Annotated in this window: 43 protein-coding genes and 1 riboswitch (1 of these 44 running past the window's edge); of the genes, 21 read left to right on the top strand and 22 right to left on the bottom strand. The window is 64.7% G+C overall.

Going from position 1 to position 57671, the window contains the following annotated elements:
- Positions 1–818 precede the first annotated feature (818 nt).
- The 9 genes from HHL14_RS15230 (at position 819) to HHL14_RS15270 (ending at position 9780) form a co-directional block, all read left to right on the top strand.
- A complete protein-coding gene (locus tag HHL14_RS15230) occupies positions 819–2006 on the top strand; it encodes an AAA family ATPase (protein WP_169498449.1) in 1188 nt (395 codons plus the stop codon).
- 35 nt (positions 2007–2041) lie between these two features.
- Positions 2042–2590, top strand: a complete 549-nt coding sequence (locus tag HHL14_RS15235) for a DUF4276 family protein (RefSeq protein ID WP_206002344.1) — start codon at positions 2042–2044, stop codon at positions 2588–2590.
- Positions 2574–2891: a transporter substrate-binding domain-containing protein gene (locus tag HHL14_RS33965; protein ID WP_407945286.1), complete on the top strand. Its 318-nt coding sequence runs from the start codon at positions 2574–2576 to the stop codon at positions 2889–2891. Before HHL14_RS15235 ends, HHL14_RS33965 begins: the two co-directional genes overlap by 17 nt.
- 224 nt (positions 2892–3115) lie before the next feature.
- Positions 3116–3754 (top strand): PepSY-associated TM helix domain-containing protein, encoded by a 639-nt coding sequence (locus HHL14_RS15245; RefSeq protein ID WP_169498451.1) that lies wholly within the window; start codon positions 3116–3118, stop codon positions 3752–3754.
- Between the two features lie 35 nt (positions 3755–3789).
- The gene (locus tag HHL14_RS15250; protein WP_169498452.1) at positions 3790–4314 is read left to right on the top strand and encodes a DUF2271 domain-containing protein; all 525 of its coding nucleotides are present in this window, start codon (positions 3790–3792) and stop codon (positions 4312–4314) included.
- A gap of 114 nt (positions 4315–4428) precedes the next feature.
- Entirely contained in the window at positions 4429–5253 is an 825-nt protein-coding gene (locus HHL14_RS15255) for a DUF4198 domain-containing protein (protein WP_169498453.1), read from the top strand.
- Positions 5254–5267: 14 nt separating this feature from the next.
- Positions 5268–6431 carry an FAD:protein FMN transferase gene (locus HHL14_RS15260; RefSeq protein WP_169498454.1) on the top strand — a complete coding sequence of 388 codons (1164 nt, stop codon included), beginning with the start codon at positions 5268–5270 and terminating at the stop codon, positions 6429–6431.
- Positions 6428–8191 carry a flavodoxin domain-containing protein gene (locus tag HHL14_RS15265; protein ID WP_230413052.1) on the top strand — a complete coding sequence of 588 codons (1764 nt, stop codon included), beginning with the start codon at positions 6428–6430 and terminating at the stop codon, positions 8189–8191. The genes HHL14_RS15260 and HHL14_RS15265 overlap by 4 nt, the downstream gene beginning before the upstream one ends.
- Before the next feature lie 227 nt (positions 8192–8418).
- Positions 8419–9780, top strand: coding sequence for an EAL and HDOD domain-containing protein (locus tag HHL14_RS15270; RefSeq protein WP_169498455.1), 1362 nt, complete (start codon positions 8419–8421; stop codon positions 9778–9780).
- 190 nt (positions 9781–9970) lie between these two features.
- Here HHL14_RS15270 and HHL14_RS15275 read toward each other — a convergent pair whose 3' ends face one another.
- Together HHL14_RS15275 and HHL14_RS15280 are read right to left on the bottom strand one after the other, a co-directional pair.
- Entirely contained in the window at positions 9971–11428 is a 1458-nt protein-coding gene (locus HHL14_RS15275) for an HDOD domain-containing protein (RefSeq protein WP_169498456.1), read from the bottom strand.
- Positions 11429–11523: 95 nt separating this feature from the next.
- Positions 11524–13338 (bottom strand): putative bifunctional diguanylate cyclase/phosphodiesterase, encoded by a 1815-nt coding sequence (locus tag HHL14_RS15280; protein ID WP_169498457.1) that lies wholly within the window; start codon positions 13336–13338, stop codon positions 11524–11526.
- 387 nt (positions 13339–13725) lie between these two features.
- Between HHL14_RS15280 and HHL14_RS15285 the strand changes: the two genes are divergently transcribed.
- The 3 genes from HHL14_RS15285 to HHL14_RS15295 all read left to right on the top strand — a co-directional run bounded on the left by HHL14_RS15285 (position 13726) and on the right by HHL14_RS15295 (position 16591).
- Positions 13726–15018, top strand: coding sequence for an EAL and HDOD domain-containing protein (locus HHL14_RS15285; protein ID WP_230413065.1), 1293 nt, complete (start codon positions 13726–13728; stop codon positions 15016–15018).
- A gap of 250 nt (positions 15019–15268) precedes the next feature.
- Complete coding sequence (locus tag HHL14_RS15290) at positions 15269–15835, top strand: peroxiredoxin (RefSeq protein WP_169498458.1); 567 nt, start codon at positions 15269–15271, stop codon at positions 15833–15835.
- Between the two features lie 291 nt (positions 15836–16126).
- Positions 16127–16591 (top strand): hypothetical protein, encoded by a 465-nt coding sequence (locus tag HHL14_RS15295; RefSeq protein ID WP_169498459.1) that lies wholly within the window; start codon positions 16127–16129, stop codon positions 16589–16591.
- Positions 16592–16793: 202 nt separating this feature from the next.
- Here the strand turns inward: HHL14_RS15295 and HHL14_RS15300 are convergent, their stop codons facing one another.
- The 7 genes from HHL14_RS15300 to glcD all read right to left on the bottom strand — a co-directional run bounded on the left by HHL14_RS15300 (position 16794) and on the right by glcD (position 30276).
- Positions 16794–20123: an efflux RND transporter permease subunit gene (locus tag HHL14_RS15300; protein WP_169498460.1), complete on the bottom strand. Its 3330-nt coding sequence runs from the start codon at positions 20121–20123 to the stop codon at positions 16794–16796.
- A gap of 3 nt (positions 20124–20126) precedes the next feature.
- Positions 20127–23261 (bottom strand): MdtB/MuxB family multidrug efflux RND transporter permease subunit, encoded by a 3135-nt coding sequence (locus HHL14_RS15305; protein WP_169498461.1) that lies wholly within the window; start codon positions 23259–23261, stop codon positions 20127–20129.
- Between the two features lie 23 nt (positions 23262–23284).
- Complete coding sequence (locus tag HHL14_RS15310) at positions 23285–24673, bottom strand: MdtA/MuxA family multidrug efflux RND transporter periplasmic adaptor subunit (protein WP_206002346.1); 1389 nt, start codon at positions 24671–24673, stop codon at positions 23285–23287.
- A 426-nt stretch (positions 24674–25099) separates the two neighbouring features.
- Positions 25100–25939 (bottom strand): IclR family transcriptional regulator, encoded by an 840-nt coding sequence (locus tag HHL14_RS15315; RefSeq protein WP_169498462.1) that lies wholly within the window; start codon positions 25937–25939, stop codon positions 25100–25102.
- A gap of 505 nt (positions 25940–26444) precedes the next feature.
- Positions 26445–27662 (bottom strand): glycolate oxidase subunit GlcF, encoded by a 1218-nt coding sequence (gene glcF / locus HHL14_RS15320; protein WP_169498463.1) that lies wholly within the window; start codon positions 27660–27662, stop codon positions 26445–26447.
- Positions 27663–27673: 11 nt separating this feature from the next.
- Entirely contained in the window at positions 27674–28780 is a 1107-nt protein-coding gene (gene glcE / locus HHL14_RS15325; RefSeq protein ID WP_169498464.1) for a glycolate oxidase subunit GlcE, read from the bottom strand.
- Positions 28780–30276: a glycolate oxidase subunit GlcD gene (gene glcD / locus HHL14_RS15330; RefSeq protein ID WP_169498465.1), complete on the bottom strand. Its 1497-nt coding sequence runs from the start codon at positions 30274–30276 to the stop codon at positions 28780–28782. Before glcD ends, glcE begins: the two co-directional genes overlap by 1 nt.
- Before the next feature lie 243 nt (positions 30277–30519).
- Here glcD and glcC point away from each other — a divergent pair, with 243 nt between their 5' ends.
- Positions 30520–31296, top strand: a complete 777-nt coding sequence (gene glcC / locus HHL14_RS15335) for a transcriptional regulator GlcC (protein ID WP_230413053.1) — start codon at positions 30520–30522, stop codon at positions 31294–31296.
- Positions 31297–31508: 212 nt separating this feature from the next.
- Here the strand turns inward: glcC and HHL14_RS15340 are convergent, their stop codons facing one another.
- From HHL14_RS15340 to HHL14_RS15375, 9 genes are all read right to left on the bottom strand, one after another.
- Positions 31509–33164 (bottom strand): MFS transporter, encoded by a 1656-nt coding sequence (locus tag HHL14_RS15340; protein ID WP_169498626.1) that lies wholly within the window; start codon positions 33162–33164, stop codon positions 31509–31511.
- A gap of 39 nt (positions 33165–33203) precedes the next feature.
- Positions 33204–34688, bottom strand: coding sequence for an aldehyde dehydrogenase family protein (locus HHL14_RS15345; RefSeq protein WP_169498466.1), 1485 nt, complete (start codon positions 34686–34688; stop codon positions 33204–33206).
- Positions 34689–34770: 82 nt separating this feature from the next.
- On the bottom strand, positions 34771–36375 hold the full coding sequence (locus tag HHL14_RS15350) for a GMC family oxidoreductase (protein ID WP_169498467.1): 1605 nt from the start codon (positions 36373–36375) through the stop codon (positions 34771–34773).
- Positions 36365–36487 (bottom strand): hypothetical protein, encoded by a 123-nt coding sequence (locus tag HHL14_RS33595; protein ID WP_268966624.1) that lies wholly within the window; start codon positions 36485–36487, stop codon positions 36365–36367. Before HHL14_RS33595 ends, HHL14_RS15350 begins: the two co-directional genes overlap by 11 nt.
- A 44-nt stretch (positions 36488–36531) precedes the next feature.
- On the bottom strand, positions 36532–38205 hold the full coding sequence (gene ilvD / locus HHL14_RS15355; protein WP_206002347.1) for a dihydroxy-acid dehydratase: 1674 nt from the start codon (positions 38203–38205) through the stop codon (positions 36532–36534).
- A 37-nt stretch (positions 38206–38242) separates the two neighbouring features.
- On the bottom strand, positions 38243–39619 hold the full coding sequence (locus HHL14_RS15360; RefSeq protein WP_169498468.1) for an FAD-dependent oxidoreductase: 1377 nt from the start codon (positions 39617–39619) through the stop codon (positions 38243–38245).
- Positions 39620–39739: 120 nt separating this feature from the next.
- Entirely contained in the window at positions 39740–40759 is a 1020-nt protein-coding gene (locus HHL14_RS15365) for a LacI family DNA-binding transcriptional regulator (RefSeq protein WP_329601667.1), read from the bottom strand.
- Positions 40760–41366: 607 nt separating this feature from the next.
- Complete coding sequence (gene crcB, locus HHL14_RS15370) at positions 41367–41747, bottom strand: fluoride efflux transporter CrcB (RefSeq protein ID WP_169498469.1); 381 nt, start codon at positions 41745–41747, stop codon at positions 41367–41369.
- A 73-nt stretch (positions 41748–41820) separates the two neighbouring features.
- Positions 41821–41882, bottom strand: a riboswitch (Fluoride riboswitch).
- 189 nt (positions 41883–42071) lie between these two features.
- Positions 42072–43259, bottom strand: coding sequence for an ammonium transporter (locus HHL14_RS15375; protein WP_169498470.1), 1188 nt, complete (start codon positions 43257–43259; stop codon positions 42072–42074).
- Positions 43260–43723: 464 nt separating this feature from the next.
- On the opposite strand from HHL14_RS15375, the gene HHL14_RS15380 reads away from it, so the two are divergent.
- The gene (locus HHL14_RS15380; RefSeq protein WP_169498471.1) at positions 43724–45517 is read left to right on the top strand and encodes a sensor histidine kinase; all 1794 of its coding nucleotides are present in this window, start codon (positions 43724–43726) and stop codon (positions 45515–45517) included.
- A gap of 92 nt (positions 45518–45609) precedes the next feature.
- On the opposite strand, the gene HHL14_RS15385 is transcribed toward HHL14_RS15380, so the two are convergent.
- On the bottom strand, positions 45610–45933 hold the full coding sequence (locus tag HHL14_RS15385; protein ID WP_169498472.1) for a hypothetical protein: 324 nt from the start codon (positions 45931–45933) through the stop codon (positions 45610–45612).
- A gap of 171 nt (positions 45934–46104) precedes the next feature.
- Positions 46105–46686, bottom strand: coding sequence for a DJ-1/PfpI family protein (locus HHL14_RS15390; RefSeq protein WP_169498473.1), 582 nt, complete (start codon positions 46684–46686; stop codon positions 46105–46107).
- A 196-nt stretch (positions 46687–46882) separates the two neighbouring features.
- Between HHL14_RS15390 and HHL14_RS15395 the strand changes: the two genes are divergently transcribed.
- The 4 genes from HHL14_RS15395 (at position 46883) to HHL14_RS15410 (ending at position 51986) form a co-directional block, all read left to right on the top strand.
- Positions 46883–47347, top strand: coding sequence for a hypothetical protein (locus tag HHL14_RS15395; RefSeq protein WP_206002349.1), 465 nt, complete (start codon positions 46883–46885; stop codon positions 47345–47347).
- Positions 47348–47441: 94 nt separating this feature from the next.
- Positions 47442–47891: an Rrf2 family transcriptional regulator gene (locus HHL14_RS15400; protein WP_169498474.1), complete on the top strand. Its 450-nt coding sequence runs from the start codon at positions 47442–47444 to the stop codon at positions 47889–47891.
- A 217-nt stretch (positions 47892–48108) separates the two neighbouring features.
- Positions 48109–48756, top strand: a complete 648-nt coding sequence (locus tag HHL14_RS15405; protein ID WP_169498475.1) for an NAD(P)-dependent oxidoreductase — start codon at positions 48109–48111, stop codon at positions 48754–48756.
- Positions 48757–48902: 146 nt separating this feature from the next.
- Positions 48903–51986: a mechanosensitive ion channel family protein gene (locus tag HHL14_RS15410; RefSeq protein ID WP_230413054.1), complete on the top strand. Its 3084-nt coding sequence runs from the start codon at positions 48903–48905 to the stop codon at positions 51984–51986.
- Positions 51987–52138: 152 nt separating this feature from the next.
- Here the strand turns inward: HHL14_RS15410 and HHL14_RS15415 are convergent, their stop codons facing one another.
- Positions 52139–52825 (bottom strand): cysteine dioxygenase family protein, encoded by a 687-nt coding sequence (locus HHL14_RS15415; RefSeq protein ID WP_169498476.1) that lies wholly within the window; start codon positions 52823–52825, stop codon positions 52139–52141.
- A 138-nt stretch (positions 52826–52963) separates the two neighbouring features.
- Between HHL14_RS15415 and HHL14_RS15420 the strand changes: the two genes are divergently transcribed.
- Both HHL14_RS15420 and HHL14_RS15425 read left to right on the top strand, forming a co-directional pair.
- Positions 52964–53437: an Lrp/AsnC family transcriptional regulator gene (locus HHL14_RS15420; RefSeq protein WP_169498477.1), complete on the top strand. Its 474-nt coding sequence runs from the start codon at positions 52964–52966 to the stop codon at positions 53435–53437.
- A 173-nt stretch (positions 53438–53610) separates the two neighbouring features.
- Positions 53611–53820, top strand: a complete 210-nt coding sequence (locus HHL14_RS15425; protein ID WP_169498478.1) for a hypothetical protein — start codon at positions 53611–53613, stop codon at positions 53818–53820.
- A 181-nt stretch (positions 53821–54001) separates the two neighbouring features.
- Here HHL14_RS15425 and HHL14_RS15430 read toward each other — a convergent pair whose 3' ends face one another.
- A complete protein-coding gene (locus tag HHL14_RS15430) occupies positions 54002–56554 on the bottom strand; it encodes an FUSC family protein (protein WP_169498479.1) in 2553 nt (850 codons plus the stop codon).
- A 215-nt stretch (positions 56555–56769) separates the two neighbouring features.
- On the opposite strand from HHL14_RS15430, the gene recC reads away from it, so the two are divergent.
- Positions 56770–57671 carry the beginning of an exodeoxyribonuclease V subunit gamma gene (gene recC, locus HHL14_RS15435; RefSeq protein WP_169498480.1) on the top strand. The gene runs 2518 nt beyond the window's last position, so 902 of the gene's 3420 nt are visible here — the first part of the coding sequence; its start codon is at positions 56770–56772; its stop codon lies off the right edge, out of view.

Consider the following 57671-nt stretch of genomic DNA (forward strand, 5'->3'; position numbering starts at 1 on the left):
GAGGACCAGAGACGCAGCACTGCGCTTGAACTCAGGGGAAAACGTACGACGTTGCTTGCTCATCAGACACCTCTTCATGGCGAGTATTCTCGCCCAAATTGGTGTCCGGGGAGATTAGACCACTACAGCTTGCGGATAACTCGGTTCAATCTCTCAAGTCCGTTCTCATTTCTCATGGAATCACTTGAAGGATGGTCGACCCGACGGGGCATCAAACGCGACATTGGCATTGAATATCTTCGCATCGAATCTTCACTGTATCGAGTCTGCGGGCATATGCGATGATTCTATGGTGGACACCGATTCGCTGCTATGGTGCGTGCAGTCGAGCGCTAAGCTATCCAGTAGAAGCGAAGCCTTTGGCTAGCATAGATACGCTTGGTCCACTGAGTTGTGTTGATTTCTTCGTGCAAAAATATTGGTGGCAACGTGGTTGTCACCGCTACCGGATACTCGTGCTGCTGGTTCACTAGCCTTCAGGTAATATGGGGAGCATGCTTGTTCAACTTGACACTACGAAAATGATCGGGAACGACATACTCTTCCCCGGAGGTGCTCAAGTCTTGCGCAAAATAGCTGGATTGACGCAATCGCAACCCATTGAGCCTTGGAGGTCTGCATGCTAGCAGATCTTGTCGGTACGAGAAAAAGGGGCGCACAGTTCGACCGAAGAAAGCAGATGTCTATCGCCTCTAGGTCTTTGCTCTTCATATAAGCGAGACGGAGCGTCTGGTTAGAAAGTCAATGGATCGACCCCTATCTAATCGATGCTGGGGACAGAAAAATGAACAAACCAGTGCGACAAATTGGATTTAAAAATGCAGATTGAATCTATTGAGATTAAAAATTTTCGGTTGTTCAAAGATACGAAAATTCATCGTATCCCGCGATTGTGTGTGCTTGTTGGGGCAAACGGAACTGGTAAGTCGACACTCTTCGATGTCTTCTCTTTTCTTAAAGACGCGTTGTCGATGAATGTTGCGAAAGCAGTAACAAAGCGTGGAGGTTTTCGTGAGCTTGCCAGTCGCGGAGGAGAAAAAAGTCCTATTGAATTGACGCTTCAATTTCGACTCGAAATCACGGGTCATGAACGTCTTGTAACCTACGTCTTAAAATTTGAACAGAATAAGATGGGGCGGACTATCGTAACTCGCGAAATTCTCCGATACAAACGTGGAAGTTATGGCGCGCCATTTCGTTTTTTGGATTTTTCGATGGGCAGGGGTTATGCAATTACTAACGAGGAGGATTTTTCGAAGCCGGACGAGGCACTGAATCGTGAGGAACAAGAATTGGACGCGCCCGATATTCTTGCAATTAAAGGACTTGGGCAATTCGAGCGCTTCAAGGCCGCAAGTGCGTTCCGAATGATGATTGAGAATTGGCATATTTCTGATTTTCATGTTTCTGAGGCTCGTCCAAGCCAAGAGGAGGGTTTTGCGGAACACTTGTCGACGCGCGGTGATAATCTTCCTCTGGTCGCGAACTATCTATACGAGAATCACAGAGATTGCTTCGATCGTGTGTTGGCGGCCATGCAGCGACGAGTTCCCGGTGTTGCGGTAGTCGAGGCAAAGCCAACCGAGGATGGAAGGCTAGTGCTCCGATTCCAGGACGGTAGCTTCAAGGATCCTTTCATTGCACGTTACGTTTCAGATGGAACGATCAAGATGTTTGCGTATCTTGTGTTGCTCAACGATCCGAAGCCATATCCGCTGTTGGCTGTTGAAGAGCCCGAGAATCAGCTTTACCCCGAGCTTCTCCCGGAACTGGCGGAAGAATTTCGCGACTACGCAGAGCGAGGCGGGCAGGTTTTCATTTCAACTCACTCTCCAGATTTTCTTAATGCTTTAGCTCTGGACGAGATATTTTGTCTTCGTAAGACTGATGGATTTACCACGATCTCGCGGGCGGATGATTCTGAAAACCTACGTTCGCTATATGCAGCTGGCGACCTTCCTGGCTATCTTTGGAAACAGGGCCTATTTGAGGGCGTCAATCGGTGAACGGACGGATCATTTTTTTGCTGGAAGAGCCTTCAATGAAGATTCTTCTGGAGGGATTGCTTCCTCGCCTCTTCCCCGGTCTAACGGCCCCCGACCACTTTCAATGCGTTCCTCATGAAGGCAAGTCGGACCTCGATAGAAGTATTTCGCGTAAGCTCAGAGCATGGCGCGAGCCCGGTGCCCGTTTTGTAATCGTTCGCGATAATGACAATGTGAACTGCATAGACTTGAAGCAACGTCTTGCAAACATGTGCGCCGAGGCGGGGCGGCCAGACACACTAATTCGTCTTGTTTGCCAGGAGCTGGAAAGCTGGTACTTAGGGGATGTCGAGTCGCTGACAACTGTCTTTGCTGATATCAGTGTTTCGATAGGAGTGCTGCGAAAGAGATTTGCCGATCCCGATGCTTGGCAAAAACCTTCGGTCGAACTCAAGCGGATTGTGCCGAGTTTTCAAAAGCTTTCAGGTGCTCGTACGATGTCGAACGTATTGTCGGTTCCTGTTAATCGTTCGGATAGCTTTCGCAAATTTGCAGATGGAGTTGAGCGTCTTATAGTCGAAATGGGCTATGTCGTTGGACACTAACTCATACGTGATAGTGAGCCATCCGCAAGCCTTCTTCGACGGGGCCCGAAGGAAAGCGCCAGAGATTCGTTCATACAATGCGCTAGAGATCGGTCCGGATATATGCGCGCACAGAGTCGAGTTCGCCGGTCCGGCCGTCAGCGACGAGAAGCTGCTCGGCGCGGGCGTCGGCTACGGCGTGCGCAAGAACGACAAGGCGCTGAAGGACGCGCTGAACGGCGCGCTGAAGGACCTGAAGGCGGACGGCACGATCGACCGCCTCGCCGCGAAATACTTCGACGTGAAGGTCGTGCTGAAGTAAGCACGCGTCGCTCGACGTTTCGAATGCCAACGGCCGCTGATGCGGCCGTTTTTATTTTGGGCGCCCCCGCGCTCAAATCTGTCTCGAAATATTCGGTAATTGCTGGAGTTCTCCCGCCAACAAATGAAAACGATTATCATTCGTGACTGTAATTTTTTGGGGCCGGTCTGTAAGGTGGCCGGAATCGTGGGTGCGAGCGGTTGGAGCGAGCGGGACAAGAGACGGTGGCAGAGACTGACACATTCGACGCGGGGCAGCGCAGGCGCGCTTTCTGGCTGCGCCAGTTACGGCAGTGGCACTGGATCAGTTCGGCGCTCTGCCTGATCGGCATGCTGCTGTTCGCGCTCACCGGCTTCACGCTCAATCACGCTGCGCAGATCGAGGCGCATCCGCATGTCGAGCGGCGCAGCGCAAGCGCGCCGGCGTCGCTGCGCGACACGCTCGGCCATACGCAGCATCGCGACAAGGGACCGGTGCCGGCGGAATTGTCGGCGTGGCTCGCGAGCACCTTGCAACTGGACACCGCCGGCCGGATCGCCGAATGGTCGGCCAACGACATCTATATCGCGCTGCCGCGTCCTGGCGGGGACGCATGGGTCAGCGTCGACTTCACGACCGGCGACACCGAATACGAGCTCACCACGCGCGGCTGGATCGCTTATCTGAACGATCTGCACAAGGGCCGCAATGCGGGCGCTGCGTGGGGCGCATTCATCGACGTGTTCGCGGCCGCCTGCGTCGTGTTCAGCGTGACCGGCCTGCTGCTGCTGAAGATGCATGCCCGCGGGCGCGTGTCGACGTGGCCGCTGGTCGGCTTCGGACTCGTCGCGCCGCTGCTGCTCGCCATCCTGTTTATTCACTGATCGTTCCGCTTTCATATCATCGAGGAATCCTTAGCATGCGCCGACTCATCGCCGTTACCCTGACCGGGGTGGCCGCCGGCCCGCTCGCGGGCCACGCTGTTGCCGCCGAAATGACCGTCAACGTCGACCTTCCGCGGCTCGATGTCGCCGAATATCACCGCCCGTATGTGTCGATCTGGGTCGAGCGCGCGGATCAGACGCCGGTCACCACGCTGGCGGTCTGGTACGACCAGAACAAGCGCAACGGCGAGGGCACGAAGTGGCTGAAGGACATGCGTCAATGGTGGCGCAAGGCCGGCCGCGACATGCAGTTCCCGGCCGACGGCGTGTCTGGCGCCACGCGCGCGCCGGGGCAGCAGGTCGTCTCGTTCGTCGATGGCAAGGCGCCGCTGGGCAAGCTGCCGGCCGGCGAATATCAACTGGTCGTCGAGACCGCGCGCGAAGCGGGCGGCCGTGGCGTGGTGCGCGTGCCGTTCGCGTGGCCGCCGACCTCGGCCACCACCACCCAGGCCAAGGGCGAGCAGGAGCTCGGCACCGTCACGGTGAACGTCAAGCCCTGACGCCACGCGCGTCTTCCGCATGAGCGGCGGGACTCGTTGCTGCGGCAGCCGCGGCTGCCGCGCGCAGTCGAGTCGGCCTTTTCCAGGATTCATCTTTTCGACCGGGATTCAATCATGAAGCTTTCCACTGCCAGCCTTTCCCGCAAGGTCCTTGCGTTCGCCGTCGCCGCCGCGTTGCCGCTGGCCGCGCATGCCGATCGTCTGTGGCTGCTGCCGTCGGCGACGGAGCTGTCGGGCAACGACTCGTGGGTGACGGTGGACGCCGCGGTATCCGACAACCTGTTCTTCGCCGACCACGCGCCGCTGCGCCTCGACGGCCTGACGATCACCGCGCCCGACGGCTCGGCGGTGAAGGAGCAGAACGCGGTGACCGGCCGTTACCGCAGCGTGTTCGACGCGCAGTTGCCGAAGGACGGCACCTATCGCATCAGCGTGCAGAATCGCGGGGTGTTCGCGTCCTACAAAGTCGGCGACGAGCGCAAGCGCTGGCGCGGCAGCGTCGATGCATTCGCGAAAGAAGTGCCCGCCGATGCGCAGGACCTGCAGGTGACCGAAAACGACATGCGCGTCGAGACTTTCGTCACGCGCGGCAAGGCCGATACGGGCGCGCTCAAGCCGACGGGGCACGGTCTCGAACTGGTGGCGCTCTCGCATCCGAACGATCTCGTCGCGGGCACGCCGGCAGGTTTCCGGCTGATGCTCGACGGCAAGCCGGCGGCGAACGTGAAGGTGTCGGTGGTGCCGGGCGGCACGCGCTATCGGGACAATCTCGACGAGGTGACGCTCGTGACCGATGCCGGCGGCAAGTTCGATGTCAGGTTCCCGGCACCGGGCGCGTACTGGGTCGGCGCGCAGGTACGCGACGACCGCACCTCGGTGAAGCAGGCGAAGGAGCGTCGCGTGAGCTATGCGGCGACCTTCGAGGTGCTGCCGCAATAAGCTGCGCTATACCGATGATCCACACTTCCAGTTCTCCCGACGCGCGCGCGATTGACGCTGGGCCGCCGCCGCGTCGGGTGCTCGTGCCTGCCCACCTCGACGAGCGCGCGTTGACGCCGCTGCAGGGCGGGCGCGTCGCCGTGTTCGGGGGCTTGACGATGGGCACGAGCTGGTCGGTGCGGTGTGTGGTACCGGTGGACACAACGACTGAGGTAGCGGCTGACCCGGTTGACGACGCCGTGCAGCAGCGCGATGCGTCTCTCGATACGACGCTCGATACGGCAATTCGCGCGGTGCTCGACGACGTGGTCGCGCAGATGAGCAACTGGCGCGACGACTCGGACGTGAGTCGCTTCAACCAGGCCGCGGCCGGCAGTTGGGTGAGCGTGCCGCCCGCGTGCTTCGAGGTCGTCGAGGCCGCGCTTGCCGTCGCGTGTGAAAGCGGCGGCGCCTACGACCCGAGCGCGGGTCCGCTCGTCGATCTGTGGGGCTTCGGACCGGTGCCGCGCGGCACGGGCTCGCCGTCGCTCGAGATGATCGATGCCACGCGCGCCCGCTGCGGCTGGCGACGCGTCGCGACCGAGCGCACGCACACGCGTCTGTATCAACCCGGCGCGATCTCGCTCGATCTGTGCGCGATCGCGAAGGGCTATGCGGTCGACGCGGTGCGCGATGCGCTCGTCGCGCAGGGCGTCACGCATCTGCTGGTGGAGATCGGCGGCGAGCTGAGAGGCGAGGGCGTCAAGAGCGATGGCTTGCCGTGGTGGGTCGAACTCGAAACGCCGCCGCTCGACGACGGCAACGCAACTAGCTCAGCCGCGTCCATCGCGTCTCACGCATCCACCGCATCACCCACCGTCGACCTGATCGCCCTCCACGGACTTGCGATCGCGACCTCGGGCGACTATCGCCGCTTTTACTTCGACGCCGGCGTGCGGCGCGCCCACACGCTCGATCCGCGCACCGGTCATCCGGCTAACCATGCGCTGGCCAGCGTGACGGTGCTGCACGCGAGCTGCATGCTCGCCGATGCGTGGTCGACCGCGCTCACCGTGCTCGGCCCCGAGGCCGGCATGGCGCTCGCGCAGCGCAAGGGCCTGGCCGCACGGTTTATCGTGCGCACGTCGATGGGATTTCGCGAACTCGCGAGTCCCGCTTATCGGGCGATGCTCGCATGAGCGGCGCGCGTCGGCTCGATTACGCGCACCTCGCGTGGCCGTGGACGCGGCGGTTGGCCTGGATGCTGGCCGCCGTCGGCGCCGTGGCCGCGTGGTTCAGTCCGACGCGGTCGGGCAGCGCGGTGGGCGTCGTGTTCGCGTATCTGTGCGCGTGCGTGGCGATCGTCGTCATGCATCGGGCGCGCGCGCAGGCGGCTCCGGCACCCAGCGTCGACGATACCGACGCCGACGTGATCCTCGTCGCCTATGCGAGTCAGACCGGCAGTGCCGAGCAGCTGGCCGCGCAGACGCGGCGCGTGCTCGAAGCGGCCGGCGCACGCGTGCGTCTCGCGCCGCTCGGTCTGCTGAAGCGGGAAGACCTGGTTGCGCACGCGCGCGCGTTCTTCCTCGTGAGCACGACCGGCGAAGGCGATCCGCCCGATCACGTCGCGCCGTTCGTCAGACGCGCGATGCAGGCGGACCCACATACGGGCGACCTACATCCTGGCGACCGACATCTCGCGGCGCTGCGCTACGCGGTGCTCGCGCTCGGCGACCGGACCTATGCGAACTACTGCGCGTTCGGCCATCGTCTCGCCGGCTGGCTCAATCATCGCGGCGCGCAGCCGCTCTTCGACACGATCGAGGTGGACAATGGCGACGTCACCGCGCTGCGCCGCTGGCAAACGCAGTTGGCGACGCTGCTCGGCAGCGATGTCGATACGTCGTGGGCGCCGCTCGCCGACAGCATCTGGACGCTCGATGAACGCATGCTGCTGAATCCCGGCAGCGCGGGCGCGCCGGCCTATCACGTTGAACTGCGCCCGCGCGATGCCGCGACGCTCGACTGGCAGGCGGGCGATATCGCCGAGATCCAGCCGCGTCTGCCGACGCAGCAGGTCGCGCGCTGGCTCGAACGGCATGCGCTCGACGGCGCGGCGCGCGTGCAAACCGACGACGGCGTCACGACCTTCGCCGATGCGTTGGCGACCCGGCAATTGCCTGGCGAAGACGAGGCGAGCGACCATTGCGCCGCCAACACCGCCAACACCGCCAACACCGCCAACACCGCCAACACCGCCAACACCGCCAACACCGCCAACACCGCCAACACCACACGAAACCTATCCCCGCAAACCTGGATCGACACGCTCGCTCCGCTCGCGCGACGCAGCTATTCGATCGCATCGCTGCCCGACGATGGCCGGCTCGAATTGCTGATACGCCAGGCACGCCCGGACGATCCCAGTGCAGCCGACGGTTACCGGCTCGGTGTCGCATCGGGTTGGCTGACCGCGCACGCCGCGCGCGGCGACGAGGTCACGTTGCGGGTGCGCGTGAATCGCGCGTTTCATGCGCCGCCCGACGACCGTCCGATGATCCTGATCGGCAACGGCACCGGACTCGCGGGACTGCGCGCGCATCTGAAGCAGCGCGCACGCGACGGGCGCGGCCGCAACTGGCTGATCTTCGGCGAGCGCAGTGCCGCTCACGACGCGTTCTATCGCGAGGAAATCGCCGCGTGGCACGCGCAACGGGTGCTCGAACGCGTGGACTTCGTGTGGTCGCGCGATGGCGGCGAGCGGCGCTATGTGCAGCATGCGTTGCGCGCGCTAGCCGACACGCTGCGCGAGTGGGTCGACGCGGGAGCGTCGATCTACGTGTGCGGCAGCCTCCAGGGCATGGCGCCGGACGTGCATCGCGCGTTGCTCGACATCGTCGGGCAGGAGTCGTTCGACGCGTTGATCGCCGATGGGCGTTACCGCCGCGATGTGTATTGAATGACGCGCGGCGTGCTCGCGCTAATGTTTATTAATTTATTTCGAGATATTGCCTGGGTAAGCATGTCCGACCCCGAACGCTGCGATAAAATTTCGGTGCACGCTGCCGGCGCGGCGCGCTTCTTTCGTCACGATCAGCGTGGTGGGTGAGGCTTAAAAACGCGCCACGCCGCGGCGGAAAATAAAACATAGCGGCCAGGCGCGAACGGCGCCGAGCGGGGACAGTCATGACCACCATCGCAATCGAGACACTGAGCCCAGACGGCGCCACCGACGACGCGTCGTTGCGCGCCAGCTTCGCGCGGCAGCCCATCCTGAATCGGGACGGCATGCTGTGCGGTTACGAGATCAAGGTGCGCGCGCCCGACGCGCCGCCCGAACCGACTGACGACACGCCCGTTACCGACACCGACCCCGCGCGCGGTCCAGCAACACCACCGACACCGGCGCAACGCGTCGCGCGCGCGATCGCTCGCGATCTCGTGCAAGGCGACGTGCGCGGCGCGCTGACCGGCCATCCGGCCTACGTCGACGTGAACCGCGACCTGCTGCTCGACGACGCGATTCTGCGCTTGCCCGCCGAGCGTTTCCTGCTCGAACTGCCGCCGTCGCTCGACGTCGACGATGCGTTGATCGCGCGTCTCGTGTATCTGCATAAGCGCCGCTATCGTTTCGCGCTCGACGACGTGACGCAGCCCACCGAAACGTTCGCGAAGCTGCTGCCGTACGTCGAGGTCGTCAAGATCGACGTGACGCGCGCGCCGCGTGCGTTGCTGCCGAAGCTCGCGAGCGTGCTGAAGTCGGCGGGCAAGCTGTTGGTCGCGCTGGGCGTCGACGCGCAGAGCGATTTCGACATCGCGCACGGACTTGGCTTCGACCGTTTTCAAGGTTATTACTTCGCACGCGCGCAGAGTGCGGCGACGCGTCGGGTCAGCGCGCCGCGTCACGCGCTGCTCAATCTGCTGCAACTGCTCGCGGGCGACCCGACTGTCGCGCAGCTCGAAGCCGAGCTGAAGCTGAACCCAGTGCTCGTGATGCATCTGATGAAGCTCGCCAATTCGAGCGGCCTCGCGGTCGGCCACAAGGTGACGACGCTGCGCGACGCGATCAACGCGACCGGCACCGACCGCATCGCGCGCTGGACCCAGTTGCTGCTCTACGCCGACGGCCGCAAGGTCGCGCTCGAAGACGATCCGCTGTTGCAGCTCGCCGCGACCCGCGCGCGCTTCATGGAACTCGCGATCGAGCGCATGCCCGACGCAGGCCGCGACGAAGCCGACGCGGCGTTCCTGACCGGCGTGTTTTCGTTCGTCGATGCGGTGTTCGGCGGCTCGCTCGAAAGGACGCTGAACATCCTGACCCTGTCGCGGCCGATCCAGGCGGCGATCCTGCATCGCGAGGGCACGCTGGGGCTGTTGCTTGCCGCGATCGAAGCGCTCGAGGGCGGCGAGTGGGAGCGCGTTGGCGAAGTGTGCGAGCGGCTGCAGCCGCTGACGGTGGAGGAGGTCGCGCAGATGGGACTCGCGGCCGGCGCATGGGCCGGCGTCGCGGATCGCAGCGCGGAAGGGCTCGAGCGGATCGAGGATTGAGGATTGAGGGGCTCGGTCAGGAGACCTCGGGTCTTCAGGTCGTAAGGTCTTCGGTCCCGCTCATCTTCTGGCCTTGCAGTCCGCGCGCCTCGGCAGTTCAGCCAGCGCGCGCCGACAAACTCGTTCGTTTCGGGCAAACACCGGAACGGATCGGAAACGAAGGCGGGCGATCAACGATCTCGCCACGTCTTCACATCATCTCCATTTCCCGCATTTGCCCCTGGCCGAAAAAACGGCCTAACTCCTTTGCCAGTTCGTTGAGCACGCTCATTTCCTTCTGCGATATTCGGCGCGCCTCCTGGGTGTGCGACCAGTCGCCGTAGAGCAGCGCGACCGTCTGGTCGGTTTCGTCGACGACCGGCAGCAGCACGAACGCGCGCGCGTCGTCGAACGAGCGGCGGAACCATTCCGGTAGCCGCGCGATCATCTTCGGATCGCGCGCGTTCTCGATGAAGATACCCACCGAGTTCGCGATCGCCAGATGAAATACGTCGGGTTCGAACGCGGTGTTGAAGGCGAGCCGCGGCAGCGCCGCGTCGATTTTCGGCCCGAGGCCGAGACGCGCCTTGAAGGTGCCGTTGCTGTGCTTGACGAACACCACCACGCGCGCGAAGCCGAGGCCGGCGAGCACCGTTTCCGCGGCCATCGCGAGCGCGGGGGCGAGCGGACTCGCTTCGGGCAGGCCGCGCAGATCCTTCACGCCGACCGCGATGCGTGCCTCGGGCGAGAGCGCCTCGCGCGCGATCGCATCGGCATTCGCGCGCAGCTCGACGATTTCCGCCATCACGCCGTCGCCGCCTTCCTCGCGTGCGAGCGCGATGCTCATCTGCAGCAGCACGTCGGGGTCGGTATTGAGCGCGCCGCTGTATTCCTGCGCGAGTTCGCCGATGCGCGCCTCGCGTTCCCCCTCGGGCATGTTCTGCTGCGTGAGCACGTCGGCGACCGCGGTCGAGTAATTGGTGATCGCGCGCAGCCACTGCACCTGACGCGGCTGCGTGACGTCCTGCGGATCGAACTCGCCCATGCCGTGACGGATCGTGTCGGGCAGACGCCAGCGCACCGCCGCTTCGTGGCCGATTTCATCGAAGGTGACGCCGAGCACCAACACGCACGCATCGGCTTCGAGCGCGCCGCCGTCGATATGGCGACGAATCTGGTCCCACTCCGCGTCGAGATAGAACACCACCAGCAGCTTGCCGATCTGCCGCATCAGCGTGCAGACCACCGCTTCCTCGCCGGCGCGCAGATCGCCGCGCTCGGTCAGCTTGCGCGCGACGCAGCCCGACAGCAGCGTGCGGTTCAGTTCGAGTTTCGCGTCGATGCGGCGCGGCGCGCTGTGATGAAAGTGATCGACGATCTTCAGGCCGACCACGAGGTGACCGACCGCGTCCATGCCGAGCACCATCAGCGCGCGCGACACGGTCGTGATGTTGCCGCCGAACGCCATGTACATCGCCGAGTTCGCGAGCCGCAGCACCTTTTGCGTGAGCGCGAAGTCCGATAGCACCACCTGCACGAGGCCGGTGAAGTCGAGGTCATCGTTGTTCACCGCTGTCATGGTGGTGCGCAGCGATTGCGACAGCATCGGAAAATCGCCGCGCTCGCTCATTCGCATCCAGAGCCGGTCGAGCACTGCCGCCTTTACCATGTGAGTCCCGCAAAAGCCATACGTGTTCCAGTGAATGCCACGCCGGCGGTAAGCCGGCTTGTTCCGCTGCGTGGGCGTCGTGCGTGCATCGCCCGTTACGCGCAGTGCAACTGGAGCTCGCGCGCCTCGAAGCGCTGCGCGAGTTCCTCGGACGGCAACGCCTTGCAGACGAGCCAGCCCTGAATGTGATCGCAGCCCATCTCGGTGAGCAGCGCGCGTTGCGCTTCCGTCTCGACGCCCTCGGCCACCAGTTCGAGATCGAGTGTCTGCGCGAGTCCGACCACGGCGCTAACGATTGCCTGATCGTTGCGCGAGGTTAGCAGATTCTCGACGAAACTCCGGTCGATCTTCAGCTTCGCCAGCGGGAAGCGCTGCAGGTATGCGAGGCTCGAATAGCCGGTGCCGAAATCGTCGACGGCGAAGCGGATGCCCATCGCGGTCAGGTCTTCGAGCAGCGCTTTCGCGTGCGCGGGGTCGTGCATCAGCAGGCTCTCGGTGATCTCGAAGACGACGCGGCGCGGATCGATGCCGGTCAGTTCGAGCGCCTCGCGCACCGAGTCCTTGAAGCGCGGATCGCGAAACTGCTGCGGCGACACGTTGACGGCCACGTACTGCATCGGGATGCCTTTCGCATCCCATTGAATCAACTGCATGCACGCGACCTTCAACACCCAGTTGCCCAGGAAGTTGATCAGCCCGATCGACTCGGCGAGCGGAATGAACATCGACGGCGGCACGAGCCCATGCACCGGATGGCTCCAGCGGATCAACGCCTCGACACCAACCACGCCGCGCGTGCGGCTGCTCGTGATCGGCTGGAAGTGTAGCGAGAACTCGCCGTTACGTACGCCGTCGTAGAGGTCGGCCTCGAGTTTCAGGCGCTCGGCGTCGGCGGGGTTGTCGTCGGGTACGTAGAACGCGAGCGTGTTGCCGCCCGCGGCTTTGGCTTGCAGCAGCGCGTGGTCGGCCCAGCGCAGCAGATGCGAGTCGTGGTTCGCGGTGTCGTTGGCGTGGCGCACGTCCGGATACAGCGCAATGCCAATGCTCGCCGACAGGTGCACCTGCTGGCCCTTGAACACGTACGGTTGCTGGATCGCGGTCAGCAGGCGCCGCGCCAGCGCTTCGGCGGCGGTGGCCGCATCGGTGCGGTTCGCGGCCGGCTTCACGAGGATCGCGAACTCATCGCTCGCGACACGCGCGATCGTCTCGTTCGGGCTCGTCATGTTGAGCAGACGCCGCGACGTGTCGCGCAGCATTTCGTCGCCGGCGTCGTAGCCGAGCGCCCGGTTCACGCGCTGATAGTCGTCGAGATCGAGCAGCAGCAGCGCGACCGGCGTGCCGTGCGCGTCGGCCTTGTGCTGCGCGTCGAGCAGCGCGTGCAGCAGGCCAGACTGGTTCGGCAGGCTGGTCAGGCGGTCCAGGTGCAGCGCCTGGGTCAGGCGCTCTTCGGTGGCGCGCCACGACGATACGTCGAAGCCGGCGATCGCATAGCCGTCGACGCCGTCGTGACTGCTGCGCACCACCCGCAATTCGACCGTGATCGGATAGGTCAGCGACTTGACGAACCCGAGCGTCGCTTTCTCGACGTTGCCGGTGCTGGCAGCGAGCTTGAACAGCGCGTCGAGGCGTGGCGCATCGGCCGGCGCGACGAGGTCGTGCAGCGTGGCGGTTTCCAGATATTCGCGGTGATAGCCGATGAAGCGCAGGCTCGCGTCGGATACGTAGACGATATGCAGTGCATCGTCGACATGCGCGAGCAGGTCGACCGCGCCGACCACCTGTTCCAGTTGCGGCGCGCGGTTCGGGCTGGTCGGGCGGATGTCGTCGTCGCGCCGGCCGAACGCGCGCAGCCGGTCGAGGACCGTGCGTAAGGAGCCCCGGCGGGGCGCGGTGATCGTGTTCGCTTCCATGTCTGTCGCTGGCAACCTGGGTTCGTCCGCAGGCGGGGCTGCTTGTCCGCCGGTCCGAGCGGCCGGCAGATAGCAGGCCGCCCTATCAGAACGAGATAACGACGCGCGCCGGAAAATCTTTAGCAGACTGTGGAGAAAAACATCCGGTAAGGAAATGCCCGGTGCCGCGGCCGTGACGATTCGGCTAAAGTGGCGCCGCATCGCGTCCGTTAATACGGCGAACCCCACTCATTGTGCTGTGCCGGCCGTGCGGTTGCCGTTCCCGTCGCTGCCGCGCAGCCTTTCCGAACCTTGCACCGATGATCCATGTCCGAACGCTCCGTCGCCAGGTCCGCCATGCCTCCAGGGCCCTCGAGGCCCGTGTCGGAGGACGGCGTGGTGGCTGAACTGTCCGCGGGCGCATTGGCCGCCGCATCGGCCGGCGCGTCGCCGGAGCGCGTCGCGCAGTATGTGTACGTCGGCCGGCAGCCGATTCTCGATCGCAACGGCGCGCTCAACGCGTACGAGCTGCTGTTTCGCGCGGGCGCGTACAACTACGCCGAAATCAGCGACGACGCCCAGGCGACCGCCCAGGTGGTCGCCCGTACGATCGGCGGGATCGGCGTGCCGGCCGTGCTCGGCGCGCATCGCGGCTTCGTCAATATCGACCGCGCGCTGCTCTTTAGCGACATCGTGCATCTGATGCCGCCCGAGCGCTTCGTGCTCGAAATCCTCGAAACCGTGCGCTTCGACGCGGCGCTCGCGAGCCGTCTCGACGAACTGCGCCGCGCCGGTTTCGAGGTCGCGCTCGACGACGTCAGGGAAATCTCCGACGAACTGATGGCGATGCTGCCGTATGCCGACATCGTCAAGATCGACTTCCTGCAGACCGACCCGGCGATGGTCGCGAAGCTCGCGTCGATGCTGCGCGGCCACGGCAAGACGCTGATCGCGGAGAAGGTCGAGACGCGCGAGGACTTCGCGCTCGCGCACGGGCTCGGCTTCGATCTGTTCCAGGGCTATTTTTTCGCGCGACCGCAGGTGTTGGCCGCGCCGCGCAACCGCTCGCTGCGTCCCGGCCTGCTGCGGCTGCTCGCGCTGCTCTCGCGCGATGCCGGCATCGTCGAGCTGGAGGCGGAGCTGAAGCTCAATCCGAGCGTGGTCGTGCAACTGCTGCGGCTCGTCAATTCGAGTGCGTTCGGCCTCGGGCGCAACATCGCGTCGCTGCGCGAGGCGATCATCGCGACCGGCACGCGGCAGATCGCGCGCTGGGCGCAACTGCTGTTGTACGCCGACTCCGGCGACTTGCCGTGGCGCGCCGATCCGCTCGTGCAGATGGCCGCGACGCGTTCGCGCTTCATGGAACTGGCGGCGAGCTGGCTGCGGCCGTCCGACAGCGAATTTGCCGATGCCGCGTTCATGACCGGCATTTTTTCGCTGGTGCACGTGGTGCTCGACAGTACGCCGGACGCGGTGCTCGAAAAGCTTGGGCTCGCGCCGCAGATCCGCGATGCGATCGTCGCGCGCAAGGGCGAACTGGGTGCGCTGCTGCTGATCGCCGAAGTCGCGGGCGAGGGCGGCGACGCCGCGCCGGTCGCGGCGGCGGCGGGCTTCGCGGCGCTCACGCCGGACGTGCTGTCGGAGCTGAATCTGTCGGCGGCAGCGTGGTTTGGCGCGCATGTCGCGGAGTCGTGCGACTGAGGCGTCGGCGGAGCGACGTTTGCTGGCCGATGCGTCTGATAGGTGCGACGCGTATGGCCTATGCTGCATGTGCAATGCATACGGCCTGTCGCGCCGCAGCCTTTCGATCGGCTTGTGATCCATGCGAAGGCTGACGCGCGCCGCGCATCCGTGGTCCAATAGAAAACTCAGCGATGGGCCGGCGTCGTGTCGGCTGAAGCTGTTTTCGATGGACCGGATCAAACGCGTGCGCGCACGCATGGAGACGCAGATGAAGATGAAACACATACCGGCGACGCTGGCCGCTGCCGTCATGACGATCGGCTTCGCATTGCATTCGCCGCTCGCCTCGGCAACGCTGAAGCCCGGCGACGCCGCCCCGGCGTTTACCGCCGAAGCGTCGCTCGGCGGCAAGACCTACACCTATTCGCTCGCCGACGAACTGAAGAAGGGGCCGGTCGTGCTGTACTTCTATCCGGCCGCGTTCACCAAGGGCTGCACGATCGAGGCGCACGAGTTCGCCGATGCGGTCGACGAATACAAGAAGTACGGCGCGACGGTGATCGGCGTGTCGCACGACAACATCGACACGCTGGCGAAGTTCTCGGTTAGCGAATGCCGCAGCAAATTCCCGGTCGCAGCCGATGCCGACGCGAAGGTGATCGGTGCGTACGACGCCGGCATGCCGATGAAAATCGGCATGGCCAATCGCGTGTCGTATGTGATCGCGCCGGACGGCAAGATCATTTACGAGTACACGAGCCTGTCGCCGGAGAAGCATGTCGAGAACACGCTGAACGCGGTCAAGGAGTGGGCGGCCGCGCATAAGGGGCAGTGAAGTCGGGTCTGTGACGCGGAGGCAGTGAGGCCGGGCTGTAATGCGGGTCTGTGACTCGGGGCTGTGACTCGGGTCTGTGAGGTCGGGCTGTGAAGCCGGACTGTGACGCGGCGCACCGACTCACGGGCCCGTGACGCCGGTCCGTGCCTCATGCGTCGATGCGGCGACGCGCACGCAGAGCCCAGGCCGTGGGCGCGCGTTGCGCCGGCCACGCGATTCGCACCATGCGGCCTTGCGCGCGGCATCGCGTCGGGTTCGCTAGACTGAACCCTTTTTCCGGGTGAGCTTGCGATGCCGATTCTGGTTGCGTTGATTGCGCTGATCGCGCTGGTGTATGGCGCGGTACGCGCGTTTGAGGGTCTCGAAGCCGCGTTCGGGTTGGCGGTGGCGATCGGCGTGGCCGTGCTGGTGGGGCTGTTGATCGTCGCCGCGCTGGCGTACTGGTGGCAACGCCGCCGCGAAGTCGCGCCGAACGTGCGCGACGGCGACTGGACCCACGAGCTGAAGGGCAGTTGGGGATCGCTGCGGCTCGCGGCGGCCAAGCGGCTGTGCGAGATTCGCGTCGGCGATGCACAGGGCGCCTATATCTTCGCCGATCTGCTCGGCGCCGAAGCACAGGGCCAGGATGCGCAGGCGCGGCTTGCGCTGAAGGTCAGGGACGCGCGGCATGGCGAATGGCTCGTGCCGATGGCGGGGGCGCGCGAGGCGCGTCGATGGCAGCGGATTTTTGCGCTGGCTATCGAGCAGAAGCTTTGAGCGGCGGTTGAGTTTGGCGTGAACGCGGCGGTGGTTGCCGCGGTTGTTTGCTGCTGCGGATTTGCTGTTTCTCCCGCATTTTTCCGCTGCATTTTCGCGCATTTTCTATTTCCCGCCGGCTGCTCGTTGTAAGCCGGCGGGTTCGCATCGCACGCACCGATACCGCACACAATGCGAACCCGCCGCGCCGTCAGCCCACCCATCAGCCCGACGTCGGCGCCGTGCCACCGCTGCGGCGCGCCTTGCGCGCTTCCCAACGCACGCGGATGCGATCCATGTACAGATACACGACCGGGGTCGTATAGAGCGTGAGCATCTGACTCACGATCAAGCCGCCGACGATCGAAATACCCAGCGGCGCGCGCATCTCCGCGCCTTCGCCGCTGCCGAACGCGAGCGGTAGCGCGCCGAGCAGCGCGGCGCAGGTGGTCATCATGATCGGCCGGAAGCGCAGCAGACAGGCCTGGAAGATCGCGTCGTGCGACGACAGTCCCTTGCGCGACGCGTCGATCGCGAAGTCCACCATCATGATCGCGTTCTTCTTCACGATACCGATCAGCAGAATCACGCCGATCAGCGCGATGATGCTGAACTCGGTCTTGAAGAGCAGCAGCGCGAGCAGCGCGCCGACGCCCGCGGACGGCAGCGTGGACAGGATCGTCAGCGGATGGATGTAGCTCTCGTACAGGATGCCGAGCACGATGTAGACCGCCGCGAGCGCGGCGAGGATCAGGATCGGCTGATCGGACATCGACTGCTGGAACGCCTGCGCGGTGCCCTGGAAGCTGCCGTGAATCGTCGCCGGCATACCGATCTCGGCCATCGTGTCGTAGATCACCTGGGTGGCCGTGGACAGCGACACGCCCGGCGGCAGGTTGAACGAGATCGTCGACGCGACGAACTGGCTCTGGTGATTGACTGATAGCGGCGTGGTGCCCGGCCCGAAGCTCGCGATCGCCGAGAGCGGCACCATCGTTTCCTTCGACGTCGACACCGCCGAGCCCGACGACGCGCTCGACTTGCCGCTCGCCGCGATCGAGTTGATCGCCTGGTTGCGCGCCGAGTCGGCGGCAATGCTGGCCGCGCTCGTCGCGGTGGTGGCTGCGGTGCCGCCCGCTGTTGCACTGGTCGTCGCGCTGGTCGTGGCGGCGGTGGCAGTCGTCACGGTGCCGGCCGGCGCGTTGGTGGTCTGTGCGCCGCTCGCGGTGCCGCCCGACGTGCTGACGTAGATCTCGTTGAGAATCTCCGGGCTCTGCCAATAGCGCGGCGCGACTTCCATCACGACGTGATACTGGTTCAGCGGGTTGTAGATCGTCGACACCTGGCGCTGGCCGAACGCGTCGTACAGCGTGTTGTCGATCTGCGCGGGCTTGATGCCCAGGCGCGACGCGGTGGCGCGGTCGATCGTCACCATCGTTTCGAGGCCGCCTTGCTGCTGGTCGGAGTTCACGTCCGCGAGCTCCTTGCGCGCCTGCAGCGCCTCGGTGAGCTTCGGCCCCCACTTGTAGAGATCGGGCGTCGAATCGGCGAGCAGCGTGAACTGATACTGCGCGTTCGATTGCCGGCCGCCGACGCGGATGTCCTGCACCGGCTGCAGGAACGTGCGCGCGCCGGCCACGTCGCCGAGCGGCGCGCGCAGTTGCTGGATCACCTGGTCGGCGGACAGCTTGCGTTCGCTCTTCGGCTTCAGCGACACGAACATGAAACCCGAGTTGGTCTGCCGGCCGCCGGTAAAGCCGACCACACTCTCGACCGCCGGGTTCTTGCCGACGATCGCCATCATCTCGGAGAACTTGCCCTTCATCGCCTGGAACGACGTGCTCTGGTCGGCCTGGATACCGCCCACGAGGCGCCCAGTGTCCTGCTGCGGGAAGAAGCCCTTCGGCACGATGATATAGAGCGCGATATTCAGCGCGATGGTCAGCAGCAGAATGCCGACGATCAGCAGCGGGTGAGCGAGCGCCCATCGCAGCGTGCGTTCGTAGCCGTTCTGCATCGACATGAAACCGCGTTCTAGCCAGCGGCCGAAGCGGCCTTCCTCGCGCTGTTCGTGCTTCTCGCGCAGAAGCCGCGAGCACATCATCGGCGTGAGCGTGAGCGACACCACCAGCGACACCGCGATCGCGAGCGACAGCGTCAGCGCGAACTCGCGGAACAGGCGCCCGACGATGCCGCCCATCAGCAGAATAGGCAGGAACACCGCGACGAGCGAAATGCTGATCGACATCACCGTGAAGCCGACCTCGCGCGCGCCGATGAACGCGGCCTTCATGCGCGGCATGCCGTCTTCGATATGCCGCGAAATGTTCTCCAGCACGACGATCGCGTCGTCGACCACGAAGCCGGTCGCGATGGTCAGCGCCATCAGCGACAGGTTGTCGAGCGAGAAGCCCATCAGGTACATCGCGCCGAACGTGCCGACGATCGAGATCGGCACCGCCACGCTTGGAATCAGCGTGGCGCGCCAGTTGCGCAGGAACAGGAACACCACCATCACGACCAGCGCGACCGCGATCACCAGCGTGCGCTGGGTGTCCTTCAGCGACGCGCGGATCGTGGTGGAGCGGTCCGAGGTCGGCTCGATGTCGACGTCCGCCGGCAGCGACGCGTGCAGTTGCGGCAGCATCGCCTTCACGCGGTCGACCGTCTCGATGATGTTCGCGCCGGGCTGCCGGTACAGGATCACCAGCACCGAGTGCTTGCCGTTGAACAGACCCAGATTGCGCAGGTCCTCGACCGAATCGACGACCTCGCCCATGTCGGAGAGTTTGACCGGCGCGCCGTTGCGGTAGGCGATCACGAGGTCCTTGTACTGCGACGCCTTGCTCGCCTGATCGTTGGTGTACAGCTGCACGCGGTTTTCGCCGAACTCGATCGCGCCCTTCGGGCTGTTCGCGTTGGCCGCGGCGAGCGCCGCGCGTACGTCTTCGAGGCCGATCCCGTAGTGCGACAGCGCGTGCGGCTGCAGCTCGACGCGCACGGCCGGGTTCGCCGAACCGTTCACGTCGACTTCGCCGACACCCTGCACCTGCGACAGCGACTGCTGCAGCACCGTGGCCGCCGAGTCGTACAATTGCCCGGCGGTCAGCGTGCTCGAGGTGAGCGCGAGAATCAGGATCGGCGCGTCGGCCGGGTTGACCTTGTGATAGGTCGGGTTGCTGCGCAGGCTCGCGGGCAGGTCGGCGCGCGCCGCGTTGATGGCGGCCTGCACGTCGCGCGCGGCGCCGTCGATGTCGCGGTTCAGGCCGAACTGCAGCGTGATGCGCGTCGAGCCGACCGAGCTTTGCGAGGTCATCTCGGTGACGTCGGCGATCGAGCCCAGATGCCGCTCCAGCGGACTCGCGACGCTGGTCGCGACGGTCTCCGGACTGCCGCCCGGCAGCGACGCCTGCACCGAGATGGTCGGGAAGTCGACCTGCGGCAACGGCGCGACCGGCAGCTTCGTGAACGCGAACACGCCCGACAGCGCGATGCCGATCGCCAGCAGCGTGGTGGCGACCGGACGGGAAATAAACGGACGCGACAGATTCATCGCCTAGTTCCCTGCGTCGGTGGCGGGCGGCGTTGCGCTACCGGACGAGTCGTCGCGGTGAAAGCGCTCGCGCAGCCGACGGCCGAGCGAATCGAACGCGAGGTAGATCACCGGCGTCGTGAACAGCGTCAGCAACTGACTCACGATCAGACCGCCGGCGATCGCGATACCGAGCGGGCGGCGCAGCTCCGAGCCTGCGCCGGTGCCGAGCATCAGCGGCAGCGCGCCGAGCAGGGCGGCCAGGGTGGTCATCAGGATCGGCCGGAAGCGCAGCAGACACGCCTGGTAGATCGCCTCGCGCGGCGGCTTGCCTTCCTCGCGCTCGGCGTAGAGCGCGAAGTCGATCATCATGATCGCGTTCTTCTTCACGATACCGATCAGCAGCACGATGCCGATGATGCCGATGATGTCGAGATCGTGACCGGTGATGAGCAGCGCGAGCAGCGCGCCGACGCCGGCCGACGGCAGCGTGGAGAGGATCGTGATCGGATGGATGAAGCTTTCGTACAGCACGCCGAGCACGATGTACATCGTGACGATCGCCGCGAGGATCAGGAACAGTTCGTTCGCGAGCGACGCCTGGAACGCGAGCGCCGCGCCCTGGTAACGGGTCTGGAACGACGCGGGCAGGCCGATGTCCTTCTGCGCCTGATCGATCGCCTTGACCGCCGCGCCGAGCGACGAACCCGGCGCGAGGTTGAACGACACCGTGGTGGCCGGGAACTGGCTCAGGTGCGTGACGAGCAGCGGCGCGGGCCGCTCGATGAACTTCGCGATCGACGACAGCGGCACCTGGCCGCCGCTCGACGTGGAGGAGGGCAGATAGATCGAATTCAGCGACTCGGTGTAGTGCTGCATCTCCGGCTGCGCTTCGAGGATCACGCGGTACTGGTTCGACTGCGTGAAGATCGTCGAGATGATGCGCTGGCCGAACGCGTCGTACAGCGCGCTGTCGATCGTGGCCGGCGTGATGCCGAAGCGCGAGGCGGTCGCGCGGTCGATCTCGATGAACACCGAGCGGCCGTTGTCCTGCAGATCGGTCGCGACGTCCGCGAGTTCGGGCGACTGCTTCAGCCGGTCGACCAGCTTCGGCACCCACGTGGTGAATTCGCTGATGTTCGGATCGGTGAGCATGAACTGGTACTGCGTCGGGCTCACCGTCGAGTCGATCGTCAGGTCCTGCACCGGCTGCATGTAGAGCGTGGCGCCCGCGATGTGCGCGACGTCGTGCTGCAACTGGCGGATCACCTCGCTCGCGGTGTTGCTGCGGTCGTCGCGCGGCTTCAGGTTGATCAGCATGCGGCCGCTGTTCAGCGTGATGTTGCTGCCGTCCACGCCGATGAACGAGGTCAGGCTCTCGACGTCCGGATTCTTCAGGATCTGGTCGGCGAGCGCCTGCTGGCGTTCGGCCATCGACGCGAACGACACCGATTGCGGCATCTGCGTGATCGCCTGGATCACGCCGGTGTCCTGCACCGGGAAGAAGCCCTTCGGCACGAACACGTAAAGCAGGCCGGTCAGCACCAGCGTGAGGACCGCGACGACCAGCGTGGAGCGCTGCCGGTTCAGCACCCACGTGAGTCCGACCGCGTAGCGCGCGATCACCCAGTCGATCGCGCGGTGCGCCTTCGCCTCGAAGCGGTGGCTCTCGTGCGGCGGCGTGTGGCGCAGCAGCTTCGCGCACATCATCGGCACGAGCGTCAGCGAGACAACCGCCGAGATCACGATGGTCACCGCGAGCGTGATCGCGAATTCGTGGAACAGGCGGCCGACCACGTCGCCCATGAAGAGCAGCGGAATCAGCACCGCGATCAGCGAGACCGTCAGCGAGATGATCGTGAAGCCGATCTGTTTGGAGCCCTTCAGCGCGGCTTCGAGCGGCGGCTCGCCTTCCTCGACGTAGCGCGCGATGTTCTCGATCATCACGATCGCATCGTCGACGACGAAGCCGGTCGCGATGGTCAGCGCCATCAGCGATAGGTTGTCCAGCGAGAAGCCGCACAGGTACATCACCGCGAGCGTGCCGATCAGCGACAGCGGCACCGAGAGGCTCGGAATGATCGTCGCGTAGACGTTGGCGAGGAACAGGTACATCACCAGCACGACCAGCACGACCGACATCGCCAGTTCGAACTGCACGTCGCGCACCGATGCGCGGATCGTGGTGGTGCGGTCGGTGACGATCTGCACGTCGAGTGCGGCGGGCAGCGCCTGCTGCAGCTGCGGCAGCAGCTTCTTGATGCTGTCGACCACCTGGATCACGTTGGCGCCCGGCTGGCGCTGCACGTTCAGGATGATTGCCGGGGTGTTGTCGACCCACGCGCCGAGCTTGGTGTTCTCCGGACCCTCGACGATATTCGCGACGTCGGTCAGCATCACCGGGCGGCCGCTCTTGTACGCGATCACCGCAGTCTTGTACTGCGAGGCGTCGGTCAGTTGATCGTTCGAATTGATCGTGTAGTTGCGCGTCGGGCCGTCGAAGTTGCCCTTCGGCGTGTTGACGTTGAGGTTCGAGACGGTGGTGCGCAGATCGTCGAGATTCAGGCCGTACGCGGCGAGCGCGCGCGGATTCGCCTGAATCCGGATCGCCGGGCGCTGGCCGCCCGACAGGCTCACCAGACCGACCCCCGCGACCTGCGAAATCTTCTGCGCGAGCCGCGTGTCGGCGAGGTCCTGCACCTGGGTGAGCGGCAGTGTCTTCGAGGTAATCGCGAGCGTCATGATCGGCGCGTCGGCCGGGTTGACCTTCGCGTAGATTGGCGGCGCGGGCAGGTCGGACGGCAGCAGGTTGCCGGCCGCGTTGATCGCGGCCTGCACTTCCTGCTCGGCGATGTCGAGCGGCAGATCGAGGCTGAACTGCAGCGTGATGATCGACGAGCCGGCCGAACTTTGCGAGGACATCTGGTTCAGCGACGGCATCTGCCCGAACTGCCGTTCGAGCGGCGCGGTCACCGACGAGGTCATCACGTCCGGGCTCGCGCCCGGATAGAAGGTCTGCACCTGGATGGTCGGATAGTCGACTTCGGGCAGCGCGGAGAGCGGCAGAAAGCGCAGCGCGACGAGGCCGACCAGCATGATCGCCGCCATCAGCAGCGCGGTGCCGACGGGACGCAGAATAAAGGCGCGGGATGGATTCATGCGGTAAGTGCCGTGCCTTTACTTTATTGCGAAGCCTGCGACGCGTGCCGGCCGTGGTGCGCGTGCGCGCCGGATGCACCGGACGCAGCGGCAGCGTCGCTCGCGCCGTGCGCGCCCGAGGCGCCGCGCGGCCGGTCGGCCGGGATCGTGATCTTCGCGCCTTCGCGCAGACGGTCCGAACCGTCGATCACGACGCGCTCGCCGACCGCGAGGCCCGACTGGATGCTGGTGCGCTCGCCATCGACCGGGCCGACCTTGATCTGGCGCACGGTGACCGTGTTGTCCGGCTTCACGACGTACACGAAGGTGCCCATCGAGCCGTTGAGCACCGCCGAGGTCGGCACGATCACCGCGTCCTTGATCGTATCGACGAGCAGGCGGGTGTTGACGAACTGATTCGGGAACAGGCGGTTGTCCTTGTTCTCGAAGATCGCGCGCAGCTTGACCGTGCCGGTGCTCGTGTCGATCTGGTTGTCCATCGTCTTCAGCGAGCCGACTTCGAGCGGGTGCGTGTTGCTGCGGTCGTACGCGGTGGCCGACAGCTGCTCGCCGTTCTGTGTGTGCTGGATGATCTGCTGCAGGTTGTCTTCGGAGGTCGTGAAGACCACGCTGATCGGATCGAGCTGCGTAATCACGACGATGCCGTTGGTGAGGCCCGAGGTCACGTAGTTGCCCGCGTCGACCTGGCGCAGACCGATGCGCCCGGACACCGGCGCGGTGATGCGCGCGTACACGAGGTCGAGCTTGAAGCTGTCGATGTTCGCCTGGTCGGACTTGACCGTGCCTTCGTATTGCCGCACCAGCGACGCCTGGGTGTCGACCTGCTGGCTCGCGATCGAGTCCTGCGCGAGCAGCGTCTGATAGCGCTTCAGATCGAGGCGCGCGGTGGCGAGCAACGCCTGGTCGCGCACCAGCGTGCCCTCGGCGTTACGCAGCGAAATCTCATAGGGGCGTGGATCGATCTGGGCCAGCACGTCGCCCTTTTTGACCATCTGGCCTTCCTTGAAATAGACCTGCTGCAGCACGCCGCTCAGCTGCGGCAGCACGGTGACGGTGGCGAGCGGCGTGACCGTGCCGAGCGCGGTCAGCACGACCGGCATTTCGCCTTGCGACGCGGTCGCGACGTGCACCGGTTGCGCCATATTGGCCATCGCGTTCGGACCGCCCCGGCCGAAGCGGCCGCCGCGCGCGCCGCTCGCGGCACCGGGCGCGCTCGCGCCGCTGCCGGGTCCGCCCCACGGATGCCAGCGCCACAGCACGACGCCGAGCACGATCAGCACGGCGACGATGATCGCGATGGTGCGGCCGCGATGCCGCTTCACTGCGCCGGGCGCGCTCGCTTGCGCGCCGCCCGCGGACGGTTGGGAAGCGACAGGGCGTTGGGTTTCCGGGTGCTTTTGTTGTTCGTCCATCGATTCGGTCAGGTGGCTGGCTTGGTGATGTGAGCCGCTCGCGCGGTTGCCGCCGTCGAACGGAGGGCACCGGCACGCGGGCGGCGGGACAGGCGGTTTCGGCTGCGGGCGCGCCGTGCAACGTTCAGCGCGATACTACCCGACGCGCGGGACAAAGATGTTAACGCAGTGCGGAGTCGGCAATGCGGAGTCGTCACGGCCGGGCGGGGCCGTTGGCGACCGCGCTCACGGCGCGCCGCATGCGTTCCCGCGACCGGGATGCGTGATCGTACGTTGCGGCCTCTGTAACAGTCCAGCCACGTATTTTTCGATTGATTACGAAGGTTACAGAGACGTAGGGAAATTGTTGGCGAAGCGGTGGACTGGCGAAATCCGGGTCGCCTTGCGGCGGCCGGCCGCTTGACAGGAGGAAGTGCGCCCGGCGGTTTACTGATCGAGCCGGCGCCCCGGTGTGCCGCCGATTTCCAGCACGATCTTGCCGATGCAGTCGAGCAGGGCCGGCGCGGCGCTCGAGATCAGCCAGTCGCGCGGACACTGGTCGGCCGAGCCGCCGCAGTTGACCGCGTAGCGTTCGCCCGACGGCCCGACGAAGCCGAGCGCGATCGCGTTCAGGCCGTCGTACCACTCGCCGGTGGCGATCGCGAAGCCGCGCTCGAGCGTGTCGCGGATCGCGTTGTCGAGGCGGCTGCCGAGGTAGCCCCATTCGTCGCCTTCGGCCGTCTGCAGGCCGGCGAGCAACTGGTCGCGTTCCGGCTCGGCGAGCGCCGCGAGATAGGCGCGGCCGACCGCGGTGCGTGCGAGGCTCATGCGCGAGCCGATCTCGAGCCGCGAGACGAGGACCGCCGAGCGCGGCCGGATCGTATCGATCACCACCATGTCGTAGCGGTCGCGCACCGCGAGATGCACCGACAGCGCGGTGCGTTCCGCGAGTTCGATCAGGAACGGGCGCGCGCGGGCGCGAATGTCGAAATTACGCAGAAAGCCGTTGCTCAGTTCCAGTACCGACGAGGTCAGCACGAAGCGCTCGCTATCCGGCTGGCGCAGCAGAAAACCGGTGCCGACCAGCGTCGCGGTGATGCGCGAGACGGTCGGTTTCGGGATGCCGGTCAGCTCGGCGAGTTCGCGGTTGCTGAGCGGCGCGTGGGCGGCGGCGATCGAGCGCAGCACGGTCAGGCCGCGAGCGAGCGCGGTGACTTCGTCGCCGGCGCCGTCCTTACTGTCTTTGACGGGCGTAGCGGGGAGAGGAAAAGGCTTGGATCGGTTCATACGCTTTTTGAGAACTATATTTCAAATTATTTATTCGTGCCGTATTGGCGCTCTGTCCGATGACGGCGGCGATGATCTCCAAACCGATCTATTAGTTTCATTTTTTCTTTAGAAAATCATTGTATCGGAATAAATTACTGAAATCGGTGAAAGCGTTTTATGTTTTGCTTGACTTAGTCAGCATAAGCATAAAAAATGGAATCTCATTTCGAAAGATGAGGCAATCTCTCGCTGTTTGCTCAAATACTGGGCGGTCGGTTTGAAGTCGCCAGGCTTCTGCGGTATGGCCTGATCGCGATCAAGCGGGGCACCGGTTTCCGGTTCCTCCTCTCACTTCTGACTTCTGAATAGCGTCTTTCGAATACCGTCTCTCAGGTTCTAGCACGGCCCTCGGAATGGCTAGAACTTTTTAAAGCGTCACGGCAACGTGGCGCTTTTTTTTTGATATCTATCGGCGAACAACAAAGCCCGCAGCAATGGGAAAGCCGGCGGTCGATTCCCCGGATTATTGAAGCGTGTCTTCGACGAGTTCGATCCAGTGCCGCACGCTGGTGCGATTGGCCCCGGCCAGGTGTGTCTGACAGCCGATGTTTGCCGTCGCGATGACTTCGGGGTGACCGCTTTCGAGCGCGTCGAGCTTACGATCGCGCAGCGTCGTGGCAAGCGCCGGCTGCGTGATGGAGTAGGTGCCGGCGGAGCCGCAGCACAGATGCGCGTCCGGCACGTCGGTGAGATCGTAGCCGAGCCGCGTCAGGATCGCCTCGACCGCGCCGCCGAGCTTCATGGCGTGCTGCAACGTGCACGGGCAGTGAAAGGCGATGCGCTTGCGGCTGCCGGTCTGCAACGCGTCGAGCGGCTCGGCACCCAGCACTTCGACGAGATCGCGAGCCAGTTCGCTCGTGCGCGCGGCCTTTGCCGCATAGAGCGGGTCGGCGCGTAGCAGTTGCCCATATTCCTTGACGAACGCGCCGCAGCCGCTGGCGCTCAGCACGATCGCTTCCGCACCGGCCTGAATCGCCGGCCACCATGCGTCGATGTTGCGGCGTGCACGGGCGAGTCCCGCTTCCTGGGCGTTCAGGTGATAGTCGACGGCGCCGCAACACCCGGCCTGCGATGCGGCGATCACGCTGATGCCCAGCCGGTCGAGCACCCGCGCGGCGGCGGCGTTTGTGTTGGGAGACAGGGTAGGCTGGACGCAGCCTTCCAGCATGAGCACGCGCCGGCTATGCCGCACTGCGGGCCGGGGCTTGGCGGCTACGCCGCCGGCGGGGATTTTCTGTTGCAGCGATGCCGGCAGGACGGGCCGCGCGAGACGGGCCGCCTTCAGCAGCGTCTTGAACACCGTTGGACGCGGGATGACCTGGCGCAGCCCTTCGCGCAGGATGCGCTCTCCGGTCGGGCGCGTGATCCGCCGCTCCAGTTCGGCACGGCCGATATCGAGCAACGCGTGATAGGTGACGCCTGAAGGACAGGTCGTCTCACAGTTCCGACAAGTCAGGCAGCGGTCGAGATGCAATTGGGTTTTCGCGGTGACGGCTTCGCCTTCGAGCAGTTGCTTGATCAGGTAGATGCGGCCGCGCGGGCCGTCGAGCTCGTTGCCGAGCACCTGGTAGGTGGGACAGGTGGCGTTGCAGAAGCCGCAGTGCACGCAGCTACGCAGGATCGATTCCGCTTCGTCGGCGCGTGCGAGGGTCTTCGCGTGTTCGCTGAGGTTCGTTTGCATGGTTGCGCGAGTCAGAAATCGGCGTAAAGGCGGCCGGGGTTGAACAGGCCATGGGGATCAAGTTGGGCTTTCAGCGCGCGATGCAGGCGCAGCAGCGGCGCGGGAAGCGGCATGAACGGCGTCTCGGCGGCTTTGGGGATTTGGGCCTCGGGGGCCGGCCCCGCCTGCGAGGTGTAGCGCGTCGCGTGACCTCCCGCGGCTTCGGCGACCGCGCGTATCGCCGACGCGGCCGCGTTGCTCTTGAGCCAGCGCTGTGCGCCGCCCCAGTCCAGCATGACGTCGCCGGGCAGCGGCATGAGCGGCGCCGCGGCGGGCAGCGACACACGCCAGAGCGGACGCGGGTCGGCAAAGAAGGGCAGGCGGCGCTCGCGCAGGTCGGCCCAGAACGCGATGCCGAGGTCTTCGCCGCCGATGCGATCGAGCGCCGACGCCACGGAGCCATCACCGCCTTCGAGTCGCACATGGAGGCGGCCGTCGACGTAGCACGCGCCGGTGACGGGAAGCGAGCTGCGTCGCCAGTTCAACAGTTCTGTCATGGCTTCGCCCGGATTCATGTCGAGGACGACACTGCGCGTTGTTTTCGGCTTGGGCAATACCTTGAGCGAGACCTCGGTGATGACGCCGAGGCAACCGAAGCTGCCGGCCGCTAACCGGGCCATGTCGTAGCCGGCGACGTTCTTCATCACTTCCCCGCCGAAGCGCAGATGTTTCGCGTTGCCCGTGATCAGCCGGCAACCGAGCACGAAGTCGCGCACGGAGCCCGCCCACGGCCGACGCGGCCCCGACAGTCCGCTCGCCACCGCGCCGCCGAGGGTCGCGTGGCCATCGAATTCGGGCGGCTCGCAAGGCAGCATCTGACCGGCCGCGTCCAGTGCCGCCGAGAGTGCCGACAATGGCGTGCCGCAACGCGCGGTAATGACCAACTCGGTCGGCTCGTAGCGAACGATGCCGCTGTGGCTGCGCGTGTCGAGCTCGCGCGCGCCGTCGGGCACGCCGCGGCCGAGAAAGGCTTTGCTGTTGCCACCGCGCACGCTCAGCGCGGTATGCGTCGACATGGCGTGCGCGACTTCGTCGACGAGACGCTCGCTGTCGTCCCTTGCAATCGGTTCGTTGTGCATCAGAATCGTTCCAGTTCGGGAAATGGCAGGGCGCCGTGGTGCACGTGCATCGCGCCAAATTCGGCGCAGCGGTGCAAGGTCGGAATGTTCTTGCCGGGATTGAGCAGACCGTGCGGGTCGAACGCGGACTTCAGCGCGTGAAACAAGGTCAGCTCGTCGGCATTGAACTGCGCGCACATCTGATTGATTTTTTCCCGGCCGACGCCGTGTTCCCCTGTGATGCTACCGCCGGCCTTCACGCACAACTCCAGAATGGCGCCGCCGAGCGCTTCGGCGCGCTCGGTTTCTCCGGCGTTCGCATCGAACAGGATCAGCGGATGCAGGTTGCCGTCGCCCGCATGGAAAACGTTGGCCACACGTAGCCCGTATTCCTTCGACAGGCGCTCGATACCGGTGAGCACACCGGGCAGCTCGCGGCGCGGAATCGTCCCGTCCATGCAGTAATAGTCGGGCGAGATGCGGCCGACGGCGGGGAAGGCATTCTTGCGCCCTGCCCAGAATCTCTGACGCTCGGCTTCGTCGCGGGCGAGTCGCACGTCGGTTGCGCCTGCGGCGCGCAGCAACATCTCCACCCGTTGGCAATCCTCAATAACGTCGCTTTCCGCGCCGTCCACTTCGCACAGCAGGATGGCCTCTGCGTCCACGGGATAGCCAGCGCGGATGAAATCTTCGACGGCACGAATGGCGAGATTGTCCATCATCTCCAGACCACCCGGAATGATCCCGGCGCCGATGATGTCCGCGACGGCGGAGCCGGCCCTTTCCACGTCGTCAAAGCTCGCCAGCAGCACGCGTGCGCTTTGAGGTTTGGTGAGCAGCTTGACGGTGACCTCGACGACGATGCCGAGCATGCCTTCCGAACCGGTGAAGAGCGCGAGCAGATCGAAGCCCGGCGAATCGAGCGCGTCCGATCCCAGCGTGACGTGTTCACCCTCGATGGTGAGGATCTCGAGCTTGAGGATGTTGTGGACCGTGAGGCCATATTTCAGACAATGCACGCCGCCGGCGTTTTCCGCGACGTTACCGCCGATCGAGCAGGCAATCTGCGACGAAGGATCGGGAGCGTAGTAAAGGCCGTGCTGCGCAGCGGCCTGGGAAATGGCGAGATTGCGCACGCCGGGTTGAACGCGGGCGATGCCCGCCTCGGGGTTGATCTCGATGATGCGGTTCAGGCGCGCCAACACGAGAAGAATGCCTTTCTCGAGCGGAAGCGCGCCGCCCGAAAGACCGGTGCCCGCACCGCGCGCCACCACCGGGATGCGTGCCTCGTGTGCATAGCCAAGCAGCTTTTCGATCTGCTCCACCGTGTCGGGTAGTGCGACGAGCAGCGGGGTTGTGCGGTAGGCGGATAGCCCATCGCATTCGAACGGGCGCAGGTCCTCCGTTTCGTGCAGGATCGTCAGCCCGGGCACGCGGCGGTGCAGCTCCGCAACGACGGCGTGCCGGTCGTGCGTGACGAGCGGCCCATCGACCGATTCGTCGTAGCGATAACTCATGAATTGTCTCCTCGCTCTTTACCGACGCGTCGGGGCGACCATCCGGCAAAGCGTTTCTGGCAAAGATTGTTGCCGCGTCGTCGGGCGTTGTCGATGGCCGGGTCTGGTGGTCCGACCAGTTTTTTTGAGGGATCGCGCAGCACGACTTGTCGATAGGCCCTGAAATTAAGCATGATGCTGGTTGTGCAGGATTTCGTTTTCCTCATCGTTTTGACTGGACAGACCACTGGTAGAAGGCACGATATGAATACTCGCGACACCGTGGACGCCATGCCCGCCCGTCAGGTTGCCGACGTCGTGGCAGAACGCATCGAACGGCTGATTGTCGACGGCGTGCTTCAATGCGGACAGCCGTTGCCCTCGGAGCGGCGGCTCGTAGAGAAGCTCGGCGTTTCCAGGGCCGCGCTGCGCGAAGGTCTTAAACTCCTCCGTGCTCGCGGCATCATTAAAACCTCGCATGGGCGAGGGTCATACGTCGCCAGCCTGACCGGGCATAGCGAGATCTCGCCGCTCCTGTATCTGTTCGGATCCCAGCCGCGCACGCTCTATGACCTTCTGGAAGTGAGAGGCTTCCTCGAGGCGGAATCTGCGCGACTCGCGGCACTGCGCGGCACGCAGGCCGACTACGTCATGATCACGCGACGCTACGAGGAGATGATCGAAGCGCACGATACGGAAGCCGGACCTTCCGAGCACGCGCGTCTGGATCATGCTTTTCACCTTGCCATCTGCGACGCGTCGCACAACCCGGTTCTGTCGCATACGCTCAGCACGCTAACGGATCTCCTGCTCAGTTCTGTGTTCGCCTCTGTCAACAATCTCTATCACCGGGAGTCGCATAAGCGGCTCATCGATCGTCAGCACGCAAGGCTTTACAACGCTGTCGTTGGCAAACTGCCGGACCAGGCACGCAAGGCAGCTGCGGACCATATCAGCAGCGTTTGCGCGGGCTTGCGCGAAATCGAGCAGGAGGAGCAGCGGCTGGTTCGAGCGACACTAAGGCTTGAGGGGTGGTCCTGAGCTTTGCAGCGGACGTGCTGTCTCAGGCGGGAATAGGGAGCGCGCGCAAAAGCATGCGCGGCGCAGGACCAGCTGCAGGACCAGACGCACACGACCGACGGTTGCTTCACCTTTCTGCCGTCGGTCGTGTGCCATATCGCTATGAATCGCTATGAGTGAGCTATTTGAATTTTTTGTTTGCAGCGTCGCTCATCGTTGATCCAACGCCTTTCTCAAGACATCGACGTAATATCCTTGCCGCTTGTTTCCCGGAGGAGCAGCAGCCCGACGATACCCGCGATCGACGCGACTATCACGGGGTACCACAAACCCGCGTAAATATTGCCCTTCGTGGCGACGATCGCGAACGCAGTAGCGGGCAGCAAGCCACCAAACCATCCATTGCCGATATTGATCGGCAGCGACATCGACGTGTAGCGGACTTGCGTCGGGAACATTTCGACCAGCATTGCGGCAATAGGCCCGTATGTCATCGTGACAAAGAGCATCAGTACGACGAGAATCAATATCGTCATCGGGTAGTTGATTGCGCTTCGATTGGCCTTCTCGGGATAACCGTAGCGATGCAACGTATCGCGCAACGACGCGCGAAAGTTCGTCTCTGCGAGCTTTGCTTGCGGATCCTTGCCGTTGTAGGATTGGATCAGACTTTCACCGATCTGGATGGATGCAGGCTCGCCTTTCGCTGCGATGCGGTTGTCGTAGCTGAGTCCGAGCGTTGCCAGGGCGGCTTTCGCTATGTCGCACGAGGTCGTGAACTTCGCGGCGCCAACAGGATTGAACTGGAATGAACACTCGGCCGGATCGGCGGTCACGACGATCGGTGAGCGTTGCTGGGCTTGTGCTAGCGCCGGGTTGACATAGAAGGTCAGGGCTTTGAATAACGGAAAGAAGGTCAGCGCGGCGATGAGACAGCCACCGACAATGAGCGGCTTGCGGCCAATGACGTCGGACAGTGCCCCGGCGAGGATAAAAATAGGCACACTGATCAATAACGAGGTCATCATCAGCATGTTGGCCGTCTCGCCGTCGACCTGCAGCGTCTTTGTCAGGAAGAACATGACATAAAACTCGCCGGTGTAGCCGACCACGGCCTGCCCGGCGACGATCAGCGTACCGAGGAGCACAAGGCGCAGGTTCGGCCAGCGGCCAAACGCATCTCTGAGCGGCGCCTTCGAGCCTTTGCCTTCAGCGATCATTTTCCTGAACGCGGGCGACTCGTGAAGCTTGAGGCGTATCCAGATCGAGATGGTGAGGAGAGCCAATGAAATCAGAAACGGCACGCGCCAGCCCCACGCGACGAATTGCGTTTCGCCGACCTGGCTGCGCACGCCAGCGATGATGACCAGTGCGAGCACAATCGCAAAGATGGCGGTGGCCTGGATGCAGGCAGTCCAGGTGCCGCGACGGTTATTCGGCGCATGTTCCGCGACGTACGTCACCGCTCCGCCGTATTCGCCGCCCATCGCGAGTCCTTGCAGACAGCGCAGTGTCACGAATCCGATCGGAGCCCAGATTCCGATCTGCGCGAAGGTAGGGAGTATGCCGACCAGGAAGGTTGCAAAGCCCATAATCAGAATCGTCACCAGAAACGTGTACTTCCGACCGATCATATCGCCAATGCGCCCGAAAATGATGGCGCCGATCGGTCTGACGACAAACCCGGCGGCAAAGCTGAGCAGCGTGAAAATAAACGCCGCTGTTGCATTGACTCCTGAAAAGAAGGCGGTGCTGATGTAGGTGGCGAGCGATCCCACCAGATAAAAGTCGTACCACTCGAACATCGTGCCGAGTGACGACGCGATGACGACTCGCCGCATGGATGTATCGGTTTGCGCCGCCGTGGCGTACTGCGCTGGAACTCTCATCATGTCTCCGTTTTTTATGTGGAGCCGGCCGCAGCCGGCTCAGGTTCGACCGTGATATAGCCGAACGCTCTTCAGCTGGGTGTCGTCGAGCATGGCCTGGAGACCTCTCTCCTTGCCGATTCCCGACTGCTTGTAACCGCCGAATGGCGCTTCAACGACCGCCTTGACGCCGTAGTTGATACATACGGTGCCCGCCTGGATCGTGCGGGCGGTCCGGATCGCCCGCGCGGAGTCACGCGTGAAGACGCAGGCCGCGAGACCATAGGGCGAGTCGTTGGCGAGCCGCAGGCCTTCCTCTTCCGTGCGAAAGCGCAAGACCGTTTGCACTGGGCCGAAAATTTCCTCGCGCGAGACGCGCATCTCGTTGGACGCCTGCAGAAAGAGGGCGGGTGCGGTGTAATAGCCGTTCTTCAGGTCGGCGCGCGTGTCGATGTTCTGACATTCGGTAAAGTGCGCGCCTTCCTCGTGCCCCACCTCGCGGTAACTGCTGATGCGTTTGAGTTGCGCGGCGTTGATGACTGGGCCCATTTCCGTTTCGTCGTTGCCGGGCTCCCCGATGCGCACGCCCGCGAGCGCCTGGGTCAGACCGTCGACGAACGCATCCGCAACGGCTTCGTGGACAATCAGCCGCGTGCAGGCCGCGCATACCTGGCCGGAGTTACGGATGGAGTCGATTTTCGCGACCTCGATGGCGCGCGGCAGATCGGCATCGTCGAACACGACGAGCGGGGATTTTCCGCCCAGCTCGAGCGTAACCCGCTTCAGACCGGCGGCCGCGGCGGCATAGATACGTTTGCCGGTCTCTGTGCCGCCGGTGAACGAGATCTTGTCGATACCCGGATGGTGGATCAGCGCGTTGCCCGTCGCACCGCCGCCGAACACGACATTGATGACGCCGGCCGGAATGCCTGCGTCGGCCACCGCGCGTGCCAGTTCGAGCGCCGATAGCGGCGTGACCTCGGAGGGTTTGAGCACGACGGTATTACCTGCCGCGATGGCCGGCGCAATCTTCAGTAGTGCCAGGGTCAACGGGTAATTCCACGGCACGATCAGCGCACAGACGCCAAGCGGCTCGCGCAACGTGAAGTTGAGCACGTCGTGCTCGCCGACCTGTAGCGTCTCGCCCGTGAGGCCGTGCAGCACACTCGCGTAATAGTCGACCGTGTAGGGCAAATCGCGCATGGTCGCGCGCGAGACGCCGATCGGCTTGCCGACATCGAGCGTTTCCAACCATGCGAGTCGTTCGGTTCGCCGTTCGAGTTCTACCGCGAGGCGACGCATGTGTTCATAGCGCTCGCGACCCGTCATGCGGCCCCATACGGTCAGGAATGCGTGCCTTGCGGCATTGACGGCGTCGTCCACTTCCGCGCTGGTCGCTTCGGCGAAATGGGCCAGCGGCGTCCCGTTTGCCGGGTTCAGCGTGACATGTGCCGTCTCGCCACGCGGTATGGGGAAATCGCCGTCAATGAAATGGCCGTACGTGCCGGCGGTTTTGAGTTCCTGTTCGAGAGTTAAGTGGCTCATTGTTGGTTCCTTGGCAGTATTGACGGTTGCAATGCCGTTGCGTGGCAATCGCGCTTCCCGCAACGGGACTGCGTGTTCATCATCACTGCGACTGCATGATGAGATCGGCGGCTTTTTCGCCGATCATGATGGCTGCGGCGTTGGTGTTGCCCGACACAATGATCGGCATGATCGAAGCGTCGGCCACCCGCAGACCATCGACGCCGCGCACGCGCAATTGCGGATCGACAGGCGCCGCCAAATCGCTGCCCATTCGGCAACTGCCAACCGGGTGATAGACCGAAAACGCCTTCTCCCGAATGAATTCGAGAATGTCCGCTTCCGAGCGGCAGTCGCGTCCGGGCGAGTACTCCTGAGAGACCAGCTGCTGCGTGGGCGTACCGGCGATCACCGAGCGGCCCAGCTTGACCGCCGCTATCATCGTCGCGACATCGGCCGGGTGGTCCAGGTAGTTCGGCTGGATCGACGGGGGCGCAAGCGGATCACTCGATGTGGCATGCACGCTACCGCGCGCCTCGGGGCGCAGCTTGCAGACGGTGAGCGTGAATGCGGAGAAGGGATGCAGCGACGGGTCGGCCCGGTCGCTGCTGTACGGATACAGGTGAAACTGGATATCCGGACGGGACAGCGACGGATCGGTGCGCGCAAAGCCTCCTGCGATACCTGCCAGCCAGGTCAGCGGACCGCGACGGCTCGCGACGTAACGCAGTACCATCCTGGCTTTGCGATACAAACTGCCGAGGTCGTCGTTAACGGTGATCTTGTCGCGAGTGTTGTAGATCAAACGCGCCTGGAGATGATCCTGCAGATTTTCACCGACGCCAGGCGCCGCATGGACGAGCGGCACGCCGAGACGCGAGAGCAGTGCTGGCTGACCGATACCCGACAGTTCGAGCAACTGCGGTGTCTGGATCGCTCCGGCGCTCAGGATGACTTCGCGTCGTGCCAGCGCGGTATGAACGGAACCGTCATCATGGCGATATTCAATTCCGGTCGCGCGCTTGCCTGCAAACAGTACGCGTTGCACCTTGGCATTGGTGCGTACGACCAGGTTGCCGCGCCGCATGGCTGGGCGCAGGAAGCCAACCGCGGTGCTGCAGCGCCGACCATTACGCGCGGTCGCCTGGAAATAGCCGACGCCTTCCTGGCGCTCGCCGTTGAAGTCGTCGTTGGACGGAATTCCCTGCGCAGTTGCGGATGCAATGAATGCATCGGCGATCGGGTGCGAGCCATCCGGGAAGTCGCTCACGGCCAGCGGGCCGCCGGTGCCATGCCAGGGATCGGCGCCGCGCTGCTGATCTTCCGAACGGATAAAGTAGGGGAGCACATCGTCGTAACCCCATCCGTCGCAACCCATGTCTTGCCAGTCGTCGTAGTCCTCGCGTTGGCCGCGCACGTAAAGCAGGCCATTGAGCGAACTCGAACCGCCGAGCACCCGTCCGCGCGGCTGCTTCACGCGGCGCGCATTCAGTTGCGGCACGGGTTCGGTTTCGAACATCCAGTTCAGCTTGCGATTGAACATCGTTTTGCCATAGCCGAGCGGCACGTGAATCCAGATGTTGCGGTCCTTGCCGCCCGCTTCGACGAGCAGCACTCGATGCTGGCCGTCGGCGCTCAGCCGGTTCGCAAGGACACAGCCCGCGGACCCCGCGCCGACGATGACGTAGTCGAATTGTTCAGTTTGCATTCGCGTTTCCGTTTATGGCCGGATGCCAGTCGGCATGGTCGGTGCAAAAGCGGAACGGCGACAGTGTTGCGTGCGCAACGTCGATCGTCGCCATTGTCAGAAAATGCTGCATTCGAGGTGTCTCCTTAAGATTGTTTTGCGGGGCGATGCAGGCACTCATTCTTTCGGGATGAGCGAGCCGCCCTCCGACAACGGATGAACAAGATGTTGATAGATACGCAACCAGCCGCGAGGTGCCGGTGGTTTGGGCGGAGCGGCTACGGCTTCGCGTTCGGCCAGTTCGGCAGCCGGCACATTCAGGTCGACCGAGCGGTTCTTCACGTCGATGGTGACGATGTCACCGTCTTTCACGAGGGCGATCGGACCGCCGTCGGCGGCCTCGGGCATCACCTGTCCGATCGTGAAGCCGCGGTTCAATCCCGACAGTTGGCCATCGGTAATGACGGCAATTTCCGCGCCGAGTTGAGCGCCGTTGACCGCTGCAACAAACCACGACGCAGACGCCACGCCCGGGCCGCCGCGTGCGCCGAGCCCGCGCAGCACGACCACTTCGCCGCCGCGGATCTGGCCGGCGTCGAGCGCATCGAGCGCGGCTTCCTGACTTTCGAACACGCGGCACGGTCCGCTGAAGCGCTCGGCTTTGTCGCCGAGACCGAGCTTCATGATTGAACCTTCAGGTGCGAGCGAGCCGCTCAGAATCACGACAGAAGGCCCTTTGGCCGCCGGACGATCGATGCTGCCGATCACGTCCGGACGACGCACCCGGTGCGGTGCGAGATTCTCTGCGAGGGAATGGCCAGTGACGGTCAACACGCTCGTATCGAGCAGCCCGGCCAGTTGAGTCATGACCGCGGCGGAACCTCCCGCTGCGTCCAGATCTTCGATCCGTCCCGGTCCATTCGGCTTGATCGCACACAGCAACGGCACGGCGCCGTCGAGTTCGCGCACGAGCTGGTACACGTTGACATCGACTTCGCCTTCGGCGGCGACACCCTGCAGATGCCGCAGCATATTGATCGAGCCGCTGACCGCGAGGCCCACCGTGATGGCGTTGCGAAACGCCGCCGGCGTCATGATGTCGCGCGGGCGAAGATCTTCGTTGACCATCGCCACGATCCGGCGGCCGGCTTGTGCCGCCAGCTCAAGCATCGCCGGGCTGCCGGCCGCGATCGGGGCGCTGCCAGGCAATGTCATGCCGATCGCTTCGGCCATGATGTGCATGGTGTTGGCCGTGCCCATGCCGGCACACACACCGGGTCCCTTGATCGCGACATCGCACATGCGCTCGACCTGGTCGATCGTTTTGTGGCCCATCGCGAGTTCGCCCGCGGACTCGAACACGTCCTCGATATCGACTTTTTCGCCGTCCAGCTTTCCGCAGCCCTGATAGCCGCCGATCACCAGCACGGTCGGCAGATTCAGGCGCGCGGCGGCCATCAGATGGGCGGGCGCGGTCTTGTCGCAACTGCTCAGGCACACCATGCCATCGAGTACGGCGCCTTCGACCGACGTCTCGATGTCGTTGACGACGAGGTCGCGCGACGGCATCAGATAGCGGCCACTACGACCCGCGCCTGTGATGAAGTCACTGGGCGCGGTGGTCTTGATCTCGAACGGCAGGCCGCCTGCGTCGCGAATCGCCTGCTTGACAACCTTCGCGACCTCGTCGAGATGGCTGTAGCAAATCGACAACTCGGACGACGTGTTGATGACGGCGATCTTTGGTTTCTCCATATCGGCATCGGAAATGCCGAGTGCTCGCCATTGCGCACGTCGGATGGCCCAGCGCGTGCTGCCGGGAGCGAAATTGGAGCGGTAGTTTTTTTTCATCAGCGTGGTAGATATCGGTGCGAAGTAAGAACGGGAATCAGACGGGTTGAGTGAGGCGGTCCTCGCCGAGGAACGCTCCCCGGCGAAGCAGGTCGGCACGTACAGAGGCGAAGTCAACGTTTCTTACTGAGGTTCCGCTGGACGCCGCCTGGGCGGCGACCACACCTGCGGCTTCGCCCATCGCGAAACACACGCCGGCGACTCTCATCGACGCGTGTGCGTCGTGCGAAGCCGACGCGCAGCGACCCGCGACCAGCAGACCCTCGATGCCTTCAGGCAACATCGTGCGAAGCGGGATCTGGTAATAGGTGCCCGGGGCGAGAAACACCCAGCGCGTGCCGCGTCCCGCACCGTGCTCTTCCACGGGCCATGCGCTGCACGCGATAGCATCCTCGAAGCGGCCCTCGTGCAGCACGTCGTCGAGTGTGAGCCGGTAGTCGCCCATTACGCGGCGGCTTTCGCGCACCCCAATCGACGCGCCGATGTCGGCGATAAAACATCCCTCATAGCCGGGCACGAATTCGCGGAAGGCTTGCAGATAGGCGCGCAACTGGCGCCGTCCTTCGACTTCGGCGGCGCTTAGCTCGCGTGTGTCGAGGGTATTGGGCGGGACGCCATCGCGCAGGATCCGCGTGATGTTCAGATGCATCGAGTGCGGTTGATTGCTGAACGCGCCGCCGGCGGTACGGGGCAGGCTCAAGCCGCTTGCCACGGCTCGTTCAAGACACGCATGCAATTCGGGGCGCGAGATCTGTCGGGCGCGCTCGACGTCGACGCCGCCGAAGCGAAACATCGTCGTGGGCGCCTGACCATTGGGAACATCATGTTCGAAGCCCGCGCCGGCGAGCGCCGCGACGGTGCCGTCACCGGTGCAGTCGATGATCGACGAGGCCATGCAGGCCCACCTGCCGTCGACGCCTTCGAAAATCACCCCCGTGACGCGAGCATCTTCCCTGGTGACCGCCACCGCGCTGCAATGGAACGCGAGCTCGACGCCCGATTCGGCCGTCAAGTCGTCCGCAACCAGCTTGAAGGAGTTGGGATCATACGGAAGCGATGCGGTTTCCAGCCAACGCATTGGACCGCTAGTGCCGCCATAGGTGTGCAGGCGTTCGGCGATCTCCGCGCCGATACCGCGCACGACTGGCGTGATGTGCTCAGGCGATACGGCGTACAACCCGCAGATGCTGCCCAATGTCACCATGGTCAGCGCACCGCCGAGATAGCCGTTGCGCTCGCAGATCAGTACGGACGCTCCGGAACGGGCGGCCGCCGTGGCGGCGGCAATACCGGCCGGCCCGCCGCCGACCACTAATACGTCGGGACGATAGCGGATGGGAATGCTGCGGGCCGGCTCGGACAGGAAGTCTTGTGATGGCAGTCTGCGCTGGCCTGGATCGTAATGCTCGTTCATGATTAGGATAACGGATTAAATTTGGTGGTGATTGTCATCGAAACCAGCACGCTCCAAATGCGCTGAGCGTGCCCGCGGTTGCCTACTGATTGATCATGTTTGGGATGTCGAAGACGACTGTCATGATGAGGTCGAACCTCGTACGATCAGTTCGTTGGGCAGGCTTTGATAGCGCGGGGGACCGTCGTGTCCGTCCATGCGATCCAGCAGGAATTCGATGGTCTGCTCCGTCATCGCGTCCAGTGGCTGGCGCACGGTGGTCAGATCAAATGCTTCCCACGATGCCTGTTCAATATCGTCGTAACCGACAATCCACAGATCGTCCGGAATTGACAGGTCAAGCGAACGCGCCGCATCTATCGCGCCAATGGCAAGGATGTCGTTGACACAGAAAAGGCTGTCCGGCGGTTGCCTGGTGCGTGTAAGCAGTTCCTTCGCCGCGGCGTAGCCTTGCTGATAGGAGAAGGTCTCGACGCTGATGCAGTGCTCGGGGAGCAGGGCCGCACCCATGCTGTCGAGTTGCAGTCGAAAGCCCGTCTGCCGCTCGCGAATCGTCGACGCGGAGGTGGGGCCGCCAAGCAAGCCAATACGCTTGCGCCCGGCTTCGACGAAATGGCGCGCTACGAGAGCGCCGCCTTTCAGGTTGTCGCTCGTGACCTGATCGCACGCCCAGCGCTCCACCGACCGGTTGATAAGCACGACCGGTGTGTTCAGTCGCAGGGTTTCATAAAGGCGCGAGCTTGCGTCAGTCGCCGTCGTCATGATGACACCGTCGACAAGACTCTCGTAGACAGCGTCCAGCGCGAGCTTTTCGTTGATTTCGTCCGTGTTCCACATGACCATGCGCAGCGAGTGGGCGGTCAGACGCTGCCCGATGGCTTCGAGCATTTCCGGATAGAGGGGGTTGGTCAGCCGGGAAACCACAATGCCAACGTTACCGGTTCTGCTTGTGCGCATTGCGCGCGCATTACCGTTAGGACGGTATTTGAGCTCACGCGCAGCGGCAAGGACCCGGCTGCGCGTTTCTGGATTCACGCGGTCATTGCCCGTCAGCACGCGCGAAACCGTAGGCTGCGAAACACCGGCGAGACGGGCGATATCGTGGCTCGTGACGGTTCGCTTCAGGCGCGGTTCTTTCACTATCACCTCATGACATATTGGCAATCAGTGCAACGAGTATAGCGTGAATACGTATTCACGCAAGGGAGGGAATTGCGTAGGTTGTTGCTTTAGACATCGTCGGTATCGAGATGGATGACCGCATTTGAAACAGGTCGAGGATATGCAGGTCTTCGCCAACCGGAAGGCGAGTAGATGCTTTTGCAAAACACCGCAGGCAGTGGGATACCGACCAGGATCGAGCCGGAACAGTCCGCCGTTAATGGTGAAGCCCGAATACATTGGCCAGGCGCGCGTCGCAGATCCTGCGACCAGGTTGCATGGGGGTTAATATCGCGCGCGGAATTTTTAGGTCGAAAGTTTTATTCGTTCATTACGCGTGTACTCGCGTAGCGGAGGAGCGTGGCTGGAGAGCCCTCGGTGTCTCGCGCGAAGGGGGGAACGACGCGAGATCGGGAGCGCGCGCGGGAGAGAGCGTTGCGCCGCCCGGCAGGCCGATGGCGGCGCGGGCGCGTGAGGAGCAGGCGGGGAGGGCGCGAGACGATCCGCAGCCGGCGGGCGCGCCGGCGCCGGCGACGCCTGAGAGCCCGGCCGGGAGCATGCCCGGCCCGCGTCAGCTCTGGTGTTCCTAGCGCGCCAGCAGCGATACCGTCGCGATACCCAGAATCGTCATCACGAGCGACGCGCTCACATGAATCACGACTTCGCCGGCCGCCCAGCCGAGCCGGCCGTCCTGCAGACGCTGCACGACTTCCGCGGAAAACGTCGAGAACGTCGACAGCCCGCCCATCAGGCCGGTGATAACGAACAGACGCCATTCGGGCGGGAGTTGCGGCACGCGCGCGAAGCCGGCGACCGCCACGCCGATGATGTAGCCGGCGATCACGTTGGCGGCGAGCGTGCCGAGCGGCAGTCCGCTGAAGATGCCGTTCATCCGGATGCCGAGAAACCAGCGAAACAGCGAGCCGAGTGCGCCGCCGATGGCGACCGCGAGAAAAGACCAGTACATGGAGAAGAGATCGAAACCGGAAGGTCGACAAACCGGTTCACGCGGACGAGACGATGCCGCGTCCGCATGACCGGGCGTAGCAGGCATCATCAGCCCTAAGGGCGGTTAATGGAGAATGCCATCTCCAGCGGCGCAGTCTAACATCGGTGTGGGCATTTGGGGACGGGTGCAAGGCGGTGCCGGGGTGGGCGGCACCGCGCGCGGTAGGGGCAAGATGTCGCGCGCAAAGAGCGCGGGCAAAAGCAGTGAGGTAAAGCGCAGAGCAAAGCAGCGGAGCCAAAGCAGCGAGGCAAGCACCGGTGTGCCCACCCCGCCCACCACCTCTCACTCGGGCGTCGCCGAAATCTTGTGAATCGACAGATCCGCGCCGTTGTATTCCTCTTCCTGATCGAGCCTCAAGCCCACCGTCATGCGGATCGCGCCATAGACGATCGTGCCGCCAAGCAGCGACACGAGAATCCCGCCGAGCGTGCCGACCACCTGCGAGCCGAACGCGACGCCGCCCAGTCCGCCGAGCGCACGCGTGCCGAAGATGCCGGCCGCGATCCCGCCCCACGCGCCGCACAGGCCGTGCAGCGGCCATACGCCGAGCACGTCGTCGATGCGCCAGCGGTTCTGCACGCAGGTGAACATATAGACGAACAGCACGCCCGCGATGCCCCCCGTCACCAGCGCGCCGAGCGGATGCATGAGGTCCGAGCCCGCGCAGACCGCGACGAGTCCCGCGAGCGGGCCGTTGTACGTGAAGCCCGGGTCGTTGCGGCCCGCGAACCACGCGGTCAGCGTGCCGCCGACCATCGCCATCAGCGAGTTGACCGCGACGAGGCCGCTGATCTTGTCGAGCGTCTGCGCGCTCATCACGTTGAAGCCGAACCAGCCGACCGTCAGCACCCATGCGCCGAGCGCGAGGAACGGAATGTTCGACGGCGGATGCGCGGCGATGCCGCCGTCGCGGTGATAACGACCGTGGCGCGCGCCGAGCAGCAGCACGGCCGGCAACGCGACCCAGCCGCCGAACGCGTGCACCACCACCGACCCCGCGAAGTCGTGAAACGGCGCGCCGAACACGTGGGCGAGCCAGTCCTGGATGCCGAAGCGGTTATTCCACGCGATCCCTTCGAAGAACGGATAGACGAAGCCGACCAGCACGAAGGTCGCGAACAGCTGCGGGTTGAATTTCGAGCGCTCGGCGATGCCGCCCGAGACGATCGCCGGAATTGCCGCGGCGAAGGTCAGCAGGAAGAAGAAGCGCACCAGGCCGTAGCCGTTGTGCTCGGCGAGCGACGCGGCGCTGCCGAAGAACTGCACCCCGTACGCGATCGTGTAACCGATAAAGAAATACGCGATCGTCGAGACCGAGAAGTCGACCAGAATCTTGACCAGCGCGTTGACCTGATTCTTCTTGCGCACCGTGCCGAGTTCAAGGAATGCAAACCCCGCGTGCATCGCCAGCACCATGGCGGCACCGAGCAGAAGAAACTCGGTATCGGCGCCGCTTTTCAGACTTTCCATCGATGTGTCCCGCTTATGCCAAAAAAGTGCGCTATGTGAGCAAGAAGCGGGCCAAAGTTGTGCCGCTCGCGTCGACGCGGTGCAATCGGGCACCGGGATGGGATTTAGGATGAACAGGGCGCTGTTCCGCAGGCGCTATCCGCTGCACCTGAACAGAGACGAAAAGCACAATTCGAGTGCATGCGCAGCGAATTGCGGTGCGCGTGACCCAGATGAGGGCGCAATCTTCGATTTTAATTACGCTTTCATTCGGAATCCTGACGCCTTGGCTTCTGAAGCAGCGCCGCCGAAGCCCGCCGCCGGTGCAGGCTCGCTCGCATCGCATCGCATCAGCCCGCATCACACGCGACGGCGCCCCAGCGGCATCCAGTCTCATGTCCCTCTTTGTTTTCCCGCCCAAACGCCGACATAATGTGCCGACTCCGCGTTTAATCCGCGGGCCACATTCCCTCCCACGCGCACGCATGAGACTGACCACCAAAGGCCTGTTGCTGATCGCGATTCCGGCCGTCTTCGAACTCGCGCTGCTGTCCGGCCTCGTGAAGGCGCAGGCCGACGCGACCGAAGCCGAGCGTTGGGCGATGCACAGCGAGGAGGTGTTGCGCCAGAGCGCCGCGATTCTCGAGCCGGTGCTCTCCGAATCGGTGGCGCTGCGCGGCGCGGTGCTCGCGAACAACACGCACTTCACGACGCCGGTCTCGGTCTGGATCGACGTCGACCGGCGCATCGATCAACTGGCCGAGATGGTCGCCGACAATCCCGCGCAGGTCGAGCGCGTAGTCGAGGTGCGTCAGGCGGTGCAGGCTTATCGCCAGTGGTCGGACCGGCTTCAGGATCTGCTGCACGCGGCGCGGCGCGGCGATATCGCCGAGCGGTTTCAGGATCTGGCGCACGCCGACGTGCTCGACCGCTTCCGTTTGCAGGTGAACGCGTTCCAGGCCGAGGAACGTCGCCTCGACGCGCTGCGCTCGAATGCGGCCGCCGCCGCACGCGCGCGGCAACAGTCGCTGATCGTCGCGGCCGCGCTCGGCTCGCTGCTGTTCGTCGCGCTGGCCGTGTGGATGTTCACGCGCGGTGTGCGCGGCCGGCTCGCGCTGCTGTCCGACAACGCAGGGCGGCTCGCCGGCAACGAGCCGCTCGCGCCGCTCAGTGTGGGCCGCGACGAAATCGCCCGGCTCGATCTGACCTTGCACGAAACCAGCCGGCGACTGCTCGAGGCCGATCGTATCGAGGCGCGCTTTCATGCGGATCTGGAGCGCCGCACCGCCGAACTCGCGCGCATCAACGAGACGCTGCGGCAGCAGACCCAGGAAAACGAAATGTTCATCTACAGCGTGTCGCACGATCTGCGCGCGCCGCTCGTGAACCTGCAGGGCTTCTCGAAGGAGCTGATCCGCGCGTGCGACGAACTGCGCGACGCGGTGCGCGCGTCGTCACTGGAAACGGGTACGCGGCAGCGCATCGAGCGGATCGTCGATGAGGACGTCGGCGAGGCGCTGCATTATCTGCAGACCGCGGTGCTGCGCGCGTCGCACATCATCGACGCGCTGCTGCGGCTTTCGCGCGTCGGCCGTGTCGAGTACCGGCGCCAGAAGATCGACGTGCACGACATCGTGCAGCGTGTCGTCGATGCGATGCAGGGCTCGATCCGGGCGCGGCGCGCGCGCGTGAGCGTTGGCGAACTGCCGCTGGTGTGGGGCGATCCGACCGCGCTCGAACAGATCTTCGCGAATCTGATCGGCAACGCGGTCAATTATCTGGACCCGGCGCGCGAAGGCCGGATCCAGATCGGCACGACGCCGGCGCCGCCGGGCGTGCATTCGCTGCGGATCTTTTACGTGCGCGACAACGGTCTGGGCATTCCGGCGGTTGCGTTGCCGCGGCTTTTCAATGCGTTCCAGCGCCTGCACGGCAACACGACGCCCGGCGAGGGCATCGGCCTTGCGCTGGTGCGGCGGATGGTCGAGCGGCACGGCGGTCGGGTGTGGGCGGAATCGAAAGAGGGCGTGGGGACGACGTTTTATCTGTCGCTGCCGGAAGCCGGCGACGGAGCGGGCGCGGGTGAGGCGGCGGCCAGCGCGCTCGCGCGGGCCGATGCGGCCGCTGGGCAATCGCGCGACGCGCGTGGCGGCCCGCAGGCGAAACTCGAAGCGCGCGAGCGGGCTGCCACGGCGATCGCCGCGGAGGCTGGTCCGGCTGCCACTGGCGGGTCGGCCGCGCGGTCCGTCGATACGGAAGGCGGCATCAGTACGCGCTAGGTGCTGGGTGGCGAAGAACGGCCGGTACGGTGCGCAGCATTGCAGCGTTCAAAAGACAGCGTTCAAAAGGCAAGCCGCCGGAGCAGGTTGGTTCAGCCGCCGAAGATACGGCGCGACTTGAGCAGCCTGTGTCCGCGCACCGACCAGTAGCAACTGCAGAGCACCAGTCCGGCGACGCCCGCGAGCGCCGCGATCGAGGTCGGCCGCAAGCGGCCCAGATCGTCGATCATGAACAACCCATGCGCGACGATCAGCAAGGCTGCCCATAGCGCGCAGGCTGCCTGCATCAGCAGACGCGTGCCCGCCATATGCCGCACGCGGTCGTTACGCGACCAGGCAGAGCGCCGGCGCGCACAGAGAAAGGCGATCGCCATCAGCAGGATGGCGAGGGTAACGATCCAGTCGGTCAGTTTCATCGAAACGGTACTCCCCAAAGCAGTCGCGACTATAGGGAAGCGTTTCGGCTGAGACTATCGGACTACTCCCAAATGTTGGGGGGGCGGCGAGTCCTGACTTTCACACGCGACGACTTTCGCGCTCACTGCCCGTACTCGATGGGCGTTGCCGCAATCGCCCAGTGCTCGATCTCAGTGCTCGATCCGCGTGCCGAGCAGCACGAGGAACTGCCGCAGCCACTCGGGATGCGCGGGCCACGCGGGCGCGGTGACGAAGTTGGCGTCGGTGATCGCGGCATCGACGGGGATGTCGGCATATTCGCCGCCCGCGAGCTTCACCTCGGGCGCGCAGGCCGGGTACGCGGAGATGCGCTTGCCGCGGATCACGTCGGCGGCGGCGAGCAGTTGCGCGGCGTGGCAGATCGCGGCGATCGGCTTGCCCGCCTCGGCGAACTGCCGCACGAGTTCGATCACCTTCGGATTGAGCCGCAGATACTCGGGCGCGCGGCCGCCGGCGATGCCCAGCGCGTCGTATTGCTGCGGATCGATGTCCTCGAAGGTGGCGTTCAGCGTGAACTGATGGCCTGGCTTCTCGGTATAGGTCTGGTCGCCCTCGAAATCGTGGATCGCGGTCTTGATGCGCTCGCCGGCCTTCTTGTTCGGGCAGACCGCGTCGACCACATGGCCGACTGCCTGCAGTGCCTGAAACGGCACCATCGTTTCGTAGTCCTCGGCGAAGTCGCCGGTCAGGAACAGGATCTTCTTTGCCGCCATCGTATGCCTCCAGTTGATCGATCGAACCACGGGATGCTGACAGGTGCTCATGCGTCATGCCCGGCCAGTCTACTCCAGGATGTTTGACAGAACCGCGACCGCTTCGGGTGCAATGGAAGCGGTTTCACCGCGCATCGGCGGTATGATGGGCGCGTCTTCGTTTTACACGAGCCGCCCGGCGCGGTTCCTACTCACCATGATTTCATCTCTTTACTGTTCGTTGCTGCGTCGCGCGGCGGTCGTGATTTGCGTGTTCGGCGCGCTGGCCGCGTGCCAGAAGAACGACGCGTCGGCCGGTCAGGCCGCCAGCAAGCTCAACGACGCGGCTCAACTCGCCGGCCAGAAGCTCGATCAGGCGGCAAGCTACGTCGGCCAGCAGGTCGACGCGACCCAATCCGCCGCGCAGCAGAATCTCGACTCGGCCTCCGCGCCGTCGATCAAAATCGATCCGTCGGCGCTCGCGTCGAGTGCCCAGGCCAATTTGCAGAACGCCGCGAGCGCGGCCAACGCGCAGCTCGGCAAGGCCGCGTCGATTACCGGCCAGGGCCTCGAAGTGGCGGGGCGCAAGCTGCAGGCGTGGTCGGCACAGAACGCGGGGGCGTCGGCTTCGTCGAGCGCATCGAGCGATTCCGCCGACGCACAGAAGCAGATGGACAAATGACGGGCGCGCGAGACCGATTCGCTGTACGCGGTTTGACGGTGCCGGAAAATGTAATTATCATGGTTACATATTGTCGTCGCCGGATGGGTGCGCTGTGAACACGAGTAGCCGGTTTGCCTTTGCCGTGCACGTGCTCGCGTTGCTGTCGCTGCAGGGTGGTGTGCCGTTGTCGTCGGAGATGATCGCGGGCAGCGTGAATACGAATCCCGTGCTGATCCGCCGGCTGCTGGCGATGCTCGCCGACGCGGGGCTCACCACCTCGCAGATGGGCGCGGGCGGCGGTGCGCTGCTGGCGCGGCGGCCCGAGCAGATCACGTTGCTCGACGTGTATCGCGCGGTGGACGATGCGCAGCTGTTCGCGCTGCATCGCGAGGAGCCGAATCCGGCGTGTATGGTCGGACGCAATATCCAGGGCGTGCTGCGGGGTATCGTCGACGAAGCGCAGCGGGCAATGGAAGCATCGCTCGCCGCGCGCACGCTCGCCGACGCGACCGCCGACGTGGTGCGCGCGGAGAAGCAGCGGGAGCGCAAGCGTCGGGTGTGAGCGGCGGCCATGAGCCGGCACGAACGGCGAGCCGCCGGGCGAAACCGGCAGGCGACGGCAGTACAGAAAAGCGGTATCGCGGCGCGCATGTCGAGCAGGGATTGGCGACATGCGCGACCTGCGCGACGGTAGCAACGAACGGGGTGGATGCCCCGCTTTTTTTCTCTTTATATGTAACTTTTGTGATTGCATATGTCGTTGACAGGAGCAGGATGAAATGAGCACACAACTGAAGATCGCCTTGTTTGGCGCGACCGGCATGATCGGTTCGCGGATTGCCGCGGAAGCGGCGCGTCGCGGGCATCGGGTGACGGCGCTGGTGCGCGATCCGGCGCGCGTGCCGGGCGACGTCGCGAATCTGCAGGCCGCGCAGGCGGACCTGCTCGATGCCGCAAGCGTCGGCGCGGCGGTGCGCGGCCATGACGTGGTCGCGAGCGCGTATGCACCGCCGCAAGGCGATCTCGCCACACTGACCCGCGCGACCCGGGCGCTCGTCGAAGGTGTGCGCGCGGCGGGGCTCAAGCGTCTCGTCGTGGTGGGCGGCGCGGGCTCGCTCGAAGTCGCGCCGGGCAAGCAACTGGTCGACACCGACGGTTTCCCGGACGCGTACAAGGGCATTGCGCTCGCGCATCGCGACGCATTCGACTACTACCACGGCGTCAGCGATCTCGACTGGACCTTCTTCGCGCCGGCCGCGCTGATCGCGCCGGGCGAGCGCACCGGCAAGTTCCGCACCGGCGCGAACGCGCTGATCGCCGATGCCGACGGCAATAGCCGCATCTCCGCGGAAGACTATGCGGTGGCGTTCGTCGACGAACTGGAGCAGGGCCGTTTCGTGCGGCAGATCGCGACGGTCGCGTATTGAGCGTGGGCTGATGGCGGGTGGGCCTACCGCGCCGACGCACACGCGTCGCGACCGGCGCAAGCCCACTAACATTCGGTTACGCATGTCCGGGCGCGCCGGACAAAACTGCGGCTACACTGGCGTCTGCCGTTTTCTCACGGATTGCCATGCAGTCATGCCCATCGCGGCGTGAGTCCGAGGCTGCACCGTCCGACGGCGGGCAGCAGCCGGCGACTCGCGCCATTCCCCATTTTTCCTCCGACCCCATCGCACGCTGGACGCATCGTCGTGGCGCGCCCGCGCGCGGCCAGGCCGGCATCCGCGTCTGGCTCGCTACGCTGTGGTGCGCGGCGCTGTTATGCATCGGCGTGTTCGGCGGGTTGCCGCGCACGGCCGCCGCCGCGCCGGCGAGCGCGCCCGCGGCGAGCCCGGCGGTCGGCACCGGCACGCCGGTGATTCCGGCATTGCAGAGTCTGATCAATAGCGCGACCGTCACGGCGACGCCCCCACCGGCGGCCTCCGGCGCTTCGGCGGCCGAGGCGGCGTCGGCGCCGTCGCCCGCGAGCCAGGCGGAGCTCGCGCGTTCGCTCGACAGCGTGATCGCCACGCTCGACAACGATCGCCAGCGCACCGCGCTCGTCAACCAGCTGAAGAAACTGCGCGACGTTTCGCAGAACGCCGCGCAGACCGTCGGCCCGGCCGCGCCCGCGCAGCCGAGTCCGGGCCTGCTCGGCGCGATCGCGTCGGGCATCGCGTCGTTCGAAGCCGACGTGCACCAGGGCCGCACGCCGGTGCGCTACTGGAGCGGCCGCCTGAACGCGGCCGCCAACGAGCTGTACACGATCGTCTCGGGGCAGGGCCGCGAAAGCCTCGGCACCATCCTGCTGTCGATGCTCGCGATGCTGGCCGGCTGGGGCGCGTGCGCCGGCGCGCTGATCTACCTGCAGCAGCGGCTGTACCGGCGGCTGGGCGTCGAGATCAGGCTGCAGCCGAATCCCACCACGCGCGAGCTGCTGATCTTCGCGCTGCGCCGCGTCGGTCCGTGGATCATCGCGTTCGTCGCGGCGCTGCTGTTCGTGCGCGCGATGCCCGATGCGCTCGGCCGCACGCTCGGCATGGTGGTCGCGTATGCGATCGTCGCGGGCGCGGTGTTTTCGGCGATCTGCCTGATCATGTTTTCGCTGTTCGGCTCGGGGCATCGGCGCGTCGCGGTGCGTCTGCTGATCGATCACGCGCGGCGCGTGCTGTTCGTGATCGGCGTGTGCGGCGCGCTCGGCGATGCCGCCGTCAACTACGACGTCGCGCATCAGCTCGGCTCGAATCTCGCCGCGCTGATTTCGACTGCGGCCAACATGACGGCCGCGGTGCTGACCGGCTATTTCGCGCTCGCGTTCCGGCGCCCGGTCGCGCATCTGATCCGCAACCGCTCCTACGAGCAGCGCAACGATCACAAGGCCGCCACCGATGCGTTCGACGTGCTCGCCGCGCTATGGCACGTGCCGGTGCTGGTGCTCGCCGCCGCGTCGGTGGTGGCGACGCTCGGCGGCTCGGGGTCGAGCGAGAACGTGCTGCAGATCTCGATCGTCACCGCGCTGCTGCTGGTGCTGGCGTTCTTCCTGTCGGCGATCGTGCTGCGCGTGACGCGCCCGCGCAGTGCGCGCGCGCGTCGTCGCTCGCCGTATCTGACGCGGCTGCTGCGATTTTGCGGCACCTTGCTGACGCTTTTCATCTGGCTGTTCTTCTTCGAATTCGCCGCGCGTTTATGGGGCGTGTCGCTGGCCGCGATGGTCGAGAAAAACGTCGCCGCGCGCGGCATCGCGCATGCGATGACAGCGATCGTCGCGACGTTGTTCATCGCGTGGCTACTGTGGATTCTGGTCGACACCGCGATCACCGAGGCGCTCAATCCGGGCAGTCCGCGCAACAAGTCGCGCAGCCCGAGCATGCGCGCGCGCACGATGCTGCCGCTGGTGCGCAACGTGTTGCTGGTGACGATCATGACGATCGCCGGCATCGTCACCGCCGCGAACCTCGGCATCAACGTGACGCCGCTGCTCGCGGGCGCGGGCGTGATCGGTCTGGCGATCGGCTTCGGCGCGCAGTCGCTCGTGACCGACCTGATCACGGGCCTGTTCATCATCATCGAGGACACGATTTCGGTGGGCGACTGGATCGACGTCGACGGCGGCCATGCGGGCACGGTCGAGCATCTGTCGATCCGCACCGTGCGCCTGCGCGACGGCCAGGGCGCGATCCACGCGATTCCGTTCTCGCAGATCAAGATCGTCAAGAACCTGTCGCGCGATTTCGCGTACGCGGTGTTCGAGGTGCGCATGTCGTTCTCGACCGATGTCGACGAGATCATGCAATTGATCCGCGAAGTCGGTGCCGATCTGATGGCCGACTTCCGCTATCGACGCGAGATGCTCGGGCCCGTCGAGGTGTGGGGGCTCGACCGTTTCGATCCGAACTGGATGGTCGTCAAAGGACAGATCAAGACGCGGCCGCTGCAGCAATGGAGCGTCGCGCGTGCGTTCAATCTGCGGCTCAAGCGCAAGATGGACGAGGCGGGCATCGAGATTCCGGTTGCGCAGATGCGGGTGTACACGTCGTCGAAGGATAGCGAGGGCGAGCCGTTGCGCGACGATGAGATGACCGGTTTCGTGGCGCCGGTGGAGACGAGTGCGGAGAGTCTGGCGGTGCAGGGAGCGCGACGCGAGCAGGGCGGCGCGTATGGCGACGCCGATGAGCGGGCGAGAGGGCATGCGTACGACGAGGGTCGTAGTGGTGCGCATGGCGGCGCGCGCGGAAGATCTCGTGAGAGGACTCACGAGGCGGCGCACGAGAGGGCGCGCGGGAGCTCGTACGAAAGAGCACACGAACCGGTGGACGACGGCGCGCACGAGAGGACTCACGACGTCGCGCACGGAACGACTCATGACGCGACGCGGGACGTAACTCAGGAAGCGACTGACGAAGCGGCCCACGAAACAGCACGCGAGCCGCGCCGGGAGAAGCATCGCCGCGAAAGCGCGCACGAGCATGCGCGACGCGCCACCCGCGAAGCCATGTCCGAGGCGACGCACGAAGCGGACGGGATCGGTCCGTCGTCGCGCGTCGCAACGCCTGTGCCGCTCGCGCCCGCGCGCGACGTGTCGCATGAGCCGCGACCGGCGCCGCCGCCGACCGGCGAGACCGCGCCGATTCCGCCGCAGATTCCAACGGCGGGCGATGCGGGCGGGAAGGGGTGAAGGAAGTGTGTGGGGTGTGCCGCGAGTGTGTGGCGTGCCGCGAGCGCGTACCCGCGTGCCGATGTGCCGCTACATGTCGATGAGGTGAAGCGGGTTTCGCACGAGGTGTATGTGCATGCGAGTACCGCCCGATACGGGCCGGCTTCCCGCTATCAAACCAGCTCCACCGCGTCGGCCACGCGCACGATGTCGTTGACGTGCGTGCCGATTTGCGCGCCTTCGACGCCGTAAATATGCAGCGACACGGCCGGCGCATCGCCGCAGTTGCCCAGCCGATGAATCGCGCCGCGGCCACCGCGCACAAACGACACCGCGCCACGTGCGCGTGCCTGCGAGCGCAGTGCGCTGGCGCTGTGCTGCGCGCCGTCCCATTCGAAGATCGTTTCGCTTAGGCAACCATCGACCACGGCGTAGCCGCACCACGTGTGATGCGCGTGCACCGGACTCGCGTGGCCCGGCTGCCAGACCAGCGCGGCGATCGCGTAACGACCGTGCCGATCGGCGGCGAGCAGGTGCCGACGATAGGTGTCCGGCGCGCCTTCGCGCTGTGCCGGCGCGAGCAGCGCCGGGTCGGCGGCCGCCTCGGCGAGCGCGAGCCGCATGCTGCGCGCGAAGAACGTCGAGTCTGACGGCTCGGGGAATTTCGCGCAGGCTTCGAACATCGCGTCGAGCGTGTCGCACAGACGCTCGATCGGCGTGCGCGGGTGGTCGTCGTCGGGCGTGGGCATAGCGGCTGCCACCGTGCCGGCATGGAATGATGTCGCCTGCGGTGTCGCGTGAGGCAGCAGCAGAGAATCGGGATGATGCTCGAAAGCGGTAGCGCGAAGGTCGTCGCTCATGATCGTGGGGCAGCGTGCCCGCTGCCTGTCGGCTATTTTGGGTATCGATATTTATACCCGTTTGACCGGAGAAAGAGTTTCCATATAATTCCCCCGAGAATCTAAAAAGTAGAATAATTTCCTATCAGGGGTGTCGGTATGGGTATGGATATCATCGACCGGAAGCTGCTCGAGTTGCTGCAGGAGGACGCGACGATGCCGATCGCCGAACTTGCGCAGCGCGTGAACCTGTCGCAGACGCCGTGCTGGAAGCGGCTGCAGCGGCTGAAGGAGGCCGGTGTGATTCGCGCGCAGGTGGCGCTGTGCGATGCGCGCAAGCTCGGCGTCGGCACCACGGTGTTCGTGGCGGTGCGCACCAACCAGCACACCGAGGCGTGGGCTGCCGCCTTTACGCAGGCGGTGCGCGACATTCCGGAAGTGGTCGAGGTCTACCGGATGAGCGGCGAGACCGATTATCTGCTGCGCGTGGTGGTGTCCGACATCGACGACTACGATCGCATCTACAAGCAACTGATCACGACCGTGCCGCTGTACGACGTGAGTTCGAGTTTTGCGATGGAGCAGATCAAATATTCGACGGCGTTGCCGGTGCGCTCCTCGGCGGTGACCTGACACGCGCGGGGGAGGATGGGCGCCAGGCGCACCACTTGCTCACCTCGAAGCGACCGCGCCACGCCCGTTGCCTTGCGCGGGTCTTGCCGGTTGCAAGCCGTGTGCAAGCTCAGTGGGCGTAGAATTCCGCCTTCCCTGACATCCCGCGATGCTTCGCGAACCGAGCCCGCTTCATGAACAAACCGCCGCGCAAGAAGAACCCGACCACCGGCATCGCGATTTTTATCGTGGTGGCGATCCTGCTGGTGATTGCCACGCTGTTCTACAACGCGATCCACGAGAAGGAAGAGTTCGACAAACAGAATGCGCCGGTGTCGTCGGTGACATCGGACGCGGCCGCGGCGGCCAACGCGATGAAGCCGGCAAGCGGCGCCGCGCAGTGATTGCGCGATAAACGTCGATAGTCGCTTATCTCCGCCCAGCGCCGCCCGTAAGTAATTTTCCATAAGCGCCCACGAGCGCCCACGAGCGCCCATAAGCGCCCATAAGCGCCACGAGCCGCGCGGTAAGACGAGACTACCGCGCGTTTCATCCCGTCTCCTGTCGCGCGCCACGCTCCGTCCTTTATTCCTCCGGCAGCCGGATCATGCTCGCGTCCTTGCGAATCTGCGCGGACGCCGCGAGCATCTGCTTGCATTGATGCGCGAGCAGTTTCATGTCGTGTACGGCGTCGGCCGCGTAGTCCGGCGATTTTTCCGTTTCGACCACCATCGCGTCGAGTTCGCGGTTCATCAGCTTGATCTGCTCGCCCTGTTCGGCGGGCAGCGCGGTGCCGGCTTCGGCCGCGCTCAGGTTGTCGCGCACGAGACTGAGCGCGCGTTGCAGCGGCTGTAGCGAGATGTCTTCGACCTGCTGCTGCTGTTGCGCGGACGTGCGCAATAACGGCGCGGCGGCGGTGATCTGCGACGCCAGCACGTGGCTGCGCACCAGCAGGCCGTTCAGCTCGGGCACGAACTTCTGCGCGGACTTCGGCTCCAGCATCATCCGCTGGAACGCCTGGCCGAGATTCGCGAATGCGACGTGGACGTTCTTGCGCGCGAGCCGGTAGCGATAATCGCGATCGAGTGCGGTTGCTGCCGCGGTGGCTGCGGCCGACGCGCCGTTCGCGGGCCGCGCGGTTGGATTGCCGATCGGGGTGGCGTCGGCTGTGCTGCCGCTTGAGGCTGCGTTTGCATTCGCGCCGGCGTCCGCGCCCGGCGGGGCCGCTTCAACCGTGGCATCCGCTGCAGCGCCGACCTGGGCGTCCGTCATCCGGTTCGAGCCGATACCTGCAGCCTGGCCCGCACCTGCACCGGCTCCAGCCAGCGCCGCGCCACCGAAGCCAATCGCCGGATCCACCATCGCCGCGGCCGGCGCGCGCGCACCGGCTTCGGTCACGACCGCGACGACCGCCGCGGCCGGCTTGCCGCTCCACCACCAGCTCGCCTCCAGATACTGCCGCGTGGCCCCGATCATGTTGTTGACGAGCTTGCCCATCAGGCGATATTCCCAGTACGGGAACAGATGGCTCGCCGCGATCGCGATCGCGCAACCGACCACGGTGTCGATCGCGCGCTCGCCGATGATGCGCATGCTGCCCGGCGCGAGCAGATGGAACAGCAGCAATACATACGATGACGTGAACACCACGCTCGCCGTGTAGTTGAACAGCAGCAGGCTGTAGCTCATCACCATCGACGCGAACATCACGATCATCAGGATGTGCGGCTCCTTGACGAACACGATCAGCGCGATGCTCGCCGCGCAGCCGATCAGCGTGCCGATGATCCGCTGCCCGTTGCGCTGCTTGGTCAGCGAATAGCCCGGCTTCAGGATGATGACGGTCGTCATCACGATCCAGTATGCGTTGGTGAGCGGTAGCAGGCGGCCGAGCCAGAAGCCGATGGCCACCGCGATCGTCACGCGCAGCGCGTGGCGAAAGCTCGGCGAGGCCATCGTCAGATTCGAGAAGATCTGCCCGAACGGCACGCGCCGGCTCGATACGAAGCGGCTCAACGCCTGGTCGATGCGCAGTTCGGTTTCGGTCGCGCTCGGCTCGGTCGTGAGGCTGCGGCGCATCTTGTCGATCAGCCGCGTCGAACTCCAGATGCGGCGGAAATTCGACGACACCGCCGAATACGCCTCCGGGTTATGCGTGGGCAGATCCTGCTTGCGCATCAGCTCGATTTCGTATTCGATCGCGCGCAGTTCCGCCTTCACGTTCACGCCCCTGCGCGGCGCCTGGTTCTGCAGCACCGCGAGGCCGATTTCCTCGAGATTCTCGGCGGCCTTGCGGATCAGGTCGCGATAGAACACCAGCAGATCGGAGCCGCCGAAGGTGCTGCGCACGAGCGTGTAATCGGTTTGCGCGCCAACGAACAGTTCGTGCAGATCGACGGTATTGATGAACAGGTTGTACAGCATCGCGCGGCGCGGTTCGAGCTTGCCGCGCTTGAGCCGCGGCAGGTTGCGCAGCACGATGTCGCGCGCGGCGTCCTGGCGTTCGACCGCCGAAATCTGCTTGTCGACGAGATTGCGGTAGCACTCGTCGAGATCGTTGTCGAGGTCGTAGAACGCGGCGCGCGCGAGCAGGTAGTCCGCGCACGCGAACACGCTTTCGGCGAGCGCCTGCTGCTCGATCCGATGCATCATCCAGCGGCTCACGAAGGTCGACCAGTACGTGTACCAGAGTCCGCCGAGCAGGATCCACGACGCGTTGACGAGCGCCTGCTGCGGCGTGAAGTGCTCCTCCAGCGTCATGATCATCATGAACAGCGTGGCGAAGCTGATCTGCGGCCAGCGGTTGCCGTACACGACGATCAGCGACAGCAGGAACGTGAGCGGCACGACCGTGCACCACAGCGCGACCGGGTTGACGGTGGCGAGGCCGGTGGCGAGCGCGGACAGAAAGCCGATCACCGTGCAGGCCAGCATTTCGTTGTGCTTGTACTTCAGCGGCCCGGGCATGTCGACGACGCACGCGCCGAGCGCGCCGGTCGCGATTGTGAAGCCGAGTTCGCGCTCGTGGAACACGATCAGACACAGAAGCACCGGTAACGACACGCCGACCGCGATGCGCAGGCCGCCATAAAAGTACTGGCTGTAGAGGAATTTTCTTATTTCGACCGAATAGCGCATCGACTACCTGGAATCCATTCACCGAGAAAACCGCAGTTGAAAAGGCCGCTCCAAACTGCTGTCGAGTCTAACTGATTTTGCGCGCATTCCAAGCTCGGCCATTCGGCCAGGGTTATGCCCTGGGGGCCGGTTTGTTATGCTGTCGCTTCAATCTCCGCCGTGGCTTGCGGGCGCTATTCGCCAGCCATTCGCGTGCTACGTCTGACCTGGAATCCATGCTTCAGCTCTTCTACTCGAACCGCTACGAAACGCTGGTCGGCGCGTTGCTCGACGATCTCGCGCAAGCGCCGTCCGACCCATGGACCGCGCGGCCCGTGATCGTGCCGAGCGCGGCCGTGCGCCGGCGGCTCGAACTCGATATCGCCGCGCGCCAGGGCATCTGCGCGAACGTCAACTTCGGCTATCTCGCGCAATGGCTGTGGACGCAGATCGGCGGCGTGATCGAAGTGCCGAAGCATTCGCCGTTCGCGCCGGACAGGCTCGTGTGGCGCTGCTACCGTCTGCTCGAAAACGGCAGCGAGGCCGATGTGTCGCTGCCGTGGAACGCGTCGCCGCGTCTGCGCACCTATCTCGATGCGGCCGACCCGTCGATGCGCTACGAACTCGCGCGGCGCGTCGCGACCGTGCTCGATCACTATCTGACCTATCGTCCCGAATGGCTGCTGCAGTGGCAGAAGGGCGGCTCGATTTTCGCGAGCGGCGCGGCCGACGATACCGGCCCGCGTCTCACCGGCGCGAGCGAGGCGGCGCGCGAGGACGAGCGCTGGCAGGCGGCGCTGTGGCGCGCGGTGCTCACGGAGCTCGCGCAGGCCAGCGGTAATGCGCACACGCCCGCGGCCGCGTTGCCGCCCGCATATCGCTTCCTCGATGAAATCGGCACGCTCGACCTCGAAGCGATCTCGAACGCGCAGTGGCCCGAGGCGGTCAGCGTGTTCGCGCTGCCCACCATGCCGCCGCTGCATATCGCGTTGCTGCGCGCGTTGTCGCGCTGGATCGACGTGCGTCTGTACGTGCTGAATCCGTGCCGCGAGTTCTGGTTCGACGTGGTCAGCGAAGGGCGCGTGCAGGCGCTCGACGCGGCCGGGCAACTCGACTATCAGGAAGTCGGGCATCCGCT

Source organism: Paraburkholderia antibiotica (assembly GCF_012927125.1).
Lineage (GTDB): Bacteria > Pseudomonadota > Gammaproteobacteria > Burkholderiales > Burkholderiaceae > Paraburkholderia > Paraburkholderia antibiotica.

What these genes read in the sequence shown, in the direction of transcription:
- HHL14_RS15360 (WP_169498468.1), bottom strand. Translation starts at nt 39,619, where the DNA reads ATGAACGAGCATTACGATCCAGGCCAGCGCAGACTGCCATCACAAGAC.
- HHL14_RS15255 (WP_169498453.1), top strand. Translation starts at nt 4,429, where the DNA reads ATGAAGCTTTCCACTGCCAGCCTTTCCCGCAAGGTCCTTGCGTTCGCC.
- glcC (WP_230413053.1), top strand. Translation starts at nt 30,520, where the DNA reads ATGAATACTCGCGACACCGTGGACGCCATGCCCGCCCGTCAGGTTGCC.
- HHL14_RS15395 (WP_206002349.1), top strand. Translation starts at nt 46,883, where the DNA reads ATGATTTCATCTCTTTACTGTTCGTTGCTGCGTCGCGCGGCGGTCGTG.
- glcD (WP_169498465.1), bottom strand. Translation starts at nt 30,276, where the DNA reads ATGAGTTATCGCTACGACGAATCGGTCGATGGGCCGCTCGTCACGCAC.
- glcF (WP_169498463.1), bottom strand. Translation starts at nt 27,662, where the DNA reads ATGCAAACGAACCTCAGCGAACACGCGAAGACCCTCGCACGCGCCGAC.
- crcB (WP_169498469.1), bottom strand. Translation starts at nt 41,747, where the DNA reads ATGTACTGGTCTTTTCTCGCGGTCGCCATCGGCGGCGCACTCGGCTCG.
- HHL14_RS15295 (WP_169498459.1), top strand. Translation starts at nt 16,127, where the DNA reads ATGCCGATTCTGGTTGCGTTGATTGCGCTGATCGCGCTGGTGTATGGC.
- HHL14_RS15390 (WP_169498473.1), bottom strand. Translation starts at nt 46,686, where the DNA reads ATGGCGGCAAAGAAGATCCTGTTCCTGACCGGCGACTTCGCCGAGGAC.
- HHL14_RS15410 (WP_230413054.1), top strand. Translation starts at nt 48,903, where the DNA reads ATGCAGTCATGCCCATCGCGGCGTGAGTCCGAGGCTGCACCGTCCGAC.
- HHL14_RS15235 (WP_206002344.1), top strand. Translation starts at nt 2,042, where the DNA reads ATGAAGATTCTTCTGGAGGGATTGCTTCCTCGCCTCTTCCCCGGTCTA.
- HHL14_RS15375 (WP_169498470.1), bottom strand. Translation starts at nt 43,259, where the DNA reads ATGGAAAGTCTGAAAAGCGGCGCCGATACCGAGTTTCTTCTGCTCGGT.
- HHL14_RS15270 (WP_169498455.1), top strand. Translation starts at nt 8,419, where the DNA reads ATGACCACCATCGCAATCGAGACACTGAGCCCAGACGGCGCCACCGAC.
- glcE (WP_169498464.1), bottom strand. Translation starts at nt 28,780, where the DNA reads ATGCACAACGAACCGATTGCAAGGGACGACAGCGAGCGTCTCGTCGAC.
- HHL14_RS15340 (WP_169498626.1), bottom strand. Translation starts at nt 33,164, where the DNA reads ATGAGAGTTCCAGCGCAGTACGCCACGGCGGCGCAAACCGATACATCC.
- HHL14_RS15280 (WP_169498457.1), bottom strand. Translation starts at nt 13,338, where the DNA reads ATGGAAGCGAACACGATCACCGCGCCCCGCCGGGGCTCCTTACGCACG.
- HHL14_RS15230 (WP_169498449.1), top strand. Translation starts at nt 819, where the DNA reads ATGCAGATTGAATCTATTGAGATTAAAAATTTTCGGTTGTTCAAAGAT.
- HHL14_RS15350 (WP_169498467.1), bottom strand. Translation starts at nt 36,375, where the DNA reads ATGCAAACTGAACAATTCGACTACGTCATCGTCGGCGCGGGGTCCGCG.
- HHL14_RS15420 (WP_169498477.1), top strand. Translation starts at nt 52,964, where the DNA reads ATGGGTATGGATATCATCGACCGGAAGCTGCTCGAGTTGCTGCAGGAG.
- HHL14_RS15290 (WP_169498458.1), top strand. Translation starts at nt 15,269, where the DNA reads ATGAAGATGAAACACATACCGGCGACGCTGGCCGCTGCCGTCATGACG.
- HHL14_RS15345 (WP_169498466.1), bottom strand. Translation starts at nt 34,688, where the DNA reads ATGAGCCACTTAACTCTCGAACAGGAACTCAAAACCGCCGGCACGTAC.
- HHL14_RS15265 (WP_230413052.1), top strand. Translation starts at nt 6,428, where the DNA reads ATGAGCGGCGCGCGTCGGCTCGATTACGCGCACCTCGCGTGGCCGTGG.
- HHL14_RS15275 (WP_169498456.1), bottom strand. Translation starts at nt 11,428, where the DNA reads ATGGTAAAGGCGGCAGTGCTCGACCGGCTCTGGATGCGAATGAGCGAG.
- HHL14_RS15310 (WP_206002346.1), bottom strand. Translation starts at nt 24,673, where the DNA reads ATGGACGAACAACAAAAGCACCCGGAAACCCAACGCCCTGTCGCTTCC.
- HHL14_RS15380 (WP_169498471.1), top strand. Translation starts at nt 43,724, where the DNA reads ATGAGACTGACCACCAAAGGCCTGTTGCTGATCGCGATTCCGGCCGTC.
- HHL14_RS15425 (WP_169498478.1), top strand. Translation starts at nt 53,611, where the DNA reads ATGAACAAACCGCCGCGCAAGAAGAACCCGACCACCGGCATCGCGATT.
- HHL14_RS15250 (WP_169498452.1), top strand. Translation starts at nt 3,790, where the DNA reads ATGCGCCGACTCATCGCCGTTACCCTGACCGGGGTGGCCGCCGGCCCG.
- HHL14_RS15300 (WP_169498460.1), bottom strand. Translation starts at nt 20,123, where the DNA reads ATGAATCTGTCGCGTCCGTTTATTTCCCGTCCGGTCGCCACCACGCTG.
- HHL14_RS33595 (WP_268966624.1), bottom strand. Translation starts at nt 36,487, where the DNA reads ATGCAGCATTTTCTGACAATGGCGACGATCGACGTTGCGCACGCAACA.
- HHL14_RS15385 (WP_169498472.1), bottom strand. Translation starts at nt 45,933, where the DNA reads ATGAAACTGACCGACTGGATCGTTACCCTCGCCATCCTGCTGATGGCG.
- ilvD (WP_206002347.1), bottom strand. Translation starts at nt 38,205, where the DNA reads ATGAAAAAAAACTACCGCTCCAATTTCGCTCCCGGCAGCACGCGCTGG.
- HHL14_RS15415 (WP_169498476.1), bottom strand. Translation starts at nt 52,825, where the DNA reads ATGAGCGACGACCTTCGCGCTACCGCTTTCGAGCATCATCCCGATTCT.
- HHL14_RS15305 (WP_169498461.1), bottom strand. Translation starts at nt 23,261, where the DNA reads ATGAATCCATCCCGCGCCTTTATTCTGCGTCCCGTCGGCACCGCGCTG.
- HHL14_RS15315 (WP_169498462.1), bottom strand. Translation starts at nt 25,939, where the DNA reads ATGAACCGATCCAAGCCTTTTCCTCTCCCCGCTACGCCCGTCAAAGAC.
- HHL14_RS15405 (WP_169498475.1), top strand. Translation starts at nt 48,109, where the DNA reads ATGAGCACACAACTGAAGATCGCCTTGTTTGGCGCGACCGGCATGATC.
- HHL14_RS15260 (WP_169498454.1), top strand. Translation starts at nt 5,268, where the DNA reads ATGATCCACACTTCCAGTTCTCCCGACGCGCGCGCGATTGACGCTGGG.
- HHL14_RS33965 (WP_407945286.1), top strand. Translation starts at nt 2,574, where the DNA reads ATGTCGTTGGACACTAACTCATACGTGATAGTGAGCCATCCGCAAGCC.
- HHL14_RS15430 (WP_169498479.1), bottom strand. Translation starts at nt 56,554, where the DNA reads ATGCGCTATTCGGTCGAAATAAGAAAATTCCTCTACAGCCAGTACTTT.